This window comes from Synechococcus sp. R55.4, from assembly GCF_047461935.1.
Classification (GTDB): Bacteria; Cyanobacteriota; Cyanobacteriia; order Thermostichales; family Thermostichaceae; genus Thermostichus.
In genome coordinates this window covers 1-49,148 of the sequence record NZ_JANSIF010000018.1, presented here as the reverse complement: position 1 = coordinate 49,148, position 49,148 = coordinate 1, and the positions used below count along the sequence as shown (strand labels likewise).

Genomic DNA, 49,148 nt, shown 5'->3' with positions numbered 1-49,148 from the left:
AAGCGATGGACGCCACAGATCCCGAAGATGCCCAACGCCCAGAGGATATAGGCAGTACCGACAGACTTGGGTTCAGCGGGGGGCAGCAGGTAGCGAGAACTCATGGGGATTTGACGAGATAACTCCGAGCGAGTACTCCAAGTCTAAGTCTGTCATCTTCTGGCCTGGACGGGCAGAAGAGAACCGGCAAAACCAATCCCTTTACCTCTAAAAGCGAGCTTGGACCCCTTCTAGGCTACTGCCTGAGGGAGGGCAGCCTCAACGGGAAAACAACCGGAATAATGAGATCCAAGTCCCCCAGGCTCAAAGAACTCCGTCTCCCGCTCACGCAAGCAGTGGACATGCCTATAGAAGGCAAGGGAAAGTCGATGTTTGAGCCAATTTTAATCGGGTTGAGCGCTGTGCTCTGGGGCCTCCTCTGGGGCTACGCTACACTGCTGGTTGTGCTGGTGAACTTTAAGGAGCAAGGATCGGTTTACGCCTACCCTATGCAGGCGGTGCTGGATCGCTTTGTCGAATCCTTGGGGCTGGGCTGGCTTAAGGATCTGCATGCCCTGCAACTGAGGCCGCTGCGCCGGATCAGCTATGCTCTGTTTGGTGCCGTCACCCTAGGGGTGGCTTTCATGCTCTGGGTGTTGGGGTGAGGCGATGACCAGATCAACAGGCGCATTCCCGCAGCAACTGCAAATGCGTTAACCCAACCCGAGTTCTCGACAGGCCCATCATGACCGCTGCCCAACTGGTCGCCATTCTCTCCACTGCCATTGCCACCGCCACACCGTTGGTCTTTGCCTGCATAGGGGAAACCATTACCGAGCGGGCAGGGGTGATCAACCTCTCCGCAGAGGGAACGATCATGCTGGCGGCCATGGTTGGGTTCGCCGTGGCCAAGCTGACGGGAAGCTTGGTATTGGGCTTTTTGGCTGCCGCCGCGGTGGGAGCGCTGTTTGCTGGGATCGTGGCCTTTGGCTCGCTGACCCTGAAGGGATCCCAAATTGCCATTGGTTTCGTCTTGACCCTATTGGGGGCGGATTTGTCTTCCTTTTTGGGCAATCCGTTCGTGCGGATCCCAGGGCCAACGGTGCCCAGCCTGCCCATCCCCTTCCTGAGAGAGGTGCCGCTGCTGGGGCCACTCCTGTTCCAAGGGGATCTGTTGCTGTACGCCAGCTACGCGCTCATCGGGGGAACTTGGTTCTTTTTTTATCGCACTCGGCCTGGCCTGATGTTGCGGGCCATGGGAGAACAGCCGGCAGCAGCCTTTGCCCGGGGCACCGATGTCATTTTCTGGCGCTATGTCTATACCCTTGTGGGGGGATCCCTATTGGGCTTGGCGGGAGCTGCTTTTTCTCTGGATTTCAAGGCCGGCTGGAGCCACCGACATACAGCAGGGTATGGCTGGATTGCTTTGGCCATCGTCATCTTCGGCGGCTGGAACCCCTTGCGGGTAGCCCTGGGGGCCTACCTGTTCGGCATTTTGCAGTCCTTTGCCGGAGTTGCCCAGACTACCATCCGCGCCGTGCCCACCCAAGTTTTTACGGTGGCTCCCTTTGTGTTGATGATTTTGGTGTTGGTGCTCACTTCTGGGGAATGGTGGGAGTACGGCTTGCGCGGGATCCCACCTCGGCTGCGGCGCTGGATCCAGCAGGCGGTGAAGGCCACTCCGCCGGCAGCTCTGGGGCAGCCGTTTGAACCGGGCTAGAGGTTGCTTCCGGCACTGCGGCTTGGGGGTCGCTGATCAGCCGGATCGGAGAGGGGAATCTGAAAGCGCTAGAAAATAGCCTGCAGTTTTTTAAGGCAAGCCTGGATCTGCGCCATTTCCGAGGGATCCAGCTTTTGGAAACGCTCTTTCAAGTAGGCGATGTGGGCCGGGAAAATTTCCTCAAACAGTTTTTCCCCCGCCTCTGTCAGCACGACCTTAAAGCAGCGTCGGTTTTCCGGGGGCACTTCCCGGCGCACCAGCCCTTTTTGTTCCAGGCGATCCACAATGCCGGTCAGTGTCCCTTTGGTCACCAGCGTTTTTTGGGCCAGGACATTCATGGTCATCCCAGGGGTATTGCCGAGGGTCACCAACACATCAAATTGGGGGGCGGTCAGCCCCATTTGCCGAATATGAACCCCGGCATAATTTTCAAAGGCTTGGTAGGCCCGCGCCAGGTCTCGCAACAGCCCCAAAAAAGGCTCACGGGCCGCCGCCACCGTCCGCGTCAGCGGAACGGAGTCCTCAGGGTTGAGAACCTCGTCGCTTTGAAGAGGAGGAGAGTTAGCGGGAGTGGGCATGGTTGAAGATCGCTGTTCGCGTTGGTGGAACAGAGTCCTGAGGGAACTCAACCCCAAAGGACAGTCTCGGCTCTATGATAGCCCACCGTAGTACAGTTCTAACGCAAATTATGGTCATTTCGATCCAAGCCAGGATACTGCACCTATGCCTAAAACCCTAAAACATTGAATGCACTGGGCCAGAAGGCTTTTCAAGGACTCCGTCCCGCTGGCGCGACCAGTAGCTCGGGTATCTCATCCTAAACTGAAACGACTATGACGGTTATTCCGGCAGCAGCGAAAGAAGGGCTAGGGATCTTCAGGGCAGTTGCAGCACCTGAACGGGCGAACCGGCAGGGATCTGGGTTGTTCCCACCGGCAGCACAGCCAAGGCATTGCAGCCGGCCAGACTGATGAGATTGCCGGAATTGAGGTTGGCGGCGGGCTGAAATCGGATCCCTTCGGGCTTGACCTGCAGCCGTCCCCAGAGGTAGTGTTCCCGCCGACCGTCGGCATGCAGATCCACAGCGCTGAAGGCGGAGAGGATCTGCCAGTAGGGGGGCAGGGATCCGCCCATTTTTCGCAGAGCCGGGTGCAAAAAGCGCCAGAAGGTCACCAGGGCAGAGGCAGGGTTGCCCGGCAGGCCAAAGTAGAGCTTGGGAGGGCCGTGGGGATTGGGAAAACGGGCCACCGTCAGGGGTTTGCCCGGCTTGATGGCCACACTGCGGATGAAAATCTCGCCTCCCAACTCCTCCAGCACCTTTTCCACCAGGTCAAAATCCCCCACCGATACCCCTCCAGAAGAGATCACCCCATCGGCAGAGGCCAGGGCCTGCTGGACGACCTGCCGCAACACCTGGAGCCGATCCGGCACGATGCCCAACTGGATCGGGATCCCACCCGCTGCCTTGACCAGAGCCGCCAGGCCGTACTGGTTGGAATCCACAACCTGCCCCGGCCCCGGCACCTGCTGGATGGGCACTAGCTCATCCCCTGTCGAGAACAGGGCTACCCGGGGCTGACGAAACACCGGCACCATCGCCTGTCGGATGGCAGCCAAAACGGCCAGCTCCGCTCCACCCAAAGCCTGCCCTGTCAACAGAACGGGATCCCCCTGCCGGGCAAAGTCTCCTTGGGGCCGGACAAATTGGCCCCGTTGCGGACGCTGCAAGAGGCGGACGGTTCCCGGCGAAGGTTGCTGCGTGTCTTCCTGCATCACCACGGTGTCCGCACCGCCGGGCAAGATAGAGCCGGTGTAGAGACGCACCGCTTGTCCGGGCTGGAGATCTCGGGTGGGTGCCTTCCCGGCGGGGAGAGTCTCGATCACCTGTAGCTCACAAGGGATCCCCGCTTGCACATCTTCATGGCGCACGGCATAGCCATCCATGCTGGAGGTGGGCCGGGCCGGAAAATCTTGGGGGCTATACAAAGTTTGGCTGAGAACGCGGCCTTGGGCGGATCCCAGCTCCACCCACTCTGTGCCCAGCGGCTGAACCGCCTGCAAAATCAGGGCTTCTGCTTCGGCCACCGGCAGCATCACGGCTTTTACAACCCCCTTCTCCAACACCTTTCTTCAGCATCCAGAAGTCGGTTCCGCCAAGGCCATTAAAAACAACTTAAACTGCGGACAGCGGCCATCAATTCCGACCTTGGCATGAGAAGTGTATGACCAGGATCCCACCAAGCCCCAGAGCTGGCAAGAAGTCGGGTCAAGTTGCTTATTCGGAGTCTGCAACTCTTTCTACTTCGGGATCCCGGCCTTGTTGGGGAGATGGGGATCCCGGCAGCGTTGCAACCGGCCATAGGCTATCTGGCTGCTGTGACTGCGGAAGCTGGATACTGGTCGCGTAGCGGGCGTAGCCTTAGGACGACTGAGCCACCGGATAGCTCGAGTGCAGCAAGCGAGGTGTCTATGTTAAATGCCGCCGTCATCCTCACGATCTTCCTTGGCTTCTGGGGAGTCGTGGTTAAGCGCAACCTCATTATGAAGATCCTGTCTATGGATGTCATGAGCACCGGGGTCATCGCCTTCTTCGTGATCTGGGCAGCCCGGAGCGGTGTGTTCACCCCCATCTACAAACCCTGGCGCGAGCTGGACTATGCCGACCCGGTGCCTCAGGGGATCATCCTCACGGCCATCGTCATCGGCCTGTCGGTACAAGCCTTGATGTTGGTGGGGGTGATGAAGCTCTCCCGCAATCATCCCACCCTCGAAGTCGAGAGCATCGAACAGGCACTCGCGTCAGGGGCGCGGAGCACTTTTACCGATGACTGAGCTGACGCTGGTATGGGTGGCGCTGCCCTTTCTGCTGGCCTTCACAACCTACTTGATGCCAGCCCTAACCCGTCCCAGCCTGGTGGGGATGGCTGCGCTGACGGTGGTCTATGCGGTGCAGCAGGGGGGCTTGCCCGGCACAACCGCCACACCCCTGGAGCTACAGCTTTTGGATCACTTCGGGGTGACGCTGCGGATCGATGCCAATGGAGCAGCGATGCTCTTGGCCCACGGCCTGGTCACGCTAGGAGTGGCCCTGTATTTGGATAGACGCTTTGCGGGCAGCCGCTTTCTGGCCATGCAGTTGCTGATCGTCCACGGTAGCGCCAATGCTGTCGTCATCAGTGCCGACCTGATCAGCGTCTACGTTTCCCTGGAGGTGCTCAGCATCGGCGTGTTTTTGCTGCTGACCTATGGGCGGCGGGCTGAGGGCCAACCCACAGTGGAAGAAAATGCTCCGCACCGCGATCGCCAGCTCTGGGTGGGGCTGCGCTACCTTTTCATGAGCAATGTGGCCATGCTCTTCTACCTGATGGGCGCAATCCTGGTCTATGTGCGCACGGGATCCCTGGCGATGAGCAGTTTAACTATGGCCGACCCCACAGCCTTGGCGCTGATTGCTGTGGGTCTTTTGGCCAAGGGGGCGATCTTCGTTGCCGGCCTGTGGCTGCCTCTCACCTATGCTACCGCGGATCCCGTTATCGCGGCGGTGCTCAGCGGTTTTACGACCAAAGCAGGAGCCATGGCCTTGGTGCGCTGCAGCGAGGCTTCGCCGATCTTGGCCCAGGGGTTGCCCTACTTGAGCGCCGGTTCAGCCGTTTTCGGGATCCTACTGGCCCTGATGGCGAGCACGCCCCAGCACCTTCTCGCCTGGAGCTCGGTATCGCAGATGGGATTTGTGATTGCTGCCCCTCAGTGGGCGGGTTTGTATGGCCTTGCCCATGGGTTGGCGAAGCCCCTGTTGTTTGTTGGAACGAGCGTGAGCCATCGCTGGCGGTGGCCCATGTTGCTCTTGGGGTCGGCTTCCCTGGCGGGAGTGCCCGGCAGCTTGGGGTATGCAGCCAAGGCCCTCAGCTTATCTGCTCTGGATCCCTGGCACGAGTGGCTGTTGGTGGGGGTTACCGTCGGCACCACGTGTTTAGGCGTGCGAGTGCTGCGGGCACCTGCTTCTCCCATGAAGGGGGACGCCACCTCTGCAACTCCTTGGCAAGATAAAGTGGCACTGGTGCTCTGGGGTGGGGGCTTGCTCTGGGGCTGGCTGCCGGCGGCCTTTGGCGCTGACAATCTTCTCAAAGCCCTGCTGAGCCTAGGCGTTGGGATCCCGCTGGGCTGGTTTTGGGAGCGGATCCCTTTGAAGAAAGGGTCGGTGAACGAGGGGCTGGAGGCCGTGGTGGGTGGCCTGAGCGTGGTGTTGGTGCTGGTTTGGGTTCTGTTTGGTGAGGTCAGTCATGGAGCGCTACCCTAAGCTGGGTCTATTGGAAATCGGCCTGCGGCTCTTGATTTGGTTTTTGCTGACGGGCAATCTGAGCTGGGACAATGTGGCCATCGGGGTGGCGGCAACGTTGCTGCTGCCGCGCCAGGCTTCCGCACCGGTGCAATGGCGGGATTGGGGGCGAGTGCTCCAGGAAATTCTTCTCGCCATCCCAAGAGCCTACTGGGAAGCCTTCGAGATGATCCTCAAGCCCCACACTGTTGAGGAAGTTGTATACAAACAAACCCTGCCCAACCGTTCAGCAGGGCTGGTGTTTCTGGATATCTTTTTAATTACCTTCACGCCCAAAACCATCGTGCTCAATTGCAATGCCCAAGGCACTTATGAAGTCCATGTGCTCAAGCCGCGGGAGGACGTGTGAACCTACTGCTGTTTCTCCTGACCCTAACGCTGTGCTTGCCCCTGTACGCCGCTTGGCTAAAGGAAGATATCTGGCAAACGATGCTCGCCTTTGCCAGCCTGGCCACGAAGACGGCCATCCTGATTTTGGTGGTGTCGGTGGTGCGGGATGACTGGATGATCGGAATTGTGGGGGTTTTGGTTTTGTCGGTGGGCAATGCGGCCTTAATGCTCTTGGCCCATGTACTGAAGCGGCTGGAAATGCTCTAGAAACGCCCTGGGGGTAAGTATGGAAGTCTGGGTGGAAGGTCTGAGCTATCTGTTGTTTGGGGTTGGTGTGCTGTTTTGGCTGTGGGGAACGGCGCCGCTCCTTGGGGATCGCTCGATTTTATTTAAGCTGCACGGCCTTTCGGTGTCGGACACCCTGGGCTCTATGAGCATCATGCTGGGGCTGCTGTTGCGGATCCCACGGGAATGGCCCCTGTTGGTGTTGGCACTGATCTCCCTGGCTATTTGGAATACCATTCTGGGCTATGTGCTGGCGTTTTGCTCGCAGCGCAAGTCCCTATAGGAGGGCAGGATGGAAGAGACCCTGTTGCTGGTGATGGCGTTACTCCTGCCCCTGACGGCGAGCCTGGTGGTGACTCAGACCAATCCCTACCACGCCTTGGTAATGCGAGGGATCCTGGGGACGATTGCCGCCCTGATCTATGCGCTGTTTGGGGCGGCGGATGTGGCCCTGACCGAGGCACTGGTGGGCACCATGCTTTCTATTACCCTCTACGCCATTGCGGTGCGCTCTTCGCTGAGCATGCGCCTGGGCGTTCTCGAAGGCAGCCCTGTGCTGGAGGCCAGTACCTCAGCAGCACGGCAGTTGTTACAGCAGATGCGCCAAGGGCTACAGCGGTACCACATGCGCTTGGAGTTGACCGCCTATGGGAGTTCAGAGGCGTTGGTGGCTGCTCTTCGCAGCCGGGAGGTACACACCATTGCCCTTGAGCCCAGTGGAGAAGCAGCAGAGTATCGCCTGGTTACACGCGTGCCCCGCCTGCAGGCCATTTTGGCGCAGCAAGCTCTGGCCACTGAGGTGATGGCAACATGAAGTGGGTGTATGGGATAGCGGTGTTGCTGGCAGCCCTACAGCTCATCGTGGGCGAGGTGGGATCCGTGTCCCCCAATCCCACAGCGGGCGTGGCCTTAGTCGAGGCGGTGGAGATTCTGGCCACCGAAAGCGGTGTGCCCAACACGGTGACGGGTCTCATTCTGCGCAACCGCCTCTACGATACGGTCTTTGAAGTGGTGGTGTTTTCCACGGCAATTTTGGGCGCCCAATATCTGCTGGCGGATGAGCAGCCGACAGCCAATGTAGCTCAATTTACCGATATTCCCTCGATTGTGTTGGCGCGAGTGGGAGCCACCATTTCGGCTTTGATCGCGGTGGAGCTTGCCATTCGAGGGCACCTGACGCCGGGCGGAGGCTTTGCTGCCGGGGTGGCGGGGGGGACGGCCATTGGCTTGGTGGCGATCACCGCCTCTTCCACCTGGATGGAGGCCATCTACAAACGGTGGCGGGCTGCGATGTGGGAGAAGCTGTCGGTGGTGGCGTTTATCGGGGTGGCTGTGATGGCTCTGGCCGGCTGGGAATTGCCTAGAGGGGAGTTGGGGGATCTGTTTAGCGGCGGCTGGATCCCGATTCTCAATATTCTGGTGGCGATCAAAGTGGCGCTGGGATCCTGGGCGGCAGTTTTGATCTTTATTCGCTACCGCGGCTTGTTATGAGGGTCTAAATGGGTTAATGAGAGGTACCCCTGTCCCGGCAAAATCACGGACATTGCGAGTAACCAGGGTAAGTCCGTAAACCAAGGCTGTAGCAGCCAGTTGTTTGTCAATCGCATTTTGAGAGTGAGGTACGCACAGGCTTCCCCATACCTGGGCTTCGGTAATTGTGAAATCAAGAATGTGATCGGCATAGTCATCGACAACCGTTTGCAGCCACCTCTCCAGAAGGTTGGCTTGCAGATGATCGCCGCGATGGCGCATGAGTTCAACGCCTCGGCGGAGTTCGCCCAGCGTGATCACGCTGATGTAGATGCGGGCCTCTTGCTCAATGGCAGTTTGAAGAAATTCTTGAACCCCGGAGTTGGCTTGACTGTGTTTGCTCAGCTCACTGATGACGTTAGTGTCAAGCAAATACGTCATGGGCAGTGTTATCTTGCACTCGCTCAAAGTCTGAATCGTTGCCAACGTTAGGTATCGATCTGAGCACTTCGGCAAAGGACTGTTTCGCAGGCTGGAGTAAGACTTGCTCTAGGATTTTGCGGTGTTCGGCCTCTGCACTAACGCCGTGACGACTAGCCCTTTGTTTGAGAGCTTTGACAATGGCTTCGTCAACATTGCGAACAATTAACGTGGCCATAGAGCGTTTCCTCGATCGGCAGATCCCTGGGCGGCTTTGCTGCGACGATAGCATTGATATCATCTAAAGTTCAAGTTTTCCCGTCTATTGATACTGATGAAGAAGCTGCCCTTTTGCGGGTTGCCCCAGAGAACTCCTGCCTGCCAGGGATCCAAGCTCTGCCTGCTGTGCATAGCCTTTGAAAGCGCAACACCCAAAAAAGAGGGATCCCGATGAGCAACTTGACCTGCAGGTGACCTCTACAATAGAAGGCTGACTCTGCCACCTGGTGGGATCCCTATGCCGCGCCGCACCGATATCCACAAAATCTTGCTCATTGGAGCGGGGCCGATCGTCATTGGCCAAGCCTGCGAATTCGACTACTCGGGCACCCAAGCCTGCAAAGCCCTGCGGGAAGAGGGCTATGAGGTCGTTTTGGTCAACTCTAACCCCGCCACCATCATGACGGATCCCAGTATGGCGGAGCGCACCTACATCGAGCCGGTGACGGTGGACTTTGTGGCCAAAATTATCGAGCGGGAGCGCCCTGATGCTTTGCTGCCCACCATGGGCGGCCAGACGGCCCTCAACGTGGCGGTGCAACTGGCCCAGCAAGGGATCCTGGAGCAGTACGGGGTGGAGTTGATTGGGGCCAAGCGGGAGGCCATTGAAAAAGCCGAAGACCGGGATCTCTTCAAGCAAGCCATGCAGCGGATTGGCTTGGCCGTGCCCCGCTCTGGCCTGGCCCACACCCTGGAAGAAGCCAAGCAGATTGCCCAGGAGATCGGCTATCCCCTCATCATCCGCCCGGCCTATACCCTGGGGGGCACCGGTGGTGGGGTGGCTTACAACCAGGAGGAGTTTGAAGAGATCTGCGCTGCCGGCTTGGAGGCCAGCCCCGTTTCCCAAATCTTGGTGGAAGAATCGGTCATCGGCTGGAAGGAGTTTGAGCTGGAGGTGATGCGGGATCTGGCGGATAACGTGGTGATCATCTGCTCCATAGAAAACATCGACCCGATGGGGGTGCACACTGGCGACTCCATCACCGTGGCCCCGGCCCAAACCCTCACCGACAAGGAATACCAGCGGCTGCGGGACTATGCCATCGCCATCATGCGCGAAATTGGCGTAGAGACCGGGGGATCCAACGTGCAATTTGCCGTCAACCCTGCCAACGGCGAGGTGCGGGTGATCGAGATGAACCCGCGGGTCTCCCGCTCTTCTGCTTTGGCCAGCAAGGCCACCGGCTTTCCCATCGCCAAAATTGCCGCCAAATTGGCAGTGGGCTACACGCTGCCGGAGATCCCCAACGACATCACCCGCAAAACTCCGGCCAGCTTCGAGCCCACCATCGACTATGTGGTCACCAAGATCCCTCGCTTTGCTTTTGAAAAATTCCCCGGCGCAGAGCCGGTTCTCACCACCCAGATGAAATCGGTGGGGGAGGCGATGGCGATTGGCCGCACTTTTCAAGAATCCATCCAGAAGGCCCTGCGTTCCCTGGAAATCGACCGTCCCGGTTTTGGCAGCGATAGGCCGGAGGTTTTCCCCAAGCCGGAGGAAGTGCGGGCCAACCTGCGCACCCCCAACCCCTTCCGCCTGCTCACCATCCGCACCGCTCTGCTCATGGGCTTTTCTGCCCAGGAGATTGCCCAACTCACCCACATCGATCCCTGGTTTATCGACAAGCTACAGGAGTTGGTGGAGGTGGAGCAAGCCCTCAAGGGGCGGGAGCTGGGATCCCTGAGTGCTGAGGATCTGCGGCATCTCAAGCAAATGGGCTTCAGCGACCGACAAATTGCCCACCTCACTGGATCCACGGAACATCAGGTGCGGGCCTGCCGCAAAAGCCTGGGGGTGATCCCCACCTACAAAACTGTGGATACCTGCGCTGCCGAATTTGAGGCTGCTACCCCCTACCAGTACTCTACCTACGAGAGCGAGTCGGAGATTTTCCCGGCCCGCAAAGAGAAGGTGATGATCTTGGGAGGTGGCCCCAACCGCATCGGCCAGGGGATCGAATTCGACTACTGCTGTTGTCATGCTGCCTTTGCCCTCAGCCGCCTGGGTTACGAAGCGATCATGGTCAACTCCAACCCGGAAACCGTTTCCACCGACTACGACACCGCCGATCGCCTCTATTTTGAGCCGCTCACCCATGAAGAGGTGATGAACTTGGTGGATGCTGAGCAGCCGGTCGGCCTGATCGTGCAATTTGGCGGCCAAACCCCGCTCAAGCTGGCGCAGGGGCTGGCAGCAGCCCAGGCTCCCATCTGGGGAACTTCCCCCGACTCCATCGACATTGCTGAGGATCGGGGGCGCTTCGAGCGCATCTTGCGGGAGTTGGATATTCGCCAACCGGCCAACGGCATTGCCCGCAGCGTGGAAGAAAGCTTGGAAATTGCCCGCCGCATCGGCTATCCGGTGGTGGTGCGGCCCAGCTACGTCTTGGGGGGACGAGCCATGGAGATCGTCTATTCCGACCAAGACCTGCAGCGCTACATGCAACTGGCGGTGGCGGTGGATCCGGATCGTCCGGTGCTGGTGGATCAGTTTCTGGAAGAGGCGGTGGAGGTGGATGTGGATGCCATTGCCGACCGCACCGGCGCTGTTACCATCGGCGGCATTCTGGAGCACATCGAGCAGGCCGGGATCCACTCGGGCGATTCGGCCTGTGTATTGCCCAGCCGCACCCTCAGCCCCGAGGTGCTGCGGGTGATCCGCGAGTGGACGGTGAAGTTGGCCCAAGCTCTGAAGGTGGTGGGCCTGATCAACGTGCAATACGCCGTCCAAAAAGGTCAAGTCTATATCCTGGAGGCCAATCCGCGCGCCTCCCGCACCGTCCCCTTTGTCAGCAAGGCCATCGGCCATCCGCTGGCAGACTACGCCGCTCAAGTGATGAGCGGCAAAACCCTAGCCGAGCTGGGCTTTACCCAGGAGGTGATCCCCTCCCACATTGCCGTCAAAGAAGCGGTTTTGCCCTTCCACAAGTTTCCCGGCACCGACACGCTGCTGGGGCCGGAGATGCGCTCCACCGGTGAGGTGATGGGCATTGACACGGACTTTGGCCGCGCTTACGCCAAAGCCCAACTGGCGGCGGGGCAGAATCTGCCTCTCCAGGGGACGGTGTTCATCAGCGTCAGCGACCGGGATAAACAGGCGGTCATCCCGGTAGCCCGCGAGTTTGTGGGGCTGGGCTTTCGCCTGTTGGCCACCGAAGGAACCCAAAAAGTTTTAGCCGAACACGGGATCCCGGTGGACAAAGTCCTCAAGCTGCACGAGGGACGGCCCCACGTCATCGACGCCATCAAAAATCACCAGATTCAGCTCATTATCAACACCCCTTCCGGTGTCGAGGCGCAGCAAGATGGCCAAAAGATCCGCCGCACTGCCCTGGCTTACAAGATCCCTCTGGTGACCACCTTGGCAGGGGCCAAAGCCACTGCGGCTGCCATCCGTGCTTTGCAGTCGGGATCCCTGCAGGTGAAGTGCTTGCAGGATTTTTTTCCACCCAGGAATGCCCCAAGCAAACTTCTGGAAGCCCCATGAAGAGCCCATAGGGTCTTGCCGGCAGGAGAAAAAGCGGATCCTGAACGACTTCTCTTTCTTGAACCCATTCTTGAGAAACATCTGCTCGAGCTTGGCTGCCATCAACTGCCGGGAAGCTCTCAAAGATATCCCAATTGCAACAGGCGGGTGCTGATTTGTATCGACAAATCCATTTTTTTCACATTCCCGTTGCGGAAGTTAGGGATCCCTGTCGGCATCCCTAAAACTGTCTAGCCTGAAAGAAGGAGACGCTTTTGGCGGTCGGCGCGGGAAGAGTTTTGCCCCGTTCAAGGAAGCCGACAAAGCAAAGAATGGTTTTGTCTCTTTAGGAGTTGGCCTATGAGTACGGTAATTCGCCGCTCCTCGGCTGCACGGCAGCTCTGGAGTTGGAATGGCTTTTGTCAATGGATAACCAGCACCGAAAACCGGCTGTACATCGGCTGGTTTGGCGTGTTGATGATCCCGACGCTGTTGGCGGCGGCCTTTTGTTTTGTGATCGCTTTTGTTGCTGCTCCGCCGGTGGATGTGGATGGGATCCGCGAGCCGGTGATCGGCTCTTTGATAGGGGGGAACAATCTCATCTCGGCGGCGGTGGTGCCCACCTCAGCGGCCATTGGCCTGCACTTTTATCCCATTTGGGAAGCCGCTTCTTTGGATGAATGGCTCTACAACGGCGGCCCCTACCAACTGATCGTGCTCCATTTTTTGATTGGGGTGTGGTGCTATCTGGGCCGGCAATGGGAGCTGAGCTATCGCTTGGGCATGCGTCCCTGGATTGCGGTGGCGTTTTCCGCTCCGGCGGCGGCGGCTACGGCGGTGCTCTTGGTTTACCCCATCGGCCAGGGCAGTTTCTCGGAAGGCTTGCCCCTGGGGATCGCCGGCACCTTCTACTTCATGCTGGCTTTCCAGGCGGAGCACAACATCCTCATGCACCCTGCTAGCTGGCTGGGGGTGGCCGGCGTCTTTGGCGGCGCTCTGCTGGCCTCCCTGCACGGCTCCCTGGTGATCTCCAGCCTAATCCGCGAGACCTCGGAAGAAGAGTCACAAAATGCCGGCTACCGCTTCGGGCAGGAGGAAGTCACCTACAACTTCCTGGCCGGGCACTACGCGTTCTTGGGGCGGCTGGGGTTCCCCGGCCTGGGCCTGAGAAACAGCCGTTCCGTCCACTTCTGGATGGCGGCCCTGCCCACAGTGGGGATTTGGGCGGCGGCAATAGGTATCGGCATAATGGCCTTTAACTTGAACGGCTTGAACTTCAACCAGTCCATCCTGGACAGCCAGGGCCGGTTCATTCCCACCTACGCCGATCTCCTCAACCGCGCCAATCTGGGGATCCAGGTGATGCACGCCCCCAACGCCCACCATTTCCCCCTGCTGCTGGCGGCTCAACCCTAAGGCAGGCTAGGGGCAGTCCAGCCGGAAAGCGCGGTGAATAGCTTGCAAGGCCGGGATCCCTCGATCCCGGCGCACTACACAGCTCACCTTGATCTCCGAGGTGGCGATCATCTCGATGTTGATTCCCGCCTCGGCCAGAGCTGCAAACAGACGGGCAGCGACGCCGGGATAGGTTTCCATCTCAGCGCCGACAATGCTGACCTTGGCAATGTCGTGATCTGCGTCAACGCCTGCCGCCTGGAGTTCTTCGGCCACCTGCCGACAGACCGCCTCAGCAGCCATCGCTTGATCCTGAGGCACGGTAAAGGCAATGTCGGTGCTGGGGATCCCATTGTGGTAGCCCCGCTGGCTTTGGATGATGGTGTCCACGATGATCCCGGCAGCCGCCAAGCGCCCAAACAAATGGGCGGCAGTTCCCGGACGATCCGGCACTTTGCGAAGGCCCAGCCGCGATTGCTTCAAATCCAGGGCAACACCGCGTACCGGGTGGCTGTCTTGAGGGGCAGCCGGCATCTTTGCCCGATGCAAGTGGGGGATCACCTGGAACGACTCTCCCAGAGCCAAGGCGGCATCCCCGGCCCGCTCCGCAGCCACCACACAGCTCACCTTGATCTCGGACATGGAGATCATCTGCAAATTGATCCCGGCCTCGGCCAGCACCTGGAACATTTGCGCCGCGATCCCAGGTCGGCCCATCATCCCCACCCCGGCAATGCTGACTTTGGCCACCGCCTCATCCACAATCACCGCTGCACACTGCAGCTCTTGGCCAATCCGCCGGGCAACGGCTGCAGCCTCGGCCACCTGCGACCGGCTGACCGTAAAGGCAATGTCATTGGTGGGCTGGGGCACGGATCCCTGCGGCAAGGAGTCCGTCCCGCTGGCGCAAGAGGCTGTGAACTGGAGGGACTGCAAAATCAAATCCACATTCACCCCTGCTGCCGCGATCCCCTGAAAGAGCTGGGCGGCAATGCCAGGGCGATCCGGCACCCCCACCAACACCAACTTGGCCTGATCCCGATCCAGCTCCACCGTATCCACCGCCAGGCCCAGCTCGATACTGCTGTCGGCAGCACGAGGACGGGGGGGAGGAGAAAGAATGAGAGTGCCCTCGCATCCCGCCTGCAACGGCTCCAAGCTGGAGCGCACCCGCAGCTTCACACCGTAGTTGCGGGCAATTTCCACCGAGCGGGGATGCAGCACCTGGGCCCCCAAGCTGGCCAGCTCCAACATTTCATCACTGGTGATCTCCGGCAACAGCCTGGCCTCAGGCACCTTACGCGGATCCGTGGTGAAGATCCCCGGCACATCGGTGTAGATCTCACACAGCTCTGCTCCCAAAGCCACTGCCAAGGCCACCGCCGTGGTGTCGGATCCCCCCCGACCCAGGGTGGTGATCTCCAGCTCCGCCAGGCTGGTGATGCCCTGAAACCCGGCCACCACCACCACCTCTTCCCGCTCCAGGTGCTGCCACAGGCGGTCGGTGTGGATGTGCAAAATGCGTGCCCGGCTGTGATCCCGAGTGGTGACAATGCCCACCTGGGCTGCCGTCAGGGAAAGGGCAGGACACCCCAAGCGTTGCAGCGCCAAGGCCACCAGGGCAATGCTCACCTGCTCACCGGTGGAAAGGAGCATATCCCATTCCCGCAACTGGGCCGGTGTGGTCGGGGATCCCTGCAAGATCTGCTCCCCCAAGCCCACAAGGCGATCGGTTTCATCCCCCATCGCCGAGACCACCACCACCACCCGATGCCCTGCCTTCACCGTGTGGGCCACCCGTTGAGCCACGGCCTGGATACGCTCCACAGAGCCGACAGAGGTACCGCCGTACTTTTGAACAATTAAGCTGCGTTGCATGAGAGGAGAACGAGGTCAGGGGCGGTTTGGATCCTACCCCGGATCTAGGCCAAGCCCAGTCCATTTTGCAAAAACGGCGGCACCGGCAGCAGGATCAGCACCAGCAGCGTTAGCATCCCCAGCCCCAGCAGATCCCGAGCCTCGTCCAGTTCCGTCACATCGTTGAGGGCCGGCTCGTCAGCACTGGAAATCACAAACAGCAGCAGCGCCCAGAGCAACAGCCAAGGCTGCACCGTCAAAGCCAGCAGCAACACCAACCAGCGGGCTACCCGGCCCACATTCGCTCCCATCTGCTGTCCATACACTGCGTGGACAATGTGCCCTCCATCCAGTTGGCCCACCGGCATGAGGTTAAAGGCAATCACCACCAAGCCCAGCCAGCCGGCAAAGGCTAGCGGGTGCAGCTCGATCACCTGCCCCGGCTGCAACTGATCCCCCAGCACCATGCGGGCCAGAATTGCCAGCAGCACCGATAGGCGCGGGTCAATGCGATGAAAACTAATCGGGGTCGGCTGCCCCTCCGGCACCGCGGGAGGATCTGCAGGCGCTGAAAACAACAGCCCCAGCAACAGCATGCCCAAAGCAACAAGACTCCCTGCCAGCGGCCCAGCGGCGGCGATATCAAACAACACCTTGCGGTTGGGCACCGGCTCTTTCAACTGGATAAACGCCCCAAAAGTCCCTAGGACAAAAGGCACCGGGATGAAATAGGGCAGCGAGGTTTTGATGTGGTGGCGGCGGGCCACCCAGTAGCGAGTCCACTCATGGGATCCCAAAATGGCAAGGATCCCGACCGCATAGGGCAATCCTTTCATCAGAGAGGGCAAATGCAGCAGCCGGTCAGGGCTAACCCCAGCCGCGTGGGCCCCAGCACTGAGGGTCGTCCAGAAGGTGAATAGCAACAGCCCCAAAGCCAGCAGCGGCAACTCTCGACTGTCCTCCAGGGAGCGCCGCGCCGCCGGGTTGGGCACCAAGGCAAAAAAGGGCTTACCGGCAAACCCCTCCTGCAGCACCACCAAAAAGCGTTTGCCGAAAGTGGTTTCCACGTTTTGCTGCACCCGCTCATAGGCTTCACTGGGATCCGCCCGCAAGTTGCCCTGGCAGATGATCGCCTGGGGGCGGTACTCCACATTTTGCAAATAAAAGACGTTCCAGGGGAAGCAGTGGCTCAGCTTTTCCCGCGGCACTTCGGAGATGGGGGTGTGGGCAAGAGCCACCGAGACCGGATCTGCGGCGCTGTCTTCTTCCTCTTCCTCCGGCTCAGGTTCTGCAGCCGGCGAGGGATCCGCTTCTGGGGATGCGTTTTCCACTTCGGGCCGAGGGTCTACGGTTGGGGGTCGAATGCCCCCTCGTCTCACCAAGGTCATGCTGGTAAAGTAGGAGGTGAGAAACAGCAGCAACATCAGCAAGGGAGGCAATTCGTACTGAAACACCTGACGCCCCAGCACCCAAACCAAAGGGGGCAGCATCATCACCAGCCACAGGATCCGCCACGGCACCTTCGAAAGGCGGGCCACACTTTTTTGCAGCAGCAGGTAGGTTGCAGAACCCACCAGCGCCAACAGGATCCAATCTGCCATGAGTTGCAAAAATAAACGAGGGAACGGAGGAGAACACCTCTACCAAGCTAGCGGCAAATCCAATCCCCTCGCTACAGCTTGCAGCCGGGATCCCTCAAGAGCCCAATTGTTGCGTGGCCTGCTCAGAGGTGTCCACCGTATCTGCTGGATCCCCAATTTCCGGGCAAGCTTTTCGCTTTTCTTGCGGGCGGCGGGGCGAAAAAAGGAATCTCCTTGAGGCGTGCCTCTGCTTCCGGCGTCCACTGTACGGCTAACCCAGCAGCCATTCTGGCAAAAAGGTATTCCCTGTCATGCCTCGCAGGGTGAAATAAACAAACAGCAGCAACAGCAGGGATCCCAGCGTCACCATGGCCGCCGCTGTTGGACTTTTGCGATACAGGCTAACAAAAGGCTGGAGGCCGGCCCAGATCCCCCCCAGCAAAACGGTAATAAAGTAGGTGGGGTAACGGGAGACATTCTCCACAAATTGGTCTTCCAGTCTGCGGGGGGGCTGCGGCTGTGGCATGAGCAGCTCGGGCTCTAACTCCTTTCTCCTCAGTGTGCCACAGGTTGCTGTCAACCACCCGGAGCTTGGCCATCTTCAGGGAATTGGCAGCAACTCAAAAAACGAACTTCCGTTGGCGCTCTTTTTGCAGCCGGGCAACTTCAGCTCCAATGGATAAAACAACGGCTGTGGCACCAACTGACCGGCGCCGGCCTCTGCCGCTTGGCTCATAGCCTCTGCAAGGGGGAAAATCTGCCATATTTGAGTATCAGAAAGAACATCTCCTTGACCAAAGAGGGGTTGGAGCGAAGGGGAGACTGCGCAGATTCAGGAAACCGAGAACCTGATATGGTAGGCGTTATCTTGCCTGCTTTGCCCGTTTGCTTGGCGCGGCCACTTTCCTCTGGACTGATGCGAGAATTGCCCTCTGATCCTTCCAATCGTGCCGGCGTACCCTTTGGGGATCAGACCCTGGCTCTGATGCGCGTCCAGGAGGCCCTGGATCAACTGGAGGCAGCCATTCTCAGTAGCCCTCGCCTGTTTTGGTCTCGCACCCTTATTGAAGAGGAAAAGATTCTGGAGCAGTTGGACTTTATCCGCCTGAACCTGCCAATAGCCCTAGAGGAAGCGGAAGAATTGCTGCGCCAGCGGGATCGGATCTTGGCGGAGGCCAATCGCTACGCCCAAGAAATTGTGGCCACGGCCCAGCGCAGGGCCGAGCAGCTCCTCAACGAATCGACCATTCTGCGACAGGCCCAAGCTCAAGCGGAGCAGTTGTTGCAACAAACCTATCAACAGAGTGAGGAAGTGCGGCGACAGACGCTTCAGGAATCGGAGCGCCTGCAGCGGGAAGCCCACCGTTACGTGGATCAGGTTTTGCAAGACCTGGAGTTGCGGTTGGTGGAATCCTTGCGGGTGATCCGCAACGGGCGACAAAATCTGCAAACCTAACAGCAAAGAGCCAGACTGCGACTTGAACGCTGCCTTCAACCTGTGCCAGGAGCATTTTTATCCCGCGTTGTGCAAGTCTTTTGGAGCGGTGGGTTAGGGATCCCCTGAGCAGGCGAGGGACAGCTCCCCTCGCTAGACTTGAGCAGAAGACGTTCCCCGGCGGCCCTTGACATCCTCTCTGCCTATCATCCTTGGCGTATCTGGCGCTTCAGGGATGCTCTATGCTGTGCGTGCTCTGCATGTTCTGCTCAGCCTGGACTACTGTGTCGAAGTGGTGGTCTCCAAAGCGGCCTATCAGGTGTGGCAGGGAGAACACGGGGTGCTGCTGCCGACAGACCCCCGCAAGCAGGCCCACTTTTGGCGACAACAAGCCGAGAGCAGCGGTGGATCCCTGGTTTGTCATCGCTGGCAGGATGTGGGGGCAACCATTGCCAGTGGCTCCTATCGCACGCAGGGGATGTTGGTGATCCCATGCAGCATGGGTACAGTTGCCAAGTTGGCTGCCGGCTTGAGCTCGGATCTGCTGGAGCGGGCTGCTGATGTGCAGCTCAAGGAGGGACGACGCTTGGTGGTGGTGCCGCGGGAAACCCCCTTTAGCCTGATCCACCTGCGCAACTTGACCACTCTGGCAGAAGCGGGGGCGCGCATTGTTCCGGCCATTCCAGCTTGGTACCACCAGCCGCGTACCATCCTAGATTTGGTGGATTTTGTGGTGGTGAAGGCGTTGGATCAGTTCGGTATTGATGGCGATCTCATTCGCCGCTGGCAGGGGATGCGCCAGCATCAGATCCTCAAGCTGCCCCCTGATCTCTGAGCGGGATCCCTTTTCCCGGCGGCAGGCTGGGATTTGGCTTGGGGGTGTTCCAAGCTGGGGGGGGCCCTGTGCCGATAGCCCTCACTTGTGGCACCTTGCCGGGAATAGCTCAGATCACTTGCTGAGCTAGCCGACTCGGGGATCCCGCTGAAGGGGGGTGGGCAAGTCAGGGCAGGTCTCCAGACTGGCCGCCCATTCCCCGATGAGGGTGTTGACCCAGTGAGGCAGCTCGTCGTGGGCGCAGTGGCCTACTCCCGGCAGCTTCACCAAGGTGAGGGCAGGTTGCCAGCGCTTAAATTGGTCTGCCAAAAAACTGGGCACTGCCGGATCTTCTCGGCCCCAAAGTAGCAAGATAGGCATTTTTAGGGTGGGCAGCAGGCGTTTGGGGCTGTCGAAGCGGCGGCAGAGAATGGCCCTCAGACCGTCCAAAAACACGTGGGCTGCCCCCGGCTCAAAGGCCGGCCTCTGGAAGATCTGCACCAGCTCCTCATCCACCTGCTCATCCCGCTTGTAGACGTTTTTGATCCAAGCCCGCAGCACCTCGGTTTGCCGCAGCCAGTTAAACAAATGGGGATAGGTGAGTGGGCAGCCCAAGACGGCCAGGATCCCGTCGCAAAGGAGCTGCACCAAGACATCCCAGGGAGGGGGTAATTCTTCGGGGTGAGGCCCATCGGCACAACTGATCAAGCACAAGCCTTTCACCATTTGGGGATAGCGGGCGGCGGCAATTACCCCCACCAAGCCCCCGATGGAATGGCCTACCAGGATGCTGGGCTGCTGGATGTGAGTTTGCCAAAACTCGTACACCTGCTCCACCCACAGATCAACGCTGTAGGCGATCTCCGGCTTGGCACTCTTGCCAAATCCCAGCAAGTCGAGGGCATAGACGGAGCGCTGGGATCCCAGAGGGACGATGTTGTGGCGCCAATGGCCCACCGAAGCCCCAAATCCGTGGATTAAAAGGGCCGGAGCTGCCGTTAAGTTGACTACACCGGCAGGGGTTTGGGCACGACTGGGAGTGTAAGTGAAATGGATGGGCCAGCCCCGCCAATGCCAGGTTTGGGGGTAGCCGTAGCGAGGCAAAGCCGACAAGGGATCCCTGTCGCTACCCGTTGGGGAAGGGGGGGGCGCATCAACAGAGGAGAAACCAGGAGCGCCAACGGAATTGGCGCCGACGGGAGCAGAAGGGGAAGGATGGGAGTCGAGTCCGTGCAAGGGAGAAGTGGGTGATAACAATAGGCTCATCTCCAATTTAGGCTAGACCAATCTTAGTGGTTTCCTCGGCTCATCATTTAATAGGACGTACTTTGCCACCGGTTCTTCTATATCTTCCAGGACATGCCAGCATGACTGTGTCCATAACCCCAGACCCAATGGATGAAGCCTTCGGGATAGACCCGATTACCGCTGCCAGCTTTCGCCAGATCGATCAGGAGATCGGCCCCCACCCCTGGCAAGGGATCCCTTATGAGGTGGTGCGCCGCGCCATTCATGCCACTGCCGACTTTGAGCTACGGGATCGCTTTTTCTTCGGCCCCAACGCCGTCGAACAAGCCCTGGCAGCCCTGCGGCAAAAGCGGCCTGTCGTTGTCGATGTCAGGATGGTGGCAGCCGGGATCCAGTCAGGTCTGAGAGCGCAAGGGATCCCGCTCCATTGCGCTTTGGACTGGGTGGAGGAGCCTCGTTGGCCCGGCCAAACCCGTGCCGCTAATGGGATGGTGAACTTAGCACGCCGCCATCCGGAAGCCCTGTTTGTCATCGGCAATGCCCCCACTGCACTGCTGGCTTTGGTGGAGGAGATTCGGGCACAGCGGGTCAAGCCGGCCTTGGTGATCGGAGTGCCGGTGGGATTTGTGGCGGTGGAAGAGGCCAAGCAGGCGTTGGCGCAAACGGATGTTCCCCAGATTCGCGTGGAGGGCCGCAAAGGCGGATCCCCGGTAGCCGCTGCCGTTGTCAACGCCCTTCTCTTGGCAGCCCAACGGGATCTCATCCCCAACTGACTAGAATTGAAGGGATATCTTCAGACCTTTCCCATGACCCCAGAACAAGAGGAGTGGCTGATTCGCAACCTTCAGCAACAACAAGAACAAATCCAAGAAATGCGGGCCGAGCAGCAGCGGTCGGCTGAGCGCTTTGAGGCTCAGATGGTTGAGATGCGGCAGGGCTTTGCAGCCCAAATCTCCGAGATCCGGGCTGAGCAGCAGCGGTCGGCCGAGCGCTTTGAGGCCCAGATGGCCGAAATGCGAGCCGAGCAGCAGCGGTCGGCTGAGCGCTTTGAGGCTCAGATGGTTGAGATGCGGCAGGGCTTTGCAGCCCAAATCTCCGAGATCCGGGCTGAGCAGCAGCGGTCTGCCGAGCGCTTTGAGGCCCAGATGGCCGAAATGCGGGCCGAGCAGCAGCGGTCGGCTGAGCGCTTTGAGGCTCAGATGGCCGAAATGCGGGCCGAGCAGCAGCGGTCGGCTGAGCGCTTTGAGGCTCAGATGGTTGAGATGCGGCAGGCCTTTGCAGCCCAAATCTCCGAGATCCGGGCTGAACAGCAACGATCTGCCGAGCGCTTTGAGGCTCAGATGGCCGAAATGCGGGCCGAGCAGCAGCGGTCGGCTGAGCGCTTTGAGGCCCAGATGGCCGAAATGCGGGCCGAGCGGCAGGCTATGGAAGCCCAACTCCAGACCGAAATCCAGGAGATCAGGGCGTTGATCCAACAGAACCAGGAGCGGATTCGACAGAACGAAGAGCGGGGAGACGAGCTGGAGGTGGCCATACAGGAGTGCCGCCGAGATATGCAGGCTGGGTTTGCCGAACTGAGGGAAGCGCAAGCCATGATGATGGAGCAATTTCGGGAGCGCGATGGCCGCCTGATCGAGGCTCAACTCAGCTTTATTCGGGAGATGCGGGAAATGCAACGGGAAGTGGCGGAGCTGCGACTGGATTTTCTCAATCACATGCGCCAATACCACCCACCTGTCGAACGTTAAATGGCTACGGCAGCACCTGGGCGGTCACCTCAGCTTGCGGTCGTAGGGGTAGCGGGGGATGGCTCTGTGGCTTCCTGGGGGATCCCCCCCCTTTCCCAAGCCAGGGTTTTGGCAGGAGCCCCTCATCTGCTCCGGCACTTTACCGATCATCCGGCCCGCAAGATCCCGCTCACCGGGCCGGTGGAAAGTTGGATCCCGCTTTTGCAGCAGGAGATGGCTCAGGGATCCCTAGTTTTGTTGGCCAGCGGGGATCCGCTTTTTTTCGGGATCGGGCGGCTGTTGACGGAGTATTTCCCAGCGGAGCGGTTGGCCTTCTATCCGCAGGTGAGCTCGGTGCAGCTGGCCCTGAACCGCCTGCAGATCCCCTGGCAGGAGGCGACCATCCTCAGCCTGCACGGGCGGGGAGTGGAGCGGTTGGAAGCCGTTCTCAAGCAGGGATCCCCTGTGATCGTGGTGCTCACCGATCCGGAGCATACACCGACCGTCTTGGCCCAGTTCATTGCCGACCTGCGGCTGCCGGTGCGTTACCAAGCCTGGGTCTGTAGTCAACTGGGATCCCCTCAAGAGCAGATCGTGCCCCTCCAGGAAGGTCAGAATTCATCCTTCTCCAACCCCAACGTGGTGGTGCTGCGACGGGTAGAACCGGAGCCAGATCCCCATCGCTGGCCTTTGGTAGGGATCCCGGACGACCAGTTCTACACCTTTCCCGACCAGCCCGGCTTGATCACCAAGCAGCCCATCCGCCTGCTCACCTTAGGATCCCTGCAGCTCCCCCAGGAGGGCGTGGTGTGGGACATCGGTGCCGGCACCGGCTCGGTGGCCATCGAAATAGCCCGTCTTTCCCCCCAACTTCAGGTGTACGCCGTTGAGCGGAATGCCGCCGGCATCTGCCTGATTCGGCGCAACCGGCAACGCTTTGGACTGGAGAACCTGCAGGTGATCCCGGGGGCAGCCCCCCAAGTGTTGGCCAACTTGCCCGACCCAGATCGGGTGGTGCTGGGCGGCGGCGGCAAAGGGATCCGCGACCTGCTGCCGGTGGTGGAAGCCCGCCTGCGGCCTGGAGGGATCTTGGTGGCCAACTTCGCTACCCTAGAAACCTGCAGCGAGGCCCTGCAATGGCTGCGTTCGCGCGGCTGGCAAGTTCGAGTAGATCACGTTCAGATCTCTCGCTCTGCCGTCCTGGCCGAGGGTACCCGCTTTGCCCCCCTGAACCCGGTTTACCTGCTGCAGGGGATCCCTTCAAACTCGGAATCACAGTGAACTTACTGAACTGATCGCTCCTCTCTTTTGGGGAGAGGAGCTAGGGGTGAGGGATGAAGTCACCCCTCGTCCTCCTCATCAGTGGTGAACCCCGGTCGGTACAGGTAGGGAGAGGAGGGACGGTTGGTTTTCTTAATTTGGTCTTTGATGGATTCCAGGTCGATGTAGCGATCCGCCAAGTTGATCAGTTGATCGCTGGTCATGGAACGCAGGCTAACCACCTCCACTCGCGCCCCTTGGTAGCTGACGGCATTGACCGCGTAGGCCAAGTCCCCATCACCGCTCACCAGCACAGCTGTCTCATACCAGCGCACCAGCGACAGCATATCCACGGCAATTTCCACATCCAGGTTGGCTCTCTTGGATCCATCGGGCAACTGGGTTAGCTCTTTGGTAACCACGCGGTAGCCATTGCGGCGCATCCAGAGCAAAAACCCCTGCTGCTTTTCGTTGTTGCGATCGACGCCGGTGTAGAAAAAAGAGCGCAAAAGGGGCGACCGACCACTCAGCGTCTTCAGCAGGCGGGTGTAGTCGATCTCAATGCCCAGTTGCAGAGCGGCATAGAACAGATTGGATCCGTCGATGAATATGGCCACACGCCCACGGTTGTCCTGCAAGGGATCCGCAGGCTGAAAGCCGGGATCAGGATCAAGACGCAGCATTCGGGTTTTCTTCTCCAAGTTTTGACAAAAGGGCAGAAAAAAGACGTGTTAAATGGGTTTAATCGCCAATACAGCTCTTTCCGGCAGCACTGACTACAGCTAATGCAGACGCCTCTCTTGTGCGATAGGGATCTTACTGCTTCCCAGAGTGATCTGCAGAATTCCCATGAAGTCGGAAAAAGCCGTAAAAGGCTGCCCCAAGCCTTGGGACACATGATTCACCCTAGCGCAGGAGAGACGATCCACGGAGAAGATTTCCAAAATCCTAAAGAAAAAATACCTACGATAAGGAGAGGCTTTGCGGATGGAGTGCAGGGATGGGCCGGTGCCTTACCGCTTTTCGAGCCCCTTGCACAGAGGGGTGCTGCGCAGCCGCTACAAGCGGTTTTTGGCCGATGTGGAGCTGGAAAACGGGCAACAGATCATCGCCCATTGCCCCAACACAGGGCCGATGAGTGGGGTCTGTCAGGTGGGGGCACCTGTGTACCTCTCCCATCACCCGGAGCCAAAACGGAAACTGGCCTACACCTGGGAGATGATCCAGGTGGATGGGGTATGGGTGGGGATCAACACCAGCTTGCCCAATCGCCTGGTGGACTGGGGGCTGGAGCGAGGGTGGTTTCCCCAGTTGGCAGGGTTTTCTCGCCGGCAACGGGAGGTGACCTGCGGCAGGAGCAAAATTGACTTTCTGCTGACAGGAGACTCTGGCTCGGCCTATTTGGAGGTGAAGAATACCACCTGGGCTGTGGGATCCCGCGCGCTGTTTCCCGATACGGTGACCACTCGCGGCCAAAAACACCTGGAAGATTTGATCGCGGTGCGCCAACAGGGTCAGCGTGCCCTGCTGCTGTACTGGATCAATCGCGCCGATTGCACCAAGTTTGCCCCCGGCGAAGAACGGGATCCCCGCTATGCCCGTCTGTTTCGTGAGGCCCTGCAAGCCGGAGTGGAGATGTTGCCCTATCGGGTCGAGGTTTCGCCGACAGGGATCCGCCCCTTGGGTTTGGCCAAAATCGTTGTCTAAGCACCCCAAAAGAAGGGGCAAGCTCTCTTGAAATGGCTGGGGATCGCCTATAATTCTGTTTTCTCCAGATTCTTCCATTTTCCAGGCATTTGAGGACCATGAGCGAACCTTCCTCCCGTCCTCATCACATTGTTCTCACCTCCCATCCCTCCCCTTATGGGACGCAAGCCCAGCCGATTCGCTGGGGATCCTTGGATCCACTGCAGCGGGGGCCGGTGGTGGGTAGCCTGACCAATCTTGCCCATCGCAATGTCATCGGCACCCATGCGGGAGCCTACGCTGTCTATCGGGCATTGGCTGTGGCCAGTGGCTCTTTGCAGGCGGATCACCGCGCCGATTTAACCAATACTGCCCCGGTGGTGTCGATTGGCCCTCACCCAAGCTGGGGAGATCCAGACCGGATTGTGTCTTTGGATCCCTGGGGAGCGGTTGTGGGAGAAGTCTTTGCCCCCCTCTATGCCCAGGGCTACGACATTCGTCCCACCATTGCCATTACCCAGGCCCACATCCACATGCCCGAACTGCAGGAGGCGGTCAACAAAGGGCGGTTGCGGGTGGATGGCCGGATCCTCAAAGACAATGGCAGCCTGGTGGTCACCAAAGCCGCAATCGAGCCGGTCTGGTACCTGCCGGGGATCGCCAAACGATTGCAGGTGAGCGAAAGCCTGCTGCGCCGCACCCTCTTCGAGCAGACGGGAGGCATGTTTCCAGAATTGGTGACTCGCCCAGACCTATCGGTGTTTTTGCCGCCCATCGGTGGCCAGACGGTGTACATCATCGGGCAAGTGGCCGCCATCACCGACCCGGCTTTGCCCCTGGCGGTGCGGGTTCACGACGAATGCAATGGTTCCGATGTGTTTGGCTCGGATATTTGCACCTGCCGCCCCTACCTGGTGCATGGCATTGAAGAATGCGTTAAGACGGCCCAAGCCGGTGGAGCCGGGGTGATCGTGTACCTGCGCAAAGAAGGCCGCGCCTTGGGAGAGGTGACCAAGTTTTTGGTCTACAACGCCCGCAAGCGCCAGGAAGGAGGGGATCGGGCTGATGCCTACTTCGCCCGTACCGAGTGTGTGGCAGGGGTGCAAGACATCCGGTTTCAGGAGTTGATGCCGGATGTGCTCCATTGGCTGGGCATAACCCGAATCGATCGCCTGATTTCCATGAGCGACCTCAAGTATCGAGCCATCACCAACTCCGGCATTGAGGTTCTGCAGCGGGTGCCCATCCCAGAAGAGCTGATCCCGGCGGATGCCCGTGTGGAGATCGAGGCCAAAAAAGCTGCCGGCTACTACACCGAGGGGGAGGTGCTGGATGCGGAGCGGCTGGCCCAAATCCGAGGAAGAGCCTTGGTGGAGTGAGCGGGATCCCTCATGCAAGTGGCCACCTGGAATGTCAACTCCATTCGCACCCGGCTGCCTCAGGTTTTGGCTTGGCTGGACAGCCAGGGATCCCTGGATGTGCTCTGCCTGCAGGAGACTAAGGTGGTGGATGAAGACTTTCCCCGGGCGGCCTTTCAGGAGCGGGGCTTTCATGTGGAGGTCTACGGGCAAAAGTCCTACAACGGTGTGGCTCTGATCAGCCGGGATCCCCCGGAAAAAGTGGAACGGGGGTTTGGTGCGCTGTTGCCTGCGGCGGCAGATTTGGATGAGCAAAAGCGGCTGATGAGCGCCATCTACCGCGGGATCCGTATTCTCAACCTTTATGTGCCCAACGGTTCTGAGGTGGGATCGGAAAAATATGCCTACAAATTGCGTTGGCTGGCCACACTGAAGGATTACCTCGCGGTTGCCCTGAGCCAAGGGGATCCCATCCTGCTCTGCGGGGACTTTAACATTGCCCTGGAAGATCGGGATATTTATGATCCCCAAAAAGCGGGAGAAATTATGGCTTCCGAACCGGAGCGACAAGCCCTGCGGGAGATCTTGGCTTTAGGGTTTGAGGATGCGTTTCGCAAGTTCACCCCCGATCCCGGCCATTTTAGCTGGTGGGACTATCGCTCGGGGGGGTTTCAAAGGAATCGCGGCTGGCGCATTGATCATCATTATCTGTCTCGTGAGCTACAGGAGAAAGCCACCGCTTGCTGGATCGATGTTGAGCCACGGCGGGCCGAAAAACCCAGCGATCATGCCCCTGTCATTGTTGCCCTGGATATTTAAGCGCCTTGTTATAGTCATTTCAAGCTAGGTTGAGACACTCCCCAAACGCTCCCTGCCACTGCCTTCACCCCTTCTCTCAGAGGAAGAGGGGAGCCAGGCGGAAATGTTTCATTCCTGTTTAAATGACCATAACAGCTCATACCAACCAGCCATCCAATTAAAATGGAGCGGCCTCTTCGAGAATTTTCAGCAGGTGTTGCCGCTGTTCTGAGCTGAGGACCTGTCGCATTTCCAGAACTGCCTCAAAACGTTTGGCATTTACTTCTTGGCTTAGCTGTTGTACCCGCTGAAATTGAGCTGCCACTTCTGACTCAGGGGCATCGCCGACCAGCAACTCCCGCAATCGACCGCGGGCTGCCCTCAACTCCAAAATGCGCTCCAACAACTCTTCCTGTTTGCGGTGGCGGATCTGCTGCAATTGCCGCAACTGCTCGTCGGAGAGGTTCAGCTCCCGCAAATTGCGAGCAAAGGGGCGGCGCAAATCCATCATTCGCAGGGGGCGGGGTTGGCCCATCACCGGTTCACCCAGGGATCCCAGGTAGAGTGGCAAAATGGGGATCCAAATCCAAGCATTTCTCATGGTTCTTTGCAGGCTTTTTCTAAGAATCTGACCAAGAATCTGACCAAGGTCTCAGAAGTCTCAGCGGTGTAATGGTCAATGAAGGGGGATATTCGTGAGGCTGATGGATTTAGGATCCCTCTGGATCGCGTTCTATCCACCAAGTTTCGGTTTCTGTTCCCTCTGGGCTCAGCAAGCTTCCCCAAGTGCTCACCAAAAAACTTTCTAGGGCTTCGGTCTCCTGGGCCACCACCTGTACCTGCCAGCGCTGATAGCCAATCCAGCCCAGCAAAGCGCCCGCCAAAAGGGAGATGCCAACCCAACGCCAAGGGTGCTTGAGCCGGCCATGAAGTGGATGAGTCGCCACAACTTGAAGGATCTGCTCCTCCAGCCCAGAGGCCGCAGGGGGAGGGAGGGGGCGATATTGACGCAAAAAGTGGCGCAGCCGCTCGTCTGCTAGGGGGTTGGGGTGCTCACTCATGGGGTAATGCCCTCCTGAAGTAGGTGTTGACGGATGGTGGCACGGGCGTGAAACAGCCGGGACTTCACCGTTCCCACCGGGATCCTTAAAATCTCGGCAATCTCTTTCTGGGGCAGGTCTTCCAAGTCGTGCAGAATCAGAACCATTCTGTGTTCGGGGCTGAGCTGGGCCATGCCTCGCTGTAGAGCCTGTTGGTAGTGCAAGTGCATCAGGTCGGGGCCAGGGTGAGCGATATCCGATCCGAGGGCCAGGTTTTGGGTTTGGGAGTGTTGCCGGGCGCAGCGCCGCCGCTGATCTGAGGCCACATTCCAACAGATGCGATACAGCCAAGTGGAAAACTGGGCCGAGCCGCGAAACCGAGGTAACCCTTTCCAGGCGCGAATAAACACTTCCTGAACCAGGTCATCCAAAAGATCGGCTCCACACAAGGGATAGAGGATATTCCGTACCGACTGCTGGTATTTGCGGTAGAGTTGGCGAAAGCTCTGGCTGTCGCCGTTGAGGCAGCGCTGGATCAGCTCCCAATCGGATGTATCCTTTGCCGCCTGCACGAGAGGACGCTCCCTTGTTCTCAACCTTGCTTTGTCTGACTCCCAATGCCCCCAAAAGGTTCAAAGGATCCCTGTCTACGATGGCCCTCCACTTCCCGCCAAGCAAGATATGGTCGTTTAGGCTAGAGTGAGACACCTGGGCTATACGAGAAAAGCCTTATGGCCCCATGCATTATTGCTCCGCAGCGCTGACGCGACGACGCGACCAATGTTTTAGGTGTGGGTGCAGTGTCCTAGTTTGAGTCGAAATGACCATACCGGCATCTTCTGATTGCCGTTTTCCCTCAAAGGATACCCGCCGGCAGGTGTAGACAAGCCAATCCCTCTTGCCTGTTCGCACTTTCTCAATCCCAATTCTGTTGAATTCTATTGGCTCGTCGACCTACAATTCCAATAACACCAAAAAGAGGGAATGAAAAGCTGATCTTCATGCCTGCCTGGCCATGGCCAAAACAACTCAGATAACCGATAAACCCGATCTGTTTGGATTCCTCTATCATCACCCGACGCTCACCCTTGCCATTCTGTTGGGGCCACCTCTCATTTGGTTGCTGGTCTTTTACTTGGGGCCGCTGCTGGCGCTGCTGCTGCAAAGTTTTTATCATCTGGATCCCTTTACCGGCCTGATCCTGAGAAAGTTTACTTTGGCCACCTATCGAGAGCTGCTCACTCCTGCCAGCGTGGATATCTTTGTCCGCAGCTTGACTATGGCTTTGGCAGTGACCCTAGCTGCAATTGTGTTGGCTTTTCCTCTGGCTTATACCATGGTCAGACTGGCCTCTCCTCGCTGGAAGGACTTTTTGTACTTGTTGGTGCTCCTACCGCTTTGGTCTAGTTATTTGATTCGGGTTTATGCCTGGAAGTTGATCCTGGCCAAAGAAGGGATCCTCACCTACCTACTCACCCATGTGGGCCTACAGGGCTGGGTGGAAAAGATTTTGCAGTTGCCCGGGATCGGTGGGCCATCGCTGGCTGTATCCAACTTGGGTATTTTCTTGGTGTTTCTCTATGTTTGGCTGCCCTATATGATTCTGCCGATCCAGGCGGCTTTGGAGCGAGTGCCCGATAGCTTAATTGAGGCTTCTGCAGATTTGGGGGCTCAGGGTTGGCAAACATTCCGCCATGTTATTCTCCCCCTCGCCTTGCCAGGGATCCTGGCCGGGTCGGTCTTTACCTTTTCCTTAATATTGGGAGATTTTGTGGTGCCCTATTCTCTGGGCAATTCCAGCTATTTTATCGGGCAGGCAGTTCTCACCTTCCAGGGCACCTCTGGCAACATTCCCTTGGCGGCAGCCTTCACGGTTGTGCCGATGGGGATCATGACCGTCTATCTGCTAGTGGCCAAGCGGCTGGGGGCTTTTGAATCGGTGAGCTGACCCGATCAAGGATTTTTCCAACACATGAGGAGCCAACTGAGCTAGGCTGGTAACTGTTAACGAATGTATCGGGCTGTCCCTATGGTGCTCTTTGGCTTTGGCAAACTTGGCAAGAAACTGTCCCTGCCCAAACCGGAAGAAGCCTTGCCGGGCCGGGCCGAGCCGATGGTGATCGTGAATCGGCATTTTGTCAACGGCAATCCGCTGCAGCCGCCTTTTCCTGAGGGCATGGAGCTGGCCTTGTTTGGCATGGGCTGCTTCTGGGGGGCAGAGCGCAGGTTTTGGCAGGTGCCAGGGGTGTTCAGCACGGCGGTGGGCTATGCCGGCGGGTTTACCCCCAACCCCACCTACGAAGAGGTCTGCACCGGCCTGACCGGCCACAACGAAGTGGTGCGGGTGGTTTACGACCCGGCTCAGGTCAGCTATGCCCAACTGCTGAAGGTGTTTTGGGAAAATCACGACCCTACCCAGGGGATGCGCCAGGGCAATGACGTGGGCACCCAATACCGCTCCGGCATCTATGTGTATTCTCCGGCGCAGCGGGAGCTGGCGGAAAAAACCCGCGATCTCTATCAGCAGGCCCTGACCGCCCACGGCTACGGCCAGATCACCACCGAGATCTTAGACGCGCCTGAGTTTTACTACGCCGAAGACTACCACCAGCAATATCTGGCCAAGAATCCGCGCGGCTACTGCGGCCTGGGGGGCACTAAGGTTTGTCTGCCAGAGATCCTCACCGAGCCCGTCTGATCCACACCCTGACGGATCAAAAGATCCGGCGGGAATGGGATCCCCGCTCCAGCAGCTCTTTGGCCACCAAGGTCACCACCGCCAGCAAAGAGAGCACCACCGCCGCCGCGTAGGCTGAGGCAGTGGCATAACTGCGGTAGGCATCTTCCACGAACAGGGGCAAGGTCTGGGTGCGGCCAATGATGTTGCCGGAAACCACAGCCACAGCGCCGAACTCCCCCATGGCGCGGGCATTGGTCAAGATGACGCCGTACAGAAGGCCCCAGCGGATGTTGGGCAGGGTGATTCTCCAAAAGATCTGCCAGGGGGTTGCCCCCAGCGTTTTGGCGGCTTCTTCCTGGTCGGTGCCTGCCTCCTCCAACACCGGCAACACTTCCCGCGCCACAAAAGGAAGGGTGATGAAAGCCGTTGCCAACACAATGCCCGGAAAGGCAAAGATAACCCTCCAGGATCCCAGCCAACCCTGACGCCCGAAGATGAGCACCAGCATTAGGCCGGCCACCACCGGGGAAATGGAAAAGGGCAAGTCGATCAGGCTCAGGAGCAGGGCCCGCCCCGGAAAACGCCGGTGGGCAATGGCCAAGGCGGCACAGAGGCCGAAAAAGGTATTGAGGGGCACAACGACCAGCGCCGTCAGCACCGTCAACCGCAGGGCACTGAGCAACTCCCGCTCCGTCAGGCGATGGAGAAAGGCTGGGATCCCTTCTCGAAACGCCTGATAGAAGATGTTCACCACCGGGATCCCCAGCAGCAGCGCGATGTAGAGCCCGACGATCCCGATCAACAGGCCCGACAGCCAAGGGTTTGTCGATGGCTCCGGCTTGACACCCGATACCCCCTTAGGTTTCATGGCGACTTCCCCAGGCTTGCAGAAGGTTAATTACCACCAGCGACAGGAAAGAGATCCCCAACATCACCGTTCCGATCACCGTTGCCCCGGCATAGTCGTGTTGTTCCAGCCGCTGAATCACCAGCACCGCCGCGATCAAATCCCGAAAGGGAATGCTGGAAGCGATGATCACCACAGAGCCGTATTCCCCAACGGCGCGGGAAAACCCCAGGGCCACCCCGGTGAGCACTGCCGGCAGAATCTGGGGCAGCACCACCCGTCGGAAGGTCTGAAAGCGGGAAGCCCCCAAACTCCAGGCTGCCTCTTCTACATCTTTCTCCAGCTCCTGCAACACCGGCTGCACCGTCCGCACCACAAAAGGAAAAGAAATAAACAGCATCGCCACACCCACCCCCAAGCGGGTAAAGGAGATGCGGATCCCAAAGGGGGCCAAAAGGGATCCCACCCAGCCGTTGCTGCTGTAAACCGTTGCCAGGGTGAGGCCGGCCACGGCGGTGGGCAAAGCAAACGGCAGATCGATCAACCCCTCGAGAAGCTTTTTGCCGGGGAAGGCGTAGCGCACCAGCACCCAGGCAGTCAGGGTGCCCATCACGCCGTTGATCAGAGCCGCCAGCAACGCGGTTACAAAAGTAACTTCATAGGCGGAGAGGGCCACGGGATCCGTCGCGATCCGCCAAAACTCCGCCCAGCCCACGCTGCTGGACTTGGCAATCAAGGCAGCCAGCGGCAGAATCAACATCAAGAAGAGATAGCCCAGGGTCAGCCGCCACGGCCAAGACAGTTGAGACAAAGCTTGCAGCAACGTTTCTCAAGCTCCCACCGGCATTGCGGTCATCTCGGTTTTTTTGACGGGAAAGGCTTTCACCACCTTGGGGCGCACATAGACCTGCTGCCCCACCTGCAGGGGTTGGTTGGCATATTGCTCGCGGCTGAGATGGGCCCACAGGGATCCGCCATCGCTAAGAATCAGCTCCGCCTGAATCTCCCGACCCAGGTGGATGATCTCCTTAACGCGGGCAGAAACACCACTGCTGCCGGGGTTGACCTCAATCTGCACATCGTGGGGGCGCAAAAAAAGCTGATGCGGGCCGGCCTGCACCTCGGGAAGCTGGCAAAAGAGTTGGGAGCGGGGAGAAAGCTCGTTGACCGGGCCGACAAAGCTCATCACAAAGGGTGTAGCTGGATGGTCATAGATTTCTGCCGGGGATCCCACCTGTTCGATCCGCCCCTGGTTCATCACCACGATCTGATCCGCCACCTCCATGGCTTCCTCTTGATCATGGGTTACAAATACCGTTGTCACATGCACCTCATCGTGCAGGCGCCGCAACCACTTGCGCAGCTCTTTGCGGACTTTGGCATCCAGGGCCCCAAAGGGCTCATCCAACAGCAACACCTGCGGCTCCACCGCCAAAGCGCGGGCTAGGGCCACCCGCTGCCGCTGCCCCCCAGAGAGTTGAGAGGGGTAGCGATCCCCGAACCCCGATAGCTGCACCAGCTCCAGCAGCTCATCCACCCGTGCCCGAATCTCGGCCCGTGAAGCCTTGCGGATCTCCAAGCCAAAGGCGATGTTCTGCCGCACCGTCATGTGCTTGAACAGGGCGTAGTGCTGAAAAACAAAACCAATGTTGCGCTCCTGGACGCTGGCATGGGTAGCATCCCGCCCGGTGAGGGAAATCCGCCCCGTATCCGGCTTTTCTAGGCCGGCAATCAGGCGCAGCAGGGTGGATTTGCCAGAACCCGATGGCCCCAAGAGGGCAACCAGGGATCCCGTGGGAATGGTGAGATCGGTGGGGTGAAGGGCCTGAAACTGCCCAAAACGCTTCGATACCCCTTCGATGGTGATACCCATAGGTTCTGCCTAGCTAGTGGTTTGCCTGAGAAGTTGCTGGATGGTTGCCGGCTGAGTCTTCTGGAGAGGGTGAGGGAAGTTAAACCCGCGGCTAATCTACGGTAAACCTGTCAACAAACCGTTGATACAGCTCCCAGGATAACTTGAACGGGGATCCAAAACAAGGGAGACTCCCTACCCAAATCCGTTGGAGTGCTTCGCGTGTAGCAGGGGTGGTGCGTCAATCGGCAGAGCCAGGGATCCCTGCCCATTCCGGCTGAACGGGCCGCTGCCAGCGTTCCCACCACGCCGAGGAAGATTCTGCCGGGCTGCTGTCATGGCTACTGTTGGCAGGGCTTTCTGGGGATAGGGGTTGGGCCTGCTGCGTTAGCCAACTGAGGGGGGCAGGGATCAGGCAACTGGGGTGGAGAGGGCGCAGATCGCGGTAGTGGCTGCTGCGAATGGCCAGGATCTCCTGCTGAATGATGTCTGGGGGTTCTCCCAATTCCAGCAACACATGGCTGCACAGACCCAAGCTGGCCTCGAATTCGGGATGGACAACTTCTCTGGCCCCCAACTGATAGAGCTGTTCGATGTCTTCCTTGTCGGTAGCTCGCACCACCACATCCAATCGCGGCGCCAACTCCAGAGCTCGTTTTAGGCAGAGGCGGATGCTCATGCGATCCGGCAGGGCAATGACCAGAGCGCGGGCCTGGGGCAGGCAAGCTTTCTCCAGCACCAAGGCGCTGGCGGCATTCCCATACAAGTAAGGGATCCCACGGGAACGCAGGTGTTGGATCACCCGTTCTGACTGATCGATAACCAAGAGGGGGTGACGACGGGCTTCCAGAATGCGCACAATATCTTGCCCCACCTGCCCATAGCCGCACACCACCACATGCCCCTGTTGAGGAGCCTCAGGGGCCAGAGCACGAGGCCGCTCGCCCAATTCCAACCAACGGGCCAAGAAGGGGATCCCGTGTAGCCCGGAAAACAGTCGAGGAGCGCCCCTCAGCAGAAAGGGGGTGAGCAGAAGGGTAACGGCTGTAGTGCTGACAATCAACAAATAGATCTGTCGCGACACCAACCCCAACGCCTGCCCCTCGCTGGCCAGCACAAAGGAAAATTCGCCGATTTGCGATAAGCCCAGCCCCACCACCACCGCTGCCGGCAGAGCGTAGCCAAACAGCCGCGTCAAAGGAGCCACGATGCAAAACTTGCCCACCATCACCAGCCCCACCAGCCCCAGGATCAGCAACAGATGGCCGAGGATAAAGCTGGGATCGATGAGCATGCCGATGGCCGCAAAAAAGAGAGCGGCAAACACATCTCGCAAAGGCTCTACATAGTCCAGGGTTTGGTCGGCGTATTCCACCTCCGAGATCATCAGCCCGGCAATGAAGGCCCCAATCTCGCTGGAAATGCCCAGCCGCTCCGTCAACAGGGCAATCCCCACGCAGAGGCTGATCACCCCCAGCAGAAACACCTCTTTGCTCTCCTGCTGAGCCAGCAGACGCAGGAAACCGGGAACCAGCCAAATCCCGCCTACCACCGCCCCCAGCCCCACCAAGCCGATTTCTGCCAAGGCCCTGGCCAGGGATCCCGCCAGCTCCGGCAAGGGACAATCCAAAGCCGGCAACACCGCCAGCATCAGCCCCACTGCCAAGTCCTGCACAATCAGGATCCCCAACATGGCTTGGGCTTGGGGAGTGTCCATCTGGTTGGTCTCGGTGAGGCTTTTGAGCACCACCGCCGTGGAAGACAAGGAGAGTACGGCCCCTAAAAAGATCCCTTGCACCGGCGTCAACCAGCCGCTGACCACTGCCAGCACCGCCGTGATCAAAATCGTCAGGCTGATTTGCAAAATGCCGCCGCCAATGGCGATCCCCCGCACTTTGCGCAATTCTTTCAGGGAAAACTCCACCCCCAAGGTGAACAGCAAAAAGGTCACCCCAAATTGAGCCAGGGTTTCCACCTGAACCAACTCTTTGATCCACCCCAGCCCGGTGGGCCCCACTAAGATCCCGGCTAATAAGTAGCCCAGCAACACCGGCTGCCTCAGCAGTGAGGCCAAAAATCCACCCGCTGCCGCTGCCGCCAATACCGTCACAATGTCCAAAATCAGACGAAAGTCTTCCTGCACAGGGCACTCACCGAGGAATGTGAACTTTTGTAGCCAATCCTGAGGATTCTTCCACGATAATGCTTCCTCTGGCATCTCGGACAGAGCGAAGAACTCGGCTTCAAGCTCTGCACCCTGCTGCCCCCGAGGATCCCGGCTGGCCCAGCCCGGATTCAGATCCAGCCTGGATTCAGAGGAAGCTGGACGGAAACTCAGTGGAAATTTTTGTTAAAAGTTGCTGACAACACCCCAAAACCGTAGCTTATAATACAGAATGTAGATAGAAATCGTTCATCCTCTCGCGTGCTGGGCGGCTCATCATGGGTAGAGCGACATCGCAGCCAGAGGACGGAAGTAGGGAGAGATCCCGAAGGAACGCGCCTCAACTCTTCTGGTAACCGTGGGGCTTCTCTTGGGAGAAGGCGAACGGATGAAAACTCAACTCATTGGAGGCGAAGATCATGGCACTCTTTTACCGTGGCGTCGATTACACCCCCTCTTCTGCAACTGCAGCGGTTTCTCCCGGCAAAGTGGGGGGTCGTTACCGGGGGCTGGACTGGCGGTTCCGCCATCTGACCAAGCCGGTGGTTTTGCCCACCAACCTTGACCTGCTCTATCGAGGTGTGGCTTATCATCCCAAGGCGGTCGAAGGATCGGCTCAACCCGTTCAGACGGCAGAGGCATCTGCCCCGGCGGCTGCTGCTGGCCGTTCTCACCTCTTGGACGACCTGTCTCGCCGCTTGATGATGAGCCATCAACGTTTGATTCGGATTCGTCAGCAATCCATGCTGATCCGCGGTACAGAGCAGATTGGCCTGCATGTCAACGTGCGCAACTTCTGGAACCGCATCCAAGGAAAAGTGCATCCCACCTTCCGGCTCAACTACGACCGTAGCCGTGTTAGCATGAGCTAATCTGTCTGTAACTGTTGATGCTCTGGCCTGAGCTCAAAGAGAAGGGATCCCTGCTGGGGATCCCTTTTTGCGGCGAGTTTTGTTGGGTCGATGGGCAGCGCGGGATGCTTCAACGTTGGCACGAGGTGCTGTTGACCAAAAGCAGCCAAGTTGCTCAAGGGATCCACAGTTTGGGAGTGCCGTTTGCTCAGAAAAAACGGGATCCCTGATGGGATCCCGCTGCAGAATCAGCCACACCGCTTAGGCGTCGAAGTAAAGGGCGAACTCGTAGGGGTGAGGCCGCAGATTGATGGGGTTGATCTCGTTGTCGATCTTGTACTCGATGTAGGTCTGGATCAGATCTTCGGTGAAGACGCCTCCCTCCAGCAAGAAGGCATGATCCTTCTGCAAGCTTTCCAGAGCATCCAGCAGGGATCCAGGCGTGGAAGGGATCTTGGCCAGCTCTTCCGGCTCCAGATCGTAGATATCTTTGTCCAAGGGCTCGCCGGGGTGGATCTTATTCTTGATCCCGTCCAGACCTGCCATCAACATGGCCGAGAAGGCGATGTAGGGATTGCAGGTGGCATCCGGGCAGCGGAACTCCAGACGCTTGGCTTTGGGATTGTTGCCGGTCACGGGAATGCGAATGGCGGCGGAACGGTTGCCCTGGGAGTAAGCCAGGTTCACCGGCGCCTCAAAACCGGGCACCAAGCGCTTGTAGGAGTTGGTGGTGGGGTTGGTGAAGGCCAGGATCGCCGGGGCATGCTTGAGCAGACCACCGATGTAGTAGAGAGCCGTCTCGCTCAGGTTGGCATAGGTGCCTTCGCTATAGAACAAAGGCTGGCCATCCTTCCAGAGGGACTGGTGGGTGTGCATGCCGGTGCCGTTGTCGTTAAACAGGGGCTTGGGCATGAAGGTGACGGTTTTGCCGTGCTTGCGGGCCACATTCCGGATCACGTATTTGTAAACCATCATGTAGTCGGCAGCCGTGATCAGATCGGCGAAGCGATAGCCCAGCTCCCCTTGCCCGCCGGTAGCCACCTCGTGGTGATGCTTCTCGATAGGCACCCCCAGCTTGCCCATGGTCAGCAGCATCTCGGTACGGATGTTTTGATGGGCATCGGTGGGCGGGGCCGGGAAATAGCCCTCTTTGTAGCGAGGCTTGTAGCCCAGGTTGCCGCCTTTCTCCTCGCGGCCCGAGTTCCAGCGACCTTCGATGGAATCCACGAAGTAGTAGGCCGAGTTTTGGGTTTGGTCGAAACGAACATCCTCAAAGATGAAAAACTCTGCCTCCGGCCCGAAGTAGGCGGTATCGGCAATGCCCGTCGATTGCAGATAGGCAACGGCACGGGCGGCAAGGCTGCGGGGACAACGGCTATAAGGCTGGCCGGTGCGCGGCTCAACAATGCTGCAAGTTATGCTGAGGGTGGGCACCTCCAGAAAGGGATCAATCCAAGCCGTCTTGGGATCCGGCACCATGTACATGTCAGACTCGTTGATCGCTTTCCAGCCCCGGATGCTGGATCCGTCAAAGGGGAGCCCCTCGGTGAAGGTTTCTTCTTTAATCATCGAGGTGTGGAAGGAAACATGCTGCCAGGTGCCAAAGATATCCACAAACTTGAGATCCACCATCTGGACGTTGTTGTCCTGGATCATCTGAAGCACTTCTTGGGGCGTGGATGCCATTACTCTCTCCTGATTGGGTTGCGGTTAAGACTGGGGGAACTGTGGCTGAATAAATGGGATCCCAGCAGGTGATCCCCACGCTTCGACCCAGACAGGCCAAAAACGCTCACTCATCCTAGAAAGGCCAACACGGGCATTTTGTAGTTTCTGATACAAAATTGCTTCGAGCCTGGCCTTCTGACCCACTTGCTGGCTATCTCGGACACCGCTTTTTCGCTCATCGGAGTCGCTCCCCTTTCCCTGTTGGTTTTGGTCAATCCAGATGGGGTGTTGGGGATCCAGAACTTGAGCAATGGCCGCCACCCTGCCAACCTCTGGGCAGAAATAACCGGATGGGGCGGGCAAAACCCTGCCCCGGTTGCCTGAGGCGAGCGAAAATTAGGATCAGCAGGCCCCCAGCTCGCCCGGTTTGCCAAAGGGTGTTAAGCTAAAGCGTAGTCGTTATGAGTTTGACTTTTAGTCCTGTTGCAGAAGGAGAGACATCGGATGGCAGAGCAAAATCGGGTTGAGAATGTGGTGATCATCGGCTCCGGCCCTGCCGGGTTTACAGCAGCCATTTACGCTGGGCGTGCCAACCTGAAGCCGGTCGTGTTCGAGGGGTTCCAGGCGGGCGGGATCCCTGGCGGGCAACTGATGACCACCACCGAGGTGGAAAACTTTCCGGGCTTTCCCGAAGGCATCACCGGCCCCCAACTGATGAAGAACATGCGAGCCCAAGCGCAGCGGTGGGGGGCGGAACTCTACACTGAAGATGTCACCTTCGTCGATTTAAGCCAGCGGCCCTTTGTCGTCCGTTCTGACGAGCGGGAATTGCGCACCCACAGCCTGATCATCGCCACCGGGGCCACAGCCAAGCGCCTACACCTGCCCGGAGAGGAGACCTATTGGAACCGGGGCATGTCGGCCTGTGCGATCTGCGATGGGGCTATGCCTATGTTCAGAGGGGTGGAACTGGTGGTCATTGGCGGCGGCGATACTGCTTGTGAGGAAGCCACCTACCTGACCAAGTTTGGATCCCATGTGCATATGCTGGTGCGGAGTGACAAAATGCGGGCCAGCAAGGCCATGCAGGATCGTGTTCTCAACAACCCCAAGATCACTGTGCACTGGAACACCGAGGCGGTGGAAGTGATGGGCGACGGCCTGCGCCTGACCGGGGTGAAAGTGCGGAACAACCAAACCGGCGAAATACGCGAGATGTCAGTGGGTGGCCTATTTTATGCCATTGGCCACAAGCCCAACACCGACTTGTTCAAAGGACAACTGGAACTGGATGAAGTCGGCTACATCGTCACCCGCCCGGGATCCGTGGCCACCAGTGTGGAGGGGGTGTTTGCCGCCGGCGACGTGCAGGATCACGAGTTTCGTCAGGCGATTACCGCTGCCGGCACTGGCTGTATGGCGGCCATGTTGGCAGAGCGCTGGCTCTCGGAACACGGCTTGGCCCAGGAGTATCACGTCCTTCCCCAAAGCCATCCTGAACCCAGCCCTGCTGCGACTTCTGCGGCAGAGTCTGCTGGGGATCCTGCTGTTGAGGAGGCCAGCTTTGAGGAGAATGGACAGGATGACTTAGACTTCAGCAAGACTTGCCATGAGGGGAGCTATGCCCTGCGGCGACTCTACCACGAAAGCGATCGCCTGCTCATGGTCAAGTACACCGCCCCCACCTGTGCCCCTTGTCATGCCCTCAAGCCGATCTTGAACAAGATCATCGATGAGTTCTCGGACAAGCTGCACGTGGTGGAGATCGATATTGAGAAAGATCCGGAGATTGCAGAGGCAGGGGGGGTGGCGGGCACCCCGACGGTGCAATTTTTCAAAAACAAGACGCTGGTGGCCCAGTTGGTGGGCGTTAAGCCCAAGTCCCAATATCGAGAGGTGATCCAGGCCAATTTGTGTGAGGAAAAATCCCCCTAAGGATGTTGTCCTCTCCAACCTCTGGCCCCTCTCCCCAAGGGAGAAGGGAGCTGGGCGCAGAAAACGGTTTCCCAACCGAGGCTCAGCTAGTCCGAAAAGGCACCGTGGTAGGCGGCCTGCATGGCTGCCAAAGACACCACCAGTAAGGGATCCTCTTCTGCCGTCCTTAAGAGCAGGGGATCCGCAGGGGATCCCACCTCTCCCAAAAGCTGCCACTGGCCGGCAAGCTGCGCTTCTAAATAGGCTTCCCAAGCAGAGCGCTGGGCCGGATCCACAGAAACCAGGATGCGGCTGGATCCCTCGCCAAACAGGGCCTGATCCCAGCGCAAGGATCCAGGAGCCAGGGAGAGGGTTGCGCCGCGGCCTCCGCTCAAGCAGGCTTCTGCCAAAGCCACAGCCAATCCCCCCTCGCTGCAGTCGTGGGCAGAGCGCACCCAGCCCTGGCGGATTCCATGGCGACAGGCAGCTTGCACCCGCTTTTCCAATTCCAGATCCACTGGCGCGGGCCGGCCCGTAACTTGCTGGTGGATGACCGCCAAATACTCGCTGCCCCCCAAGCTGGTGAGGGCCTGGGATCCCAGGAGGTAAATGAGATCCCCTTCTTGCTGCCACCCCTGGCCACAGATGCATTTCAAGTCGGGAATAAGACCCACCATGCCAATGACAGGGGTAGGGTAGATAGCCTGCGATCCCTGGGGGGTGAGGGTCTCGTTGTAGAGAGAAACGTTTCCCCCCGTTACCGGCGTACCGAGGGCACGGCAGGCATCTCCAATCCCCCGAGAGGCCAGGGCCAGCTGCCAGTACACCACCGGGTTTTCGGGATTGCCAAAGTTAAGGTTATCGGTAACAGCTAGGGGATCGGCCCCCACACAGGTGAGGTTGCGGGCAGCTTCCGCCACGGCTGCCTTGGCCCCCTCGTAGGGATCCAAATACACCCAGCGGCCATTGCCATCCAGGGTGGCAGCGATGGCCTTGCGGGAAGCCCGCAGGGGCGGCACCTCGCCCACGCCAAACTTTTGGGAACGGATGCGGATAACCGCCGCATCTCCCTGGCCCGGCCAAAGGACGGTGTTGTTTTGCACCTGGTGGTCGTATTGGCGATAGATCCAGGCTTTGCTGGCCAGGGTGGGGCTGGCCAAAAGCTGCAGCAGCACCTCTTTCCATGCCAGCGTTGCCTGAGCGAGGTGGATCCCCTGGCAATCATAAGGGGGTAGAGTGGCGGGATCCCATTGCCACGCTGCCTGCACGTAGGCTGGCGGCTCTGGCAACACCGGACGGACATAGACGGGGGTGTCTTCGGCCAAAGCCCGCACCGGCACCTGCACCACGCAGGATCCCTGGTGCCAGATCTCCACCAGCGGCTCGGCAATGACTTCCCCGGCCACACTAGCTTGCAAACCCCAGCGGTGGAAGATCTCCATCACCTCCGCCTCGCGGCCTTTTTGCACCACCAGCAGCATCCGCTCCTGGGATTCCGAGAGCAGGTATTCCCAGGCAGCCATGCCGCTTTCCCGCGCCGGCACCCGATCCAGATCCAGCCGGATGCCTACCCCTCCCTTGGCGGCCATTTCCGAAGTGGAGCAGGTGAGGCCAGCCGCCCCCATGTCTTGGGCCGCCACCACGGCTCCCGTGGCAAAAGCTTCTAGACAGGCCTCGATGAGACATTTGCCCAGGAAGGGATCCCCCACCTGCACCGCCGGCCGATCCTGCTGCGCATCCTCCTTGAGCTCGGCGCTGGCAAAGCTGGCGCCGCGGATGCCATCCCGCCCGGTGGTGGCGCCCACGTACAAGACCGGGTTCCCCACCCCCCGCGCTGCCGATTTCACCACTGCCGGCGTCTCCAGCAGCCCCAGAGCCATGACGTTGACCAAGGGATTGCCGCTGTAGCAGGGATCCACCGCCACTTCTCCCCCCACTGTGGGTACCCCGACACAGTTGCCGTAGTGGGCGATCCCTTCCACCACCCTGGCCATGAGGCGGCGGTTGCGGGGATCTGTTAGCGGCCCAAAGCGCAGCGAGTTAAGCAGGGCAATGGGACGGGCGCCCAGGGTAAAGATATCCCGCAGGATCCCTCCCACGCCGGTAGCTGCCCCCTGGAAGGGCTCCACTGCCGAAGGATGGTTGTGGGACTCGATCTTAAACGCCAGCCAATCCCCCTCCCCCAGATCCACTACGCCGGCATTTTCCCCCGGCCCCACCACTACCCGCTCGCCCGTGGTGGGAAAGTTTTTCAGCAGAGGGCGGGAGTTTTTGTAGCAGCAGTGCTCTGACCACATCACCCCAAACATGGCCAGCTCGTTGGGGTTGGGATCCCGGCCCAGCTGCTGCTGGATCTGTTGATATTCCGCCGGGGAAAGGCCGTGGGCTTTTAAGTCTTCGAGAGTATAGGGCATAGTGCTCCAATTGCCCCTAGCTTAGGTCAACAACCCAGGGCCCAAGAGACGGGCCTGACGCTCTTCCAGTATGCGGCTTAAGGGGGGCCAGCGCTTCAGGTCGGGGTCTTGGACAATAAGCTGCTCTGCCGCCTGGCGGGCCAGCTGCAGCACCTCTTGATCCTCCATGAGACTGGCCAGGGCAAAATCGGGTAGCCCCGACTGGCGGGTGCCCATCACCTCCCCTGGGCCGCGGAAGCGCAGATCCATCTCGGCAATGAAAAACCCGTCGTGGGACTGCTCCAGCACCTTGAGCCGCCGCAGAGCATCTTCTCCTTTGGATCCCGTCATCAAGATGCAATAGGCTTGGTCGGATCCCCGTCCCACCCGTCCCCGCAGTTGGTGCAGTTGGGAGAGCCCGAAGCGCTCTGCGTGCTCCACCAGCATCACCGAGGCGTTGGGCACATCTACCCCCACCTCCACCACCGTGGTAGAGACCAGAATATCCAGCTCCCGCCGGCGAAAGGCCGCAATGACAGCTTCCTTCTCGCTACTGGTCAAGCGCCCGTGCAGCAGGCCCACCCGAAATTGGGGGAAGACCTTTTCCTGCAGACGCTGGTGTTCCTCGATGGCAGATTTGAGATCCAGCTTCTCCGACTCTTCAATCAACGGCAGCACCACGTAGGCCTGCCGCCCTTGGGCAATTTCCCGCTCGATAAGCCGCATCACCTGCAGGCGATCCCCTGGCCGGGCCACCAGGGTGTGCACGGGCTTGCGCCCCGGCGGCAGCTCGTCAATTTGGGTAACATCCAGATCCCCATGCAGGGCCAGGGTGAGGGTGCGGGGGATGGGGGTGGCGGTCATGGTGAGGACATCGGGGTGATCCCCTTTCTGTTGCAGAGCGGCCCGCTGCTCCACGCCAAAGCGGTGCTGCTCGTCGATGACCACCAAGCCCAGGTTGCGAAACTGCACTGCCGGCTGGATGAGAGCATGGGTGCCCACCACCAAGGGCAATTCCCCGGTCTGCAACTGCCGCAGGATCTCCCGGCGCTTAGCAGGGGGCGTGGATCCAGTCAACAGTTCAACGGGCACCTGCAGCTGGCTGAGCCATTCCACCAACTTGCGGTAGTGTTGCTCGGCCAAAACCTCGGTGGGAGCCATGAGGGCCGCCTGCCAACCGGATTGAATGGCTGCCAGCACAGCTGCCACCGCCACCACGGTTTTGCCGGATCCCACATCTCCCTGCAAGAGGCGGTTCATGGGCAAGGGATCCCGCAGATCCGCTAGGATCTCGTCGATGGCCCGCTGCTGGGCAGCGGTAAGCTGAAAGGGCAGGATTTGGTAGAAGCGATCCAACAGCTCCCCTCTAGCCGGCTGGTAACGAGGTATGGCCTGAGCTTGGGCACGATAGCGGTGTCGCCGCTGCAATAGGCTTAGTTGTAGGTAGAAAAACTCATCGAACACCAGCCGCCGCCGGGCCTGGGCCAGCAGCTCTCGGGTCTCAGGAAAGTGGATCTGCTGCAGGGCAACAGGCAAGTCCAAAAGCTGCAACTGCCGCTTGAGATCCGCCGGCAAGGGATCCTCCACCAAGGCCGCCGCCGGCAAAGCCAGTTGCACCGCCTTGCGCACCAGATCGGCGGGGATCCCTTCCGAGAGAGGGTAGACGGGCAGGATCTTGCCAACCCCAGAACTGTCCTGCAGGCTGCCCTCGCTGGCCAGTACTTCAATTTGGGGGTTGTCCAACGTCAGGCCCAGCCTACCCTTTTTCACCAAGCCACTGGCAGCCACCACCGCTCCCTTGGGGTATTGCCGCTCCAGAGAAGCTTGCCAACTGCGCTGGGCAAACTGCCGCCCGCTGTAGAAGCGGCTGAGGGTGAGGGTGCCGCTCTTGTCGGCGATTTTCAAGTTAAAGATGGTCAGGGTGGGGTTTTTGGGGCTGGTGAAGCAGGTGCAGCTTTTAACCGTCCCCACCAGAGTCACGGTTTCTCCCACCTTGGCCTGGCGGATGAGCACCTGCTGGGAGTAGTCCAGGTGATCCCGGGGAAAGTAGTACAGGGCATCCCGCACGGTGTGCAGGCCCAGTTGTGCCAGCTTTTCCGCCGACTTGGGGCCAATGCCTTTGAGAAATTGCAGCGGCTGCTCCAGGCTAAGGCTGGCGGGGAGAGGCGGGGAAATGGGGCTCTGGGAACCCCACCGCTGTTGCGACGAGGCCGCCAGCGGGCTAGGTGGGTGGGAACGAGGGCTCCGCCCCGTTGGTGCGAACGGTTGGGGCTGCTCTTGCTGACGTCGGACTCGCTCCAGCCAGCGGCGAGTTTCGGCCACCAGGTGCTGGCGTTCGGGCAGCTCCAGCTCCGGGTACAAGGTATAGCGGGATCCCAGTTCTCGCCACCGCCGCCGGTCATCTCCATCCAGCACCCAGTCGGAGGGGGGATCCTGTCCAAACACGCTCCCCACAAACTGAGAGAAGGTCTGCTCTCGCCCCTGGAGATTGGTAAACCCCAACTCTGCTTCCAGAGAAAGGGCGCGCTGGAGCCGCTGTAGATCCACCTGCGTCAAGTTGCTTGGCTGCCGGGAATACTCCTTATCAATTCAACTTTAGCCAACAACGGCAGTACAGCCGAACAAGCACAACAGCGCAAGCCACACTCTCCATGTCTTGATAGAGAAAAGAGCCTGCCTTGTTACTCCGCAACGCTGTCGCGACGGGGCAGGCCAAAGGGATCCCTGGGGATGAGGGGGCTTCAGCTACGGGCCAAGGCGGATCCCAAAAGCAGAGCCATCACTGCCGGAACCAAGGCAATCGCCAGGATGGTGAAAACTTGCGCGTCCGTCATAGCCAACTCCCTAACAGTGGAATTGCACAAAAGTCAGCCCCCTCACTCTACCGTAGCTTGAGGGGTAGCCCTGACATCGAGAAGAAAAGCTCAACATTCTTTACAAAGCAGCCCCTGTCCATCTCGGTTGACCCCAAGTATAAAAGCCGGGGCCTGCACTGCTGGTTTGCGGGTCATGCTACGATGTTGCTTCGCAACGCTGTTGCGACGGCGAAGCAGTCCTTGCCCATTCCTCCTGCGAAGTTCGGTCTTGGCGTCATCATGGTAGCTGCTCCACAAAGTCTGACCACCTCACGGGATAGCTTGGCCATCCTGGCGGAAACGGATCCCTTGGTTTACCGCCTGATCCAGCAAGAGCTCAACCGACAGCGGGATCACCTGGAGATGATCGCCAGCGAGAACTTCACCTCTCCTGCTGTCTTGGCCGCCCAAGGCTCGGTGCTCACCAACAAGTATGCGGAAGGGTTGCCCGGCAAGCGCTACTACGGCGGCTGCGAGTTTATCGACGAGATTGAGCAGTTGGCCATCGACCGCGCCAAGCAACTGTTTGGGGCGGCTCACGCCAACGTGCAACCCCACTCCGGGGCGCAGGCCAATTTTGCTGTTTTCTTGGCCCTGCTGCAGCCGGGGGACACGATCATGGGCATGGATTTGTCTCATGGCGGCCACCTCACCCACGGCTCGCCGGTGAATGTCTCCGGCAAATGGTTCCAGGTGGTGCATTACGGGGTGGATCCCCAAACGGAGCGGATCGATTTCGATCAAGTGCGGGATCTGGCTTTGCAGCATCGGCCTAAGCTGATCATCTGCGGCTACTCCGCCTACCCGCGGGCAATCGACTTTGCTGCTTTCCGCACCATTGCCGATGAGGTGGGAGCTTATCTGCTGGCCGACATTGCCCATATTGCCGGCCTGGTGGCCACCGGACACCACCCCAACCCGGTGCCCCTCTGCGATGTGGTGACCACCACCACCCACAAGACGTTGCGCGGGCCGCGTGGAGGGCTCATTCTCACCCGCGACCCAGAGCTGGGCAAAAAGCTGGACAAGGCGGTGTTCCCCGGCAGTCAAGGGGGGCCGCTGGAGCATGTCATTGCCGGCAAGGCGGTGGCCTTTGGGGAAGCCCTGCAGCCCGGCTTCGCCCAGTACTCGGCGCAGGTGATCGCCAATGCTCAGGCCCTGGCGGGATCCCTGCAACGGCGGGGCATTCGGCTGGTTTCCGGGGGCACAGACAACCACCTGATGCTGCTGGATCTGCGCTCGGTTTCGGCGGTGCTGGAAAAAGTGGGGGCGGCGGATCCGGTGATGACAGGCAAACGGGCGGATCGGCTAATGGACGAGATCCATATCACCGCCAACAAAAACACCATTCCCTTCGACCCACAGCCGCCTTTCGTGGCCAGCGGACTGCGCCTGGGATCCCCGGCCTTGACCACCCGCGGCCTGGGGCCGGTAGAATTTGAAGAAATTGGGGAGATCATCGCCGATTGTCTGTTTCAGCCTGAGGAGCCTGCTGTGTTGGAAGAGTGTCGCCAGCGGGTAGCCCGGCTCTGTCGCCGTTTCCCCCTCTACCCCCATCTGGGCTAACCGTCTGCGTAGCGGGACAGAGTCCTCGATACATCTCTGCGGCTTGCCATGCCCTACTTGGTCGCGTTCCTTGCTGCTGCCTGTGTGGTTCTGTGGGCAACCCCAATGGTGAAGGCAGTCGGGATCCGCAGTGGCCAGTTGGATTTTCCCGATGAGCGCAAGATCCACCGGCAGCCGATGGTACGCCTGGGGGGGGTTTCCATCTTTTTTGGGAACTTGGTGGCCCTGCTGTTGCTCTGGGGAGCCGGAGCTTTTGGGGGCTTGCGCACCGAGCAGGAGTACGAGATTTGGGGGGTGACGATCGGTGGGGTTTTGTTTTTTTTGATTGGCCTGGCGGACGACCTGTTTCACCTGTCGCCTTTTTCCCGCTTGTTGATGCAATTCGGCGTGGCTGCTGCCGCTTGGGGAGTAGGGGTGCGCATTGAGTTCATCAGTCTGCCCGGGAGAGGGATCTGGCCCTTTCCGGTGTGGTTGAGCCTGCTGATTACCCTGTTCTGGCTGGTGGGGATGGCCAACGCCATCAACTTCATGGACGGGCTGGATGGGCTGGCGGCAGGGGTGTCGGGAATTGCGGCAGTGGTGATGCTGATCGTAACCCTGCTGCTGGATCGACCGGCGGCGGCCATGCTGGCGGCGGCCTTGGCGGGGGCTTGCCTGGGGTTTTTGCGCTACAACTTCAACCCAGCGCAGATCTTCATGGGGGATGGGGGGGCCTATTTTTTGGGCTTTACCCTGGCTGGGATTGGGGTGATCGGGGTGGCCAAGGGGGTGACCACGCTGGCAGTGGCTCTGCCTTTCTTTATCTTGGCGGTGCCGATCCTGGATATGTCCACCGTAATCCTCAAGCGGCTGGCCAGGGGGAAGTCGCCTTTCCATCCCGACAAAGGCCACTTGCACCACCGCTTGCTCAAAGCCGGCCTATCCCATCGGCATTCAGTGCTGCTGATCTATGCCATGACCCTTTGGGGGGGATCCCTGGCTTTGGCTTTGGCGGGCTTGCCGGCAGGAGGCACCTACCTGGGCGGGGCCTCGCTGGTGCTGGGGGGGGTGGCCTGGGGGGCTTGGCAACGGCATCGCCAACGGCGACGAGCTTTGCCCTCGGAGGACAGGCCCGAACAGGGATATGTTGCTTCGCGCCATCACGACCAGGAATGTCAAGAAGATTGAGCCGGGCTTGTTCTCCATCGCTCGCCTGCCTAGACTGGAGCTGTTTTAGCGTTTTAGCTCTGTGTTGCCCCATGCGCCCCACACCTGAGTTGGCGGCTCTCCTGCGCCGCACCGCGGATCGTATCCAATCCCAACACTGGGGCTTCTGGGACTGGGAGTATTGTTGGCGGGACAGCACCCGCTGCAATTGCGGCCTGCTGGTGCGAGAAGCCCTGGGATGGAACCGGCACCAATTGAGCCTGCGCATTCACCGCGGCACCTGGCGCTCCATTGCCCAAACCGCCTACCGAACTGTTGCCCTGGCCCTGCGGGATCCCTGGCAACCGGAAGGGCGCTGCGAGTCCACGGGCCTACGGCTGGGGTACGTGTTTGAGAAAATGGCAGAGCTGGGGTTTGACCAACCGGAAGACTTTGCCGCCCTGGAAGAGCTGAGCCACCCCGTCATCCTGGCCCGCCTGGCAGAAAAAGGTGTGGAGCCGGTACAGCGCGACCAGGCGATCCATGTGGCGCTCTACATGCGGGAACTGGCGGACTGGATTGACGAACAACTGCAGGCCCAGGCTCAGATCAGCCGCTTGAGCCAACCTTTGCCCAAAGCAACAGGGATCCCCGTCCACCAGTCGGTGCGCCTTAGGTCGTGTTGATCTTATGTTAGGATAGAGAGAATAATTTATAGAGGAAAGAGGATGAAGTTGGTTTTTTTAGATG

Annotated in this window: 48 protein-coding genes and 1 riboswitch; of the genes, 28 read left to right on the top strand and 20 right to left on the bottom strand. The window is 59.3% G+C overall.

The window, feature by feature from the left end:
• Positions 1 to 368: 368 nt before the first annotated feature.
• Together NW842_RS06135 and NW842_RS06130 are read left to right on the top strand one after the other, a co-directional pair.
• Complete coding sequence (locus NW842_RS06135; protein WP_041436392.1) at positions 369 to 644, top strand: hypothetical protein; 276 nt, start codon at positions 369 to 371, stop codon at positions 642 to 644.
• Between the two features lie 80 nt (positions 645 to 724).
• Positions 725 to 1,699 (top strand): ABC transporter permease, encoded by a 975-nt coding sequence (locus NW842_RS06130; RefSeq protein ID WP_414417676.1) that lies wholly within the window; start codon positions 725 to 727, stop codon positions 1,697 to 1,699.
• Positions 1,700 to 1,767: 68 nt separating this feature from the next.
• On the opposite strand, the gene NW842_RS06125 is transcribed toward NW842_RS06130, so the two are convergent.
• Together NW842_RS06125 and glp are read right to left on the bottom strand one after the other, a co-directional pair.
• Positions 1,768 to 2,277 carry a MarR family winged helix-turn-helix transcriptional regulator gene (locus tag NW842_RS06125; protein WP_414375135.1) on the bottom strand — a complete coding sequence of 170 codons (510 nt, stop codon included), beginning with the start codon at positions 2,275 to 2,277 and terminating at the stop codon, positions 1,768 to 1,770.
• Between the two features lie 298 nt (positions 2,278 to 2,575).
• Positions 2,576 to 3,793, bottom strand: coding sequence for a gephyrin-like molybdotransferase Glp (gene glp / locus NW842_RS06120; RefSeq protein ID WP_414375154.1), 1,218 nt, complete (start codon positions 3,791 to 3,793; stop codon positions 2,576 to 2,578).
• Positions 3,794 to 4,168: 375 nt separating this feature from the next.
• On the opposite strand from glp, the gene NW842_RS06115 reads away from it, so the two are divergent.
• From NW842_RS06115 to NW842_RS06085, 7 genes are read left to right on the top strand one after another with little or no spacing between them, the layout of a single operon-like run.
• The gene (locus NW842_RS06115) at positions 4,169 to 4,531 is read left to right on the top strand and encodes a cation:proton antiporter subunit C (protein WP_414350428.1); all 363 of its coding nucleotides are present in this window, start codon (positions 4,169 to 4,171) and stop codon (positions 4,529 to 4,531) included.
• Positions 4,524 to 5,996, top strand: coding sequence for a cation:proton antiporter (locus tag NW842_RS06110; RefSeq protein ID WP_414417675.1), 1,473 nt, complete (start codon positions 4,524 to 4,526; stop codon positions 5,994 to 5,996). The genes NW842_RS06115 and NW842_RS06110 overlap by 8 nt, the downstream gene beginning before the upstream one ends.
• A complete protein-coding gene (locus tag NW842_RS06105; protein ID WP_414357737.1) occupies positions 5,980 to 6,384 on the top strand; it encodes a cation:proton antiporter in 405 nt (134 codons plus the stop codon). Before NW842_RS06110 ends, NW842_RS06105 begins: the two co-directional genes overlap by 17 nt.
• Positions 6,381 to 6,632, top strand: coding sequence for a hypothetical protein (locus NW842_RS06100; protein WP_414417674.1), 252 nt, complete (start codon positions 6,381 to 6,383; stop codon positions 6,630 to 6,632). Before NW842_RS06105 ends, NW842_RS06100 begins: the two co-directional genes overlap by 4 nt.
• 19 nt (positions 6,633 to 6,651) lie before the next feature.
• Positions 6,652 to 6,933 (top strand): monovalent cation/H(+) antiporter subunit G, encoded by a 282-nt coding sequence (locus tag NW842_RS06095; RefSeq protein ID WP_414398841.1) that lies wholly within the window; start codon positions 6,652 to 6,654, stop codon positions 6,931 to 6,933.
• A gap of 9 nt (positions 6,934 to 6,942) precedes the next feature.
• Positions 6,943 to 7,464: a DUF4040 domain-containing protein gene (locus NW842_RS06090; RefSeq protein ID WP_414417673.1), complete on the top strand. Its 522-nt coding sequence runs from the start codon at positions 6,943 to 6,945 to the stop codon at positions 7,462 to 7,464.
• The gene (locus NW842_RS06085) at positions 7,461 to 8,141 is read left to right on the top strand and encodes a Na(+)/H(+) antiporter subunit B (RefSeq protein WP_414417672.1); all 681 of its coding nucleotides are present in this window, start codon (positions 7,461 to 7,463) and stop codon (positions 8,139 to 8,141) included. Before NW842_RS06090 ends, NW842_RS06085 begins: the two co-directional genes overlap by 4 nt.
• Here NW842_RS06085 and NW842_RS06080 read toward each other — a convergent pair.
• Positions 8,136 to 8,561, bottom strand: coding sequence for a type II toxin-antitoxin system VapC family toxin (locus tag NW842_RS06080; RefSeq protein ID WP_414357734.1), 426 nt, complete (start codon positions 8,559 to 8,561; stop codon positions 8,136 to 8,138). The genes NW842_RS06085 and NW842_RS06080 overlap by 6 nt on opposite strands.
• Entirely contained in the window at positions 8,545 to 8,778 is a 234-nt protein-coding gene (locus NW842_RS06075; RefSeq protein WP_071818136.1) for a FitA-like ribbon-helix-helix domain-containing protein, read from the bottom strand. The genes NW842_RS06080 and NW842_RS06075 overlap by 17 nt, the downstream gene beginning before the upstream one ends.
• 279 nt (positions 8,779 to 9,057) lie before the next feature.
• Between NW842_RS06075 and carB the strand changes: the two genes are divergently transcribed.
• Positions 9,058 to 12,306 (top strand): carbamoyl-phosphate synthase large subunit, encoded by a 3,249-nt coding sequence (gene carB, locus NW842_RS06070; protein ID WP_414417671.1) that lies wholly within the window; start codon positions 9,058 to 9,060, stop codon positions 12,304 to 12,306.
• Positions 12,307 to 12,645: 339 nt separating this feature from the next.
• Entirely contained in the window at positions 12,646 to 13,701 is a 1,056-nt protein-coding gene (gene psbA / locus NW842_RS06065) for a photosystem II q(b) protein (RefSeq protein WP_414341568.1), read from the top strand.
• Positions 13,702 to 13,707: 6 nt separating this feature from the next.
• Here the strand turns inward: psbA and NW842_RS06060 are convergent, their stop codons facing one another.
• The 3 genes from NW842_RS06060 to NW842_RS06050 all read right to left on the bottom strand — a co-directional run bounded on the left by NW842_RS06060 (position 13,708) and on the right by NW842_RS06050 (position 17,643).
• Complete coding sequence (locus NW842_RS06060; protein ID WP_414417670.1) at positions 13,708 to 15,558, bottom strand: aspartate kinase; 1,851 nt, start codon at positions 15,556 to 15,558, stop codon at positions 13,708 to 13,710.
• A 44-nt stretch (positions 15,559 to 15,602) separates the two neighbouring features.
• On the bottom strand, positions 15,603 to 17,138 hold the full coding sequence (locus NW842_RS06055) for a site-2 protease family protein (RefSeq protein ID WP_414417679.1): 1,536 nt from the start codon (positions 17,136 to 17,138) through the stop codon (positions 15,603 to 15,605).
• 250 nt (positions 17,139 to 17,388) lie between these two features.
• Positions 17,389 to 17,643, bottom strand: a complete 255-nt coding sequence (locus tag NW842_RS06050) for a DUF751 family protein (RefSeq protein WP_414356569.1) — start codon at positions 17,641 to 17,643, stop codon at positions 17,389 to 17,391.
• Positions 17,644 to 17,970: 327 nt separating this feature from the next.
• Between NW842_RS06050 and NW842_RS06045 the strand changes: the two genes are divergently transcribed.
• Positions 17,971 to 18,573 carry a hypothetical protein gene (locus tag NW842_RS06045; protein ID WP_414417669.1) on the top strand — a complete coding sequence of 201 codons (603 nt, stop codon included), beginning with the start codon at positions 17,971 to 17,973 and terminating at the stop codon, positions 18,571 to 18,573.
• A 166-nt stretch (positions 18,574 to 18,739) separates the two neighbouring features.
• Positions 18,740 to 19,387, top strand: a complete 648-nt coding sequence (locus tag NW842_RS06040) for a flavin prenyltransferase UbiX (protein WP_414356563.1) — start codon at positions 18,740 to 18,742, stop codon at positions 19,385 to 19,387.
• A 126-nt stretch (positions 19,388 to 19,513) separates the two neighbouring features.
• On the opposite strand, the gene NW842_RS06035 is transcribed toward NW842_RS06040, so the two are convergent.
• Complete coding sequence (locus NW842_RS06035) at positions 19,514 to 20,632, bottom strand: alpha/beta fold hydrolase (RefSeq protein WP_414375149.1); 1,119 nt, start codon at positions 20,630 to 20,632, stop codon at positions 19,514 to 19,516.
• Positions 20,633 to 20,733: 101 nt separating this feature from the next.
• Between NW842_RS06035 and NW842_RS06030 the strand changes: the two genes are divergently transcribed.
• Genes NW842_RS06030 through cbiE form a run of 3 tightly spaced genes read left to right on the top strand, consistent with a single transcriptional unit; the run spans position 20,734 to position 23,622 of the window.
• Complete coding sequence (locus tag NW842_RS06030; protein ID WP_414375151.1) at positions 20,734 to 21,387, top strand: cobalt-precorrin-8X methylmutase; 654 nt, start codon at positions 20,734 to 20,736, stop codon at positions 21,385 to 21,387.
• 33 nt (positions 21,388 to 21,420) lie between these two features.
• A complete protein-coding gene (locus NW842_RS06025) occupies positions 21,421 to 22,362 on the top strand; it encodes a hypothetical protein (protein WP_414356556.1) in 942 nt (313 codons plus the stop codon).
• Positions 22,363 to 23,622 carry a precorrin-6y C5,15-methyltransferase (decarboxylating) subunit CbiE gene (gene cbiE / locus NW842_RS06020; protein ID WP_414417668.1) on the top strand — a complete coding sequence of 420 codons (1,260 nt, stop codon included), beginning with the start codon at positions 22,363 to 22,365 and terminating at the stop codon, positions 23,620 to 23,622.
• A gap of 59 nt (positions 23,623 to 23,681) precedes the next feature.
• Here cbiE and NW842_RS06015 read toward each other — a convergent pair whose 3' ends face one another.
• Entirely contained in the window at positions 23,682 to 24,284 is a 603-nt protein-coding gene (locus tag NW842_RS06015; RefSeq protein ID WP_414356551.1) for an NYN domain-containing protein, read from the bottom strand.
• Positions 24,285 to 24,588: 304 nt separating this feature from the next.
• Between NW842_RS06015 and sfsA the strand changes: the two genes are divergently transcribed.
• From sfsA to xth, 3 genes are all read left to right on the top strand, one after another.
• Positions 24,589 to 25,308 (top strand): DNA/RNA nuclease SfsA, encoded by a 720-nt coding sequence (gene sfsA, locus NW842_RS06010; RefSeq protein WP_414375047.1) that lies wholly within the window; start codon positions 24,589 to 24,591, stop codon positions 25,306 to 25,308.
• Between the two features lie 98 nt (positions 25,309 to 25,406).
• Positions 25,407 to 26,666 carry a GTP cyclohydrolase II gene (locus NW842_RS06005; RefSeq protein ID WP_414343949.1) on the top strand — a complete coding sequence of 420 codons (1,260 nt, stop codon included), beginning with the start codon at positions 25,407 to 25,409 and terminating at the stop codon, positions 26,664 to 26,666.
• A gap of 12 nt (positions 26,667 to 26,678) precedes the next feature.
• On the top strand, positions 26,679 to 27,464 hold the full coding sequence (gene xth / locus NW842_RS06000; RefSeq protein WP_414330217.1) for an exodeoxyribonuclease III: 786 nt from the start codon (positions 26,679 to 26,681) through the stop codon (positions 27,462 to 27,464).
• Between the two features lie 157 nt (positions 27,465 to 27,621).
• Here xth and NW842_RS05995 read toward each other — a convergent pair whose 3' ends face one another.
• From NW842_RS05995 to NW842_RS05985, 3 genes are all read right to left on the bottom strand, one after another.
• Entirely contained in the window at positions 27,622 to 28,044 is a 423-nt protein-coding gene (locus NW842_RS05995) for a Spy/CpxP family protein refolding chaperone (protein WP_414343944.1), read from the bottom strand.
• A 109-nt stretch (positions 28,045 to 28,153) separates the two neighbouring features.
• On the bottom strand, positions 28,154 to 28,504 hold the full coding sequence (locus tag NW842_RS05990; RefSeq protein ID WP_414343942.1) for a hypothetical protein: 351 nt from the start codon (positions 28,502 to 28,504) through the stop codon (positions 28,154 to 28,156).
• On the bottom strand, positions 28,501 to 29,055 hold the full coding sequence (locus NW842_RS05985; protein ID WP_414375045.1) for a sigma-70 family RNA polymerase sigma factor: 555 nt from the start codon (positions 29,053 to 29,055) through the stop codon (positions 28,501 to 28,503). The genes NW842_RS05990 and NW842_RS05985 overlap by 4 nt, the downstream gene beginning before the upstream one ends.
• A 443-nt stretch (positions 29,056 to 29,498) precedes the next feature.
• Here NW842_RS05985 and NW842_RS05980 point away from each other — a divergent pair, with 443 nt between their 5' ends.
• Both NW842_RS05980 and msrA read left to right on the top strand, forming a co-directional pair.
• Positions 29,499 to 30,431 (top strand): ABC transporter permease, encoded by a 933-nt coding sequence (locus NW842_RS05980; protein ID WP_414417667.1) that lies wholly within the window; start codon positions 29,499 to 29,501, stop codon positions 30,429 to 30,431.
• Positions 30,432 to 30,512: 81 nt separating this feature from the next.
• The gene (gene msrA / locus NW842_RS05975) at positions 30,513 to 31,181 is read left to right on the top strand and encodes a peptide-methionine (S)-S-oxide reductase MsrA (protein ID WP_414375041.1); all 669 of its coding nucleotides are present in this window, start codon (positions 30,513 to 30,515) and stop codon (positions 31,179 to 31,181) included.
• Positions 31,182 to 31,197: 16 nt separating this feature from the next.
• Here the strand turns inward: msrA and cysW are convergent, their stop codons facing one another.
• The 4 genes from cysW to NW842_RS05955 all read right to left on the bottom strand — a co-directional run bounded on the left by cysW (position 31,198) and on the right by NW842_RS05955 (position 36,005).
• Entirely contained in the window at positions 31,198 to 32,031 is an 834-nt protein-coding gene (gene cysW / locus NW842_RS05970) for a sulfate ABC transporter permease subunit CysW (protein ID WP_414375039.1), read from the bottom strand.
• A complete protein-coding gene (cysT, locus tag NW842_RS05965) occupies positions 32,021 to 32,833 on the bottom strand; it encodes a sulfate ABC transporter permease subunit CysT (protein ID WP_414417666.1) in 813 nt (270 codons plus the stop codon). Before cysT ends, cysW begins: the two co-directional genes overlap by 11 nt.
• Positions 32,834 to 32,839: 6 nt before the next feature.
• Positions 32,840 to 33,883 carry a sulfate/molybdate ABC transporter ATP-binding protein gene (locus NW842_RS05960; RefSeq protein WP_414343938.1) on the bottom strand — a complete coding sequence of 348 codons (1,044 nt, stop codon included), beginning with the start codon at positions 33,881 to 33,883 and terminating at the stop codon, positions 32,840 to 32,842.
• A gap of 220 nt (positions 33,884 to 34,103) precedes the next feature.
• Positions 34,104 to 36,005, bottom strand: a complete 1,902-nt coding sequence (locus tag NW842_RS05955) for a cation:proton antiporter (protein ID WP_414375034.1) — start codon at positions 36,003 to 36,005, stop codon at positions 34,104 to 34,106.
• A 265-nt stretch (positions 36,006 to 36,270) separates the two neighbouring features.
• A riboswitch (Glutamine riboswitch) is annotated at positions 36,271 to 36,366 on the top strand.
• 79 nt (positions 36,367 to 36,445) lie between these two features.
• Between NW842_RS05955 and NW842_RS05950 the strand changes: the two genes are divergently transcribed.
• Complete coding sequence (locus NW842_RS05950; protein ID WP_414375032.1) at positions 36,446 to 36,898, top strand: DUF4278 domain-containing protein; 453 nt, start codon at positions 36,446 to 36,448, stop codon at positions 36,896 to 36,898.
• Positions 36,899 to 36,915: 17 nt separating this feature from the next.
• Positions 36,916 to 37,107, top strand: coding sequence for a hypothetical protein (locus NW842_RS05945; RefSeq protein ID WP_414356532.1), 192 nt, complete (start codon positions 36,916 to 36,918; stop codon positions 37,105 to 37,107).
• Between the two features lie 31 nt (positions 37,108 to 37,138).
• Here the strand turns inward: NW842_RS05945 and glnA are convergent, their stop codons facing one another.
• Positions 37,139 to 38,563, bottom strand: coding sequence for a type I glutamate--ammonia ligase (glnA, locus tag NW842_RS05940; protein WP_414356530.1), 1,425 nt, complete (start codon positions 38,561 to 38,563; stop codon positions 37,139 to 37,141).
• Between the two features lie 186 nt (positions 38,564 to 38,749).
• On the opposite strand from glnA, the gene NW842_RS05935 reads away from it, so the two are divergent.
• Positions 38,750 to 38,929 (top strand): hypothetical protein, encoded by a 180-nt coding sequence (locus NW842_RS05935; protein ID WP_414356529.1) that lies wholly within the window; start codon positions 38,750 to 38,752, stop codon positions 38,927 to 38,929.
• A 120-nt stretch (positions 38,930 to 39,049) separates the two neighbouring features.
• Positions 39,050 to 40,480, top strand: a complete 1,431-nt coding sequence (trxB, locus tag NW842_RS05930) for a thioredoxin-disulfide reductase (protein WP_414356527.1) — start codon at positions 39,050 to 39,052, stop codon at positions 40,478 to 40,480.
• Between the two features lie 86 nt (positions 40,481 to 40,566).
• On the opposite strand, the gene purL is transcribed toward trxB, so the two are convergent.
• The 3 genes from purL to psaM all read right to left on the bottom strand — a co-directional run bounded on the left by purL (position 40,567) and on the right by psaM (position 45,686).
• Positions 40,567 to 42,873 carry a phosphoribosylformylglycinamidine synthase subunit PurL gene (gene purL, locus NW842_RS05925; protein WP_414417665.1) on the bottom strand — a complete coding sequence of 769 codons (2,307 nt, stop codon included), beginning with the start codon at positions 42,871 to 42,873 and terminating at the stop codon, positions 40,567 to 40,569.
• Between the two features lie 21 nt (positions 42,874 to 42,894).
• Complete coding sequence (recG, locus tag NW842_RS05920; protein WP_414417678.1) at positions 42,895 to 45,399, bottom strand: ATP-dependent DNA helicase RecG; 2,505 nt, start codon at positions 45,397 to 45,399, stop codon at positions 42,895 to 42,897.
• Positions 45,400 to 45,593: 194 nt separating this feature from the next.
• The gene (psaM, locus tag NW842_RS05915; RefSeq protein ID WP_011434349.1) at positions 45,594 to 45,686 is read right to left on the bottom strand and encodes a photosystem I reaction center subunit XII; all 93 of its coding nucleotides are present in this window, start codon (positions 45,684 to 45,686) and stop codon (positions 45,594 to 45,596) included.
• Between the two features lie 261 nt (positions 45,687 to 45,947).
• On the opposite strand from psaM, the gene glyA reads away from it, so the two are divergent.
• The 3 genes from glyA to NW842_RS05900 all read left to right on the top strand — a co-directional run bounded on the left by glyA (position 45,948) and on the right by NW842_RS05900 (position 49,084).
• Positions 45,948 to 47,273 carry a serine hydroxymethyltransferase gene (gene glyA, locus NW842_RS05910; RefSeq protein ID WP_414417677.1) on the top strand — a complete coding sequence of 442 codons (1,326 nt, stop codon included), beginning with the start codon at positions 45,948 to 45,950 and terminating at the stop codon, positions 47,271 to 47,273.
• Between the two features lie 48 nt (positions 47,274 to 47,321).
• Positions 47,322 to 48,440: a glycosyltransferase family 4 protein gene (locus tag NW842_RS05905; protein WP_414375029.1), complete on the top strand. Its 1,119-nt coding sequence runs from the start codon at positions 47,322 to 47,324 to the stop codon at positions 48,438 to 48,440.
• A 71-nt stretch (positions 48,441 to 48,511) separates the two neighbouring features.
• Positions 48,512 to 49,084 (top strand): hypothetical protein, encoded by a 573-nt coding sequence (locus NW842_RS05900; RefSeq protein WP_414417664.1) that lies wholly within the window; start codon positions 48,512 to 48,514, stop codon positions 49,082 to 49,084.
• Positions 49,085 to 49,148 lie beyond the last annotated feature (64 nt).

What these genes read in the sequence shown, in the direction of transcription:
- NW842_RS06135 (WP_041436392.1), top strand. Translation starts at nt 369, where the DNA reads ATGTTTGAGCCAATTTTAATCGGGTTGAGCGCTGTGCTCTGGGGCCTC.
- NW842_RS06130 (WP_414417676.1), top strand. Translation starts at nt 725, where the DNA reads ATGACCGCTGCCCAACTGGTCGCCATTCTCTCCACTGCCATTGCCACC.
- NW842_RS06125 (WP_414375135.1), bottom strand. Translation starts at nt 2,277, where the DNA reads ATGCCCACTCCCGCTAACTCTCCTCCTCTTCAAAGCGACGAGGTTCTC.
- glp (WP_414375154.1), bottom strand. Translation starts at nt 3,793, where the DNA reads ATGCTGCCGGTGGCCGAAGCAGAAGCCCTGATTTTGCAGGCGGTTCAG.
- NW842_RS06115 (WP_414350428.1), top strand. Translation starts at nt 4,169, where the DNA reads ATGTTAAATGCCGCCGTCATCCTCACGATCTTCCTTGGCTTCTGGGGA.
- NW842_RS06110 (WP_414417675.1), top strand. Translation starts at nt 4,524, where the DNA reads ATGACTGAGCTGACGCTGGTATGGGTGGCGCTGCCCTTTCTGCTGGCC.
- NW842_RS06105 (WP_414357737.1), top strand. Translation starts at nt 5,980, where the DNA reads ATGGAGCGCTACCCTAAGCTGGGTCTATTGGAAATCGGCCTGCGGCTC.
- NW842_RS06095 (WP_414398841.1), top strand. Translation starts at nt 6,652, where the DNA reads ATGGAAGTCTGGGTGGAAGGTCTGAGCTATCTGTTGTTTGGGGTTGGT.
- NW842_RS06090 (WP_414417673.1), top strand. Translation starts at nt 6,943, where the DNA reads ATGGAAGAGACCCTGTTGCTGGTGATGGCGTTACTCCTGCCCCTGACG.
- NW842_RS06085 (WP_414417672.1), top strand. Translation starts at nt 7,461, where the DNA reads ATGAAGTGGGTGTATGGGATAGCGGTGTTGCTGGCAGCCCTACAGCTC.
- NW842_RS06080 (WP_414357734.1), bottom strand. Translation starts at nt 8,561, where the DNA reads ATGACGTATTTGCTTGACACTAACGTCATCAGTGAGCTGAGCAAACAC.
- NW842_RS06075 (WP_071818136.1), bottom strand. Translation starts at nt 8,778, where the DNA reads ATGGCCACGTTAATTGTTCGCAATGTTGACGAAGCCATTGTCAAAGCT.
- carB (WP_414417671.1), top strand. Translation starts at nt 9,058, where the DNA reads ATGCCGCGCCGCACCGATATCCACAAAATCTTGCTCATTGGAGCGGGG.
- psbA (WP_414341568.1), top strand. Translation starts at nt 12,646, where the DNA reads ATGAGTACGGTAATTCGCCGCTCCTCGGCTGCACGGCAGCTCTGGAGT.
- NW842_RS06060 (WP_414417670.1), bottom strand. Translation starts at nt 15,558, where the DNA reads ATGCAACGCAGCTTAATTGTTCAAAAGTACGGCGGTACCTCTGTCGGC.
- NW842_RS06055 (WP_414417679.1), bottom strand. Translation starts at nt 17,138, where the DNA reads ATGGCAGATTGGATCCTGTTGGCGCTGGTGGGTTCTGCAACCTACCTG.
- NW842_RS06050 (WP_414356569.1), bottom strand. Translation starts at nt 17,643, where the DNA reads ATGCCACAGCCGCAGCCCCCCCGCAGACTGGAAGACCAATTTGTGGAG.
- NW842_RS06045 (WP_414417669.1), top strand. Translation starts at nt 17,971, where the DNA reads ATGGTAGGCGTTATCTTGCCTGCTTTGCCCGTTTGCTTGGCGCGGCCA.
- NW842_RS06035 (WP_414375149.1), bottom strand. Translation starts at nt 20,632, where the DNA reads ATGAGCCTATTGTTATCACCCACTTCTCCCTTGCACGGACTCGACTCC.
- NW842_RS06030 (WP_414375151.1), top strand. Translation starts at nt 20,734, where the DNA reads ATGACTGTGTCCATAACCCCAGACCCAATGGATGAAGCCTTCGGGATA.
- NW842_RS06025 (WP_414356556.1), top strand. Translation starts at nt 21,421, where the DNA reads ATGACCCCAGAACAAGAGGAGTGGCTGATTCGCAACCTTCAGCAACAA.
- cbiE (WP_414417668.1), top strand. Translation starts at nt 22,363, where the DNA reads ATGGCTACGGCAGCACCTGGGCGGTCACCTCAGCTTGCGGTCGTAGGG.
- NW842_RS06015 (WP_414356551.1), bottom strand. Translation starts at nt 24,284, where the DNA reads ATGCTGCGTCTTGATCCTGATCCCGGCTTTCAGCCTGCGGATCCCTTG.
- sfsA (WP_414375047.1), top strand. Translation starts at nt 24,589, where the DNA reads ATGGAGTGCAGGGATGGGCCGGTGCCTTACCGCTTTTCGAGCCCCTTG.
- NW842_RS06005 (WP_414343949.1), top strand. Translation starts at nt 25,407, where the DNA reads ATGAGCGAACCTTCCTCCCGTCCTCATCACATTGTTCTCACCTCCCAT.
- xth (WP_414330217.1), top strand. Translation starts at nt 26,679, where the DNA reads ATGCAAGTGGCCACCTGGAATGTCAACTCCATTCGCACCCGGCTGCCT.
- NW842_RS05995 (WP_414343944.1), bottom strand. Translation starts at nt 28,044, where the DNA reads ATGAGAAATGCTTGGATTTGGATCCCCATTTTGCCACTCTACCTGGGA.
- NW842_RS05990 (WP_414343942.1), bottom strand. Translation starts at nt 28,504, where the DNA reads ATGAGTGAGCACCCCAACCCCCTAGCAGACGAGCGGCTGCGCCACTTT.
- NW842_RS05980 (WP_414417667.1), top strand. Translation starts at nt 29,499, where the DNA reads ATGGCCAAAACAACTCAGATAACCGATAAACCCGATCTGTTTGGATTC.
- msrA (WP_414375041.1), top strand. Translation starts at nt 30,513, where the DNA reads ATGGTGCTCTTTGGCTTTGGCAAACTTGGCAAGAAACTGTCCCTGCCC.
- cysW (WP_414375039.1), bottom strand. Translation starts at nt 32,031, where the DNA reads ATGAAACCTAAGGGGGTATCGGGTGTCAAGCCGGAGCCATCGACAAAC.
- NW842_RS05960 (WP_414343938.1), bottom strand. Translation starts at nt 33,883, where the DNA reads ATGGGTATCACCATCGAAGGGGTATCGAAGCGTTTTGGGCAGTTTCAG.
- NW842_RS05950 (WP_414375032.1), top strand. Translation starts at nt 36,446, where the DNA reads ATGGCACTCTTTTACCGTGGCGTCGATTACACCCCCTCTTCTGCAACT.
- NW842_RS05945 (WP_414356532.1), top strand. Translation starts at nt 36,916, where the DNA reads ATGCTCTGGCCTGAGCTCAAAGAGAAGGGATCCCTGCTGGGGATCCCT.
- glnA (WP_414356530.1), bottom strand. Translation starts at nt 38,563, where the DNA reads ATGGCATCCACGCCCCAAGAAGTGCTTCAGATGATCCAGGACAACAAC.
- trxB (WP_414356527.1), top strand. Translation starts at nt 39,050, where the DNA reads ATGGCAGAGCAAAATCGGGTTGAGAATGTGGTGATCATCGGCTCCGGC.
- purL (WP_414417665.1), bottom strand. Translation starts at nt 42,873, where the DNA reads ATGCCCTATACTCTCGAAGACTTAAAAGCCCACGGCCTTTCCCCGGCG.
- psaM (WP_011434349.1), bottom strand. Translation starts at nt 45,686, where the DNA reads ATGACGGACGCGCAAGTTTTCACCATCCTGGCGATTGCCTTGGTTCCG.
- glyA (WP_414417677.1), top strand. Translation starts at nt 45,948, where the DNA reads ATGGTAGCTGCTCCACAAAGTCTGACCACCTCACGGGATAGCTTGGCC.
- NW842_RS05905 (WP_414375029.1), top strand. Translation starts at nt 47,322, where the DNA reads ATGCCCTACTTGGTCGCGTTCCTTGCTGCTGCCTGTGTGGTTCTGTGG.
- NW842_RS05900 (WP_414417664.1), top strand. Translation starts at nt 48,512, where the DNA reads ATGCGCCCCACACCTGAGTTGGCGGCTCTCCTGCGCCGCACCGCGGAT.